The organism is Thalassovita mangrovi, assembly GCF_009857745.1.
GTDB lineage: Bacteria > Pseudomonadota > Alphaproteobacteria > Rhodobacterales > Rhodobacteraceae > Thalassobius > Thalassobius mangrovi.
The window spans coordinates 453,322-509,953 of the sequence record NZ_WWEN01000002.1; the positions used below are offsets into that span (position 1 = coordinate 453,322).

At 63.2% G+C, this 56,632-nt stretch carries 55 protein-coding genes (1 of these 55 cut by a window edge); 30 read left to right on the forward strand and 25 right to left on the reverse strand.

Annotated features, from left to right (window positions below; genetic code table 11):
- From GR167_RS03930 to GR167_RS03940, 3 genes are all read left to right on the forward strand, one after another.
- Positions 1–300 carry the final stretch of an ATP-binding protein gene (locus GR167_RS03930; protein ID WP_160972133.1) on the forward strand. It extends 1,866 nt beyond the left edge of the window, so 300 of the gene's 2,166 nt are visible here — the last part of the coding sequence; its start codon lies off the left edge, out of view; it ends in the stop codon at positions 298–300.
- A 2-nt stretch (positions 301–302) separates the two neighbouring features.
- Entirely contained in the window at positions 303–1,331 is a 1,029-nt protein-coding gene (locus GR167_RS03935) for a response regulator (protein WP_160972134.1), read from the forward strand.
- Positions 1,332–1,411: 80 nt separating this feature from the next.
- Positions 1,412–1,846 (forward strand): very short patch repair endonuclease, encoded by a 435-nt coding sequence (locus GR167_RS03940; RefSeq protein ID WP_370741242.1) that lies wholly within the window; start codon positions 1,412–1,414, stop codon positions 1,844–1,846.
- Between the two features lie 16 nt (positions 1,847–1,862).
- Here the strand turns inward: GR167_RS03940 and GR167_RS03945 are convergent, their stop codons facing one another.
- Entirely contained in the window at positions 1,863–2,090 is a 228-nt protein-coding gene (locus tag GR167_RS03945; protein ID WP_160972135.1) for a hypothetical protein, read from the reverse strand.
- Positions 2,091–2,450: 360 nt separating this feature from the next.
- Here GR167_RS03945 and GR167_RS03950 point away from each other — a divergent pair, with 360 nt between their 5' ends.
- On the forward strand, positions 2,451–2,783 hold the full coding sequence (locus tag GR167_RS03950; RefSeq protein WP_160972136.1) for a hypothetical protein: 333 nt from the start codon (positions 2,451–2,453) through the stop codon (positions 2,781–2,783).
- A gap of 282 nt (positions 2,784–3,065) precedes the next feature.
- Positions 3,066–3,296, forward strand: a complete 231-nt coding sequence (locus GR167_RS03955; protein ID WP_160972137.1) for a hypothetical protein — start codon at positions 3,066–3,068, stop codon at positions 3,294–3,296.
- 380 nt (positions 3,297–3,676) lie between these two features.
- Here GR167_RS03955 and GR167_RS03960 read toward each other — a convergent pair whose 3' ends face one another.
- The 5 genes from GR167_RS03960 to GR167_RS03980 all read right to left on the reverse strand — a co-directional run bounded on the left by GR167_RS03960 (position 3,677) and on the right by GR167_RS03980 (position 7,985).
- Positions 3,677–3,895, reverse strand: coding sequence for a hypothetical protein (locus GR167_RS03960; RefSeq protein ID WP_160972138.1), 219 nt, complete (start codon positions 3,893–3,895; stop codon positions 3,677–3,679).
- A gap of 118 nt (positions 3,896–4,013) precedes the next feature.
- Positions 4,014–5,786 carry a bifunctional DNA primase/polymerase gene (locus GR167_RS03965; RefSeq protein WP_160972139.1) on the reverse strand — a complete coding sequence of 591 codons (1,773 nt, stop codon included), beginning with the start codon at positions 5,784–5,786 and terminating at the stop codon, positions 4,014–4,016.
- Between the two features lie 23 nt (positions 5,787–5,809).
- Entirely contained in the window at positions 5,810–6,034 is a 225-nt protein-coding gene (locus GR167_RS03970) for a helix-turn-helix transcriptional regulator (protein ID WP_160972140.1), read from the reverse strand.
- Positions 6,035–6,151: 117 nt separating this feature from the next.
- On the reverse strand, positions 6,152–6,805 hold the full coding sequence (locus GR167_RS03975) for a hypothetical protein (RefSeq protein WP_160972141.1): 654 nt from the start codon (positions 6,803–6,805) through the stop codon (positions 6,152–6,154).
- Complete coding sequence (locus GR167_RS03980) at positions 6,768–7,985, reverse strand: tyrosine-type recombinase/integrase (protein ID WP_235915834.1); 1,218 nt, start codon at positions 7,983–7,985, stop codon at positions 6,768–6,770. Before GR167_RS03980 ends, GR167_RS03975 begins: the two co-directional genes overlap by 38 nt.
- A 275-nt stretch (positions 7,986–8,260) precedes the next feature.
- Here GR167_RS03980 and GR167_RS03985 point away from each other — a divergent pair, with 275 nt between their 5' ends.
- The 7 genes from GR167_RS03985 to GR167_RS04015 all read left to right on the forward strand — a co-directional run bounded on the left by GR167_RS03985 (position 8,261) and on the right by GR167_RS04015 (position 14,837).
- Positions 8,261–9,265, forward strand: a complete 1,005-nt coding sequence (locus GR167_RS03985) for an HNH endonuclease signature motif containing protein (protein WP_160972142.1) — start codon at positions 8,261–8,263, stop codon at positions 9,263–9,265.
- A 21-nt stretch (positions 9,266–9,286) separates the two neighbouring features.
- Complete coding sequence (locus GR167_RS03990; RefSeq protein WP_160972143.1) at positions 9,287–9,928, forward strand: DNA-binding transcriptional response regulator; 642 nt, start codon at positions 9,287–9,289, stop codon at positions 9,926–9,928.
- Complete coding sequence (locus GR167_RS03995; protein WP_160972144.1) at positions 9,928–10,542, forward strand: hypothetical protein; 615 nt, start codon at positions 9,928–9,930, stop codon at positions 10,540–10,542. The genes GR167_RS03990 and GR167_RS03995 overlap by 1 nt, the downstream gene beginning before the upstream one ends.
- Positions 10,542–11,414, forward strand: a complete 873-nt coding sequence (locus tag GR167_RS04000; protein WP_160972145.1) for a hypothetical protein — start codon at positions 10,542–10,544, stop codon at positions 11,412–11,414. Before GR167_RS03995 ends, GR167_RS04000 begins: the two co-directional genes overlap by 1 nt.
- 859 nt (positions 11,415–12,273) lie before the next feature.
- Complete coding sequence (locus GR167_RS04005; RefSeq protein WP_160972146.1) at positions 12,274–13,389, forward strand: DUF3734 domain-containing protein; 1,116 nt, start codon at positions 12,274–12,276, stop codon at positions 13,387–13,389.
- An 88-nt stretch (positions 13,390–13,477) separates the two neighbouring features.
- Positions 13,478–14,260: a 3-hydroxybutyrate dehydrogenase gene (locus tag GR167_RS04010; RefSeq protein WP_160972147.1), complete on the forward strand. Its 783-nt coding sequence runs from the start codon at positions 13,478–13,480 to the stop codon at positions 14,258–14,260.
- 64 nt (positions 14,261–14,324) lie between these two features.
- Positions 14,325–14,837 (forward strand): DUF1269 domain-containing protein, encoded by a 513-nt coding sequence (locus GR167_RS04015; protein WP_160972148.1) that lies wholly within the window; start codon positions 14,325–14,327, stop codon positions 14,835–14,837.
- A gap of 108 nt (positions 14,838–14,945) precedes the next feature.
- Here GR167_RS04015 and GR167_RS04020 read toward each other — a convergent pair whose 3' ends face one another.
- From GR167_RS04020 to GR167_RS04030, 3 genes are all read right to left on the reverse strand, one after another.
- Positions 14,946–15,605: a YfdX family protein gene (locus GR167_RS04020; RefSeq protein WP_160972149.1), complete on the reverse strand. Its 660-nt coding sequence runs from the start codon at positions 15,603–15,605 to the stop codon at positions 14,946–14,948.
- Positions 15,606–15,713: 108 nt separating this feature from the next.
- Positions 15,714–17,078 (reverse strand): sensor histidine kinase, encoded by a 1,365-nt coding sequence (locus GR167_RS04025; RefSeq protein WP_160972150.1) that lies wholly within the window; start codon positions 17,076–17,078, stop codon positions 15,714–15,716.
- Entirely contained in the window at positions 17,065–17,742 is a 678-nt protein-coding gene (locus GR167_RS04030; protein WP_160972151.1) for a response regulator, read from the reverse strand. The genes GR167_RS04025 and GR167_RS04030 overlap by 14 nt, the downstream gene beginning before the upstream one ends.
- Before the next feature lie 297 nt (positions 17,743–18,039).
- On the opposite strand from GR167_RS04030, the gene GR167_RS04035 reads away from it, so the two are divergent.
- A complete protein-coding gene (locus GR167_RS04035; RefSeq protein ID WP_160972152.1) occupies positions 18,040–18,516 on the forward strand; it encodes an HdeD family acid-resistance protein in 477 nt (158 codons plus the stop codon).
- A gap of 91 nt (positions 18,517–18,607) precedes the next feature.
- On the forward strand, positions 18,608–18,928 hold the full coding sequence (locus GR167_RS04040) for a YidH family protein (RefSeq protein ID WP_160972153.1): 321 nt from the start codon (positions 18,608–18,610) through the stop codon (positions 18,926–18,928).
- Between the two features lie 25 nt (positions 18,929–18,953).
- On the opposite strand, the gene GR167_RS04045 is transcribed toward GR167_RS04040, so the two are convergent.
- A complete protein-coding gene (locus GR167_RS04045) occupies positions 18,954–19,673 on the reverse strand; it encodes a winged helix-turn-helix transcriptional regulator (protein ID WP_160972154.1) in 720 nt (239 codons plus the stop codon).
- 151 nt (positions 19,674–19,824) lie between these two features.
- On the opposite strand from GR167_RS04045, the gene GR167_RS04050 reads away from it, so the two are divergent.
- A complete protein-coding gene (locus tag GR167_RS04050) occupies positions 19,825–20,040 on the forward strand; it encodes a tautomerase family protein (protein ID WP_160972155.1) in 216 nt (71 codons plus the stop codon).
- A gap of 131 nt (positions 20,041–20,171) precedes the next feature.
- On the opposite strand, the gene GR167_RS04055 is transcribed toward GR167_RS04050, so the two are convergent.
- The 5 genes from GR167_RS04055 to GR167_RS04075 are packed head-to-tail and all read right to left on the reverse strand — an operon-like array spanning position 20,172 to position 24,824.
- Entirely contained in the window at positions 20,172–21,185 is a 1,014-nt protein-coding gene (locus tag GR167_RS04055) for a 5-oxoprolinase subunit C family protein (RefSeq protein WP_160972156.1), read from the reverse strand.
- A complete protein-coding gene (locus GR167_RS04060) occupies positions 21,182–21,940 on the reverse strand; it encodes a 5-oxoprolinase subunit B family protein (RefSeq protein WP_160972157.1) in 759 nt (252 codons plus the stop codon). The genes GR167_RS04055 and GR167_RS04060 overlap by 4 nt, the downstream gene beginning before the upstream one ends.
- A gap of 3 nt (positions 21,941–21,943) precedes the next feature.
- Positions 21,944–23,239 carry a TRAP transporter large permease gene (locus GR167_RS04065; protein WP_160972158.1) on the reverse strand — a complete coding sequence of 432 codons (1,296 nt, stop codon included), beginning with the start codon at positions 23,237–23,239 and terminating at the stop codon, positions 21,944–21,946.
- Between the two features lie 6 nt (positions 23,240–23,245).
- The gene (locus GR167_RS04070) at positions 23,246–23,794 is read right to left on the reverse strand and encodes a TRAP transporter small permease (RefSeq protein ID WP_160972159.1); all 549 of its coding nucleotides are present in this window, start codon (positions 23,792–23,794) and stop codon (positions 23,246–23,248) included.
- A 58-nt stretch (positions 23,795–23,852) separates the two neighbouring features.
- Positions 23,853–24,824, reverse strand: a complete 972-nt coding sequence (locus tag GR167_RS04075; RefSeq protein WP_160972160.1) for a TRAP transporter substrate-binding protein — start codon at positions 24,822–24,824, stop codon at positions 23,853–23,855.
- A gap of 273 nt (positions 24,825–25,097) precedes the next feature.
- Here GR167_RS04075 and GR167_RS04080 point away from each other — a divergent pair, with 273 nt between their 5' ends.
- Positions 25,098–25,616: a winged helix DNA-binding protein gene (locus GR167_RS04080; protein ID WP_160972161.1), complete on the forward strand. Its 519-nt coding sequence runs from the start codon at positions 25,098–25,100 to the stop codon at positions 25,614–25,616.
- Between the two features lie 21 nt (positions 25,617–25,637).
- Here GR167_RS04080 and GR167_RS04085 read toward each other — a convergent pair whose 3' ends face one another.
- Positions 25,638–26,204, reverse strand: a complete 567-nt coding sequence (locus GR167_RS04085) for a CDP-alcohol phosphatidyltransferase family protein (RefSeq protein ID WP_160972162.1) — start codon at positions 26,202–26,204, stop codon at positions 25,638–25,640.
- A 109-nt stretch (positions 26,205–26,313) separates the two neighbouring features.
- The gene (locus GR167_RS04090; protein WP_212769824.1) at positions 26,314–27,273 is read right to left on the reverse strand and encodes a LysR family transcriptional regulator; all 960 of its coding nucleotides are present in this window, start codon (positions 27,271–27,273) and stop codon (positions 26,314–26,316) included.
- 101 nt (positions 27,274–27,374) lie between these two features.
- Between GR167_RS04090 and GR167_RS04095 the strand changes: the two genes are divergently transcribed.
- The 5 genes from GR167_RS04095 to GR167_RS04115 all read left to right on the forward strand — a co-directional run bounded on the left by GR167_RS04095 (position 27,375) and on the right by GR167_RS04115 (position 32,911).
- Complete coding sequence (locus GR167_RS04095) at positions 27,375–28,805, forward strand: form I ribulose bisphosphate carboxylase large subunit (protein WP_235915835.1); 1,431 nt, start codon at positions 27,375–27,377, stop codon at positions 28,803–28,805.
- A gap of 65 nt (positions 28,806–28,870) precedes the next feature.
- The gene (locus GR167_RS04100; RefSeq protein WP_160972163.1) at positions 28,871–29,227 is read left to right on the forward strand and encodes a ribulose bisphosphate carboxylase small subunit; all 357 of its coding nucleotides are present in this window, start codon (positions 28,871–28,873) and stop codon (positions 29,225–29,227) included.
- Between the two features lie 94 nt (positions 29,228–29,321).
- Positions 29,322–30,131, forward strand: coding sequence for a CbbQ/NirQ/NorQ/GpvN family protein (locus tag GR167_RS04105; RefSeq protein ID WP_160972164.1), 810 nt, complete (start codon positions 29,322–29,324; stop codon positions 30,129–30,131).
- A gap of 22 nt (positions 30,132–30,153) precedes the next feature.
- Positions 30,154–32,496, forward strand: a complete 2,343-nt coding sequence (locus tag GR167_RS04110; RefSeq protein WP_160972165.1) for a nitric oxide reductase activation protein NorD — start codon at positions 30,154–30,156, stop codon at positions 32,494–32,496.
- Between the two features lies 1 nt (position 32,497).
- Positions 32,498–32,911 (forward strand): hypothetical protein, encoded by a 414-nt coding sequence (locus GR167_RS04115; protein WP_160972166.1) that lies wholly within the window; start codon positions 32,498–32,500, stop codon positions 32,909–32,911.
- Positions 32,912–32,944: 33 nt separating this feature from the next.
- Here the strand turns inward: GR167_RS04115 and GR167_RS04120 are convergent, their stop codons facing one another.
- From GR167_RS04120 to GR167_RS04130, 3 genes are all read right to left on the reverse strand, one after another.
- Complete coding sequence (locus GR167_RS04120; protein ID WP_235915836.1) at positions 32,945–34,321, reverse strand: hypothetical protein; 1,377 nt, start codon at positions 34,319–34,321, stop codon at positions 32,945–32,947.
- A 99-nt stretch (positions 34,322–34,420) separates the two neighbouring features.
- A complete protein-coding gene (locus GR167_RS04125; RefSeq protein WP_160972168.1) occupies positions 34,421–35,836 on the reverse strand; it encodes an amidohydrolase in 1,416 nt (471 codons plus the stop codon).
- Between the two features lie 114 nt (positions 35,837–35,950).
- Entirely contained in the window at positions 35,951–36,865 is a 915-nt protein-coding gene (locus GR167_RS04130; protein WP_160972169.1) for a LysR family transcriptional regulator, read from the reverse strand.
- 149 nt (positions 36,866–37,014) lie between these two features.
- Between GR167_RS04130 and GR167_RS04135 the strand changes: the two genes are divergently transcribed.
- The 6 genes from GR167_RS04135 to GR167_RS04160 all read left to right on the forward strand — a co-directional run bounded on the left by GR167_RS04135 (position 37,015) and on the right by GR167_RS04160 (position 44,020).
- The gene (locus GR167_RS04135) at positions 37,015–37,776 is read left to right on the forward strand and encodes an HAD-IIA family hydrolase (RefSeq protein WP_160972170.1); all 762 of its coding nucleotides are present in this window, start codon (positions 37,015–37,017) and stop codon (positions 37,774–37,776) included.
- Between the two features lie 2 nt (positions 37,777–37,778).
- Complete coding sequence (locus GR167_RS04140) at positions 37,779–38,708, forward strand: ABC transporter permease (protein WP_160972171.1); 930 nt, start codon at positions 37,779–37,781, stop codon at positions 38,706–38,708.
- Positions 38,709–38,712: 4 nt separating this feature from the next.
- On the forward strand, positions 38,713–39,600 hold the full coding sequence (locus GR167_RS04145) for an ABC transporter permease (RefSeq protein ID WP_160972172.1): 888 nt from the start codon (positions 38,713–38,715) through the stop codon (positions 39,598–39,600).
- 76 nt (positions 39,601–39,676) lie between these two features.
- On the forward strand, positions 39,677–41,230 hold the full coding sequence (locus tag GR167_RS04150; RefSeq protein WP_160972173.1) for an ABC transporter substrate-binding protein: 1,554 nt from the start codon (positions 39,677–39,679) through the stop codon (positions 41,228–41,230).
- A gap of 66 nt (positions 41,231–41,296) precedes the next feature.
- The gene (locus GR167_RS04155) at positions 41,297–42,169 is read left to right on the forward strand and encodes a metallophosphoesterase family protein (protein ID WP_160972174.1); all 873 of its coding nucleotides are present in this window, start codon (positions 41,297–41,299) and stop codon (positions 42,167–42,169) included.
- A gap of 3 nt (positions 42,170–42,172) precedes the next feature.
- Positions 42,173–44,020 carry an ABC transporter ATP-binding protein gene (locus GR167_RS04160; protein WP_160972175.1) on the forward strand — a complete coding sequence of 616 codons (1,848 nt, stop codon included), beginning with the start codon at positions 42,173–42,175 and terminating at the stop codon, positions 44,018–44,020.
- A 19-nt stretch (positions 44,021–44,039) separates the two neighbouring features.
- On the opposite strand, the gene GR167_RS04165 is transcribed toward GR167_RS04160, so the two are convergent.
- Entirely contained in the window at positions 44,040–45,347 is a 1,308-nt protein-coding gene (locus tag GR167_RS04165) for a Glu/Leu/Phe/Val family dehydrogenase (protein WP_212769825.1), read from the reverse strand.
- A 323-nt stretch (positions 45,348–45,670) separates the two neighbouring features.
- Here GR167_RS04165 and GR167_RS04170 point away from each other — a divergent pair, with 323 nt between their 5' ends.
- Genes GR167_RS04170 through GR167_RS04180 form a run of 3 tightly spaced genes read left to right on the forward strand, consistent with a single transcriptional unit; the run spans position 45,671 to position 49,409 of the window.
- Positions 45,671–46,642: an ABC transporter substrate-binding protein gene (locus GR167_RS04170; RefSeq protein WP_160972176.1), complete on the forward strand. Its 972-nt coding sequence runs from the start codon at positions 45,671–45,673 to the stop codon at positions 46,640–46,642.
- A complete protein-coding gene (locus GR167_RS04175) occupies positions 46,639–48,345 on the forward strand; it encodes an ABC transporter permease (protein ID WP_160972177.1) in 1,707 nt (568 codons plus the stop codon). Before GR167_RS04170 ends, GR167_RS04175 begins: the two co-directional genes overlap by 4 nt.
- Entirely contained in the window at positions 48,333–49,409 is a 1,077-nt protein-coding gene (locus GR167_RS04180) for an ABC transporter ATP-binding protein (protein WP_160972178.1), read from the forward strand. The genes GR167_RS04175 and GR167_RS04180 overlap by 13 nt, the downstream gene beginning before the upstream one ends.
- Positions 49,410–49,425: 16 nt before the next feature.
- On the opposite strand, the gene pepT is transcribed toward GR167_RS04180, so the two are convergent.
- The 4 genes from pepT to GR167_RS04200 all read right to left on the reverse strand — a co-directional run bounded on the left by pepT (position 49,426) and on the right by GR167_RS04200 (position 56,596).
- On the reverse strand, positions 49,426–50,670 hold the full coding sequence (gene pepT / locus GR167_RS04185; RefSeq protein WP_160972179.1) for a peptidase T: 1,245 nt from the start codon (positions 50,668–50,670) through the stop codon (positions 49,426–49,428).
- 102 nt (positions 50,671–50,772) lie between these two features.
- Positions 50,773–52,050, reverse strand: coding sequence for a HEAT repeat domain-containing protein (locus tag GR167_RS04190; protein WP_160972180.1), 1,278 nt, complete (start codon positions 52,048–52,050; stop codon positions 50,773–50,775).
- A 131-nt stretch (positions 52,051–52,181) separates the two neighbouring features.
- Positions 52,182–55,304, reverse strand: coding sequence for an efflux RND transporter permease subunit (locus tag GR167_RS04195; RefSeq protein WP_160972181.1), 3,123 nt, complete (start codon positions 55,302–55,304; stop codon positions 52,182–52,184).
- Positions 55,301–56,596: an efflux RND transporter periplasmic adaptor subunit gene (locus GR167_RS04200; protein WP_160972182.1), complete on the reverse strand. Its 1,296-nt coding sequence runs from the start codon at positions 56,594–56,596 to the stop codon at positions 55,301–55,303. Before GR167_RS04200 ends, GR167_RS04195 begins: the two co-directional genes overlap by 4 nt.
- Between the last annotated feature and the right edge of the window lie 36 nt (positions 56,597–56,632).

Consider the following 56,632-nt stretch of genomic DNA (forward strand, 5'->3'; position numbering starts at 1 on the left):
GACAACAGTGTTTATTGGTTCGCAGAGAAAGCCACGAAGAACCCATCGATCACGATACGGTTCGAAGTTTCTGAAAGTGGTCTTGCATACATTGACTATAGAGATAGTGGCCCCGGAATTGACAAATCTCTCATCGAATCAGAGGTGATTTTCGACCCTGAGTTTTCTACCAAACGAGATGGTACCGGTTTGGGTCTTGCAATTGCGGGTGAGGCGGCATCGAGAAATGGTCTTGAACTGAACGTTTTGGAGTCCGATCAAGGTGCATATTTCAGACTTCAACCTGAAAACGGAGAGTAGATTTGACTATAAAACTGTTGCTGGTGGAAGACGATGAAGGTGACCGTCAAGGCTTCGTACAAAGCGTGGCTCGTTTCAACCATGAGAACGGAGTCGAATTTGAGGTCATTCCTTTTGGCACATTGGGCGAAACTCTGAATGCTTTGGATGGCAGCTTTGACTGCGCTGTCATTGATATGAAGCTAGGCGATGCAGGCGGCGAAGGTAATGAGGTTCTTAAGGCTTTGAGCGAGGCGAATGTTCGCATGCCAGTTGTAATCCTTACCGGGACACCCGGCGAAGCCAATGATGCATTTGTTCACATTGATGTGCAGAAGAAGGGCGAGGCAGATCATCTTGTGATCCTTGAGGACTTTCGACAGGTGCATGCCTCGGGGCTGACTAAGGTAATGGGCGGGCGTGGGCTTCTTGAGCAGTCACTGAGCCATGTGTTCAAGTCCAATCTCCTTAACCAAAAAGAGGCTTGGAAGAAGTACGGGCAACAAGATCCCGAAAAATCCGAAAAGGCGCTGATGCGCCATGTCATGAATCATCTGATACAGTTAGTTGACCTTGACGAAGAAAGCTGCGTTCCGGAAGAGTTCTATATTTTTCCTCCGATAGGAGACTTAAAGAGAACCGGGACAGTGCTTAAATCCAAGGAAAGCGGAGCGTATTTTACCGTTATGAATCCGCTTTGCGATTTGACGGTCCGACCAAATGGAGAGTTTAAGGCAAGGCACATCACGCTTTGCAAGATTTCATCACTTGATGAATGCGCTGCACACGAGGCCAAGAGCAAGGAAAATGTTAGGAAGGAGTTGGAGAAGAACAAGCGGAACTGCTATCATTTTCTTCCAGGTACAGCCTTCTTTCAAGGAGGTTACATGGATTTTGAACACTTGATGTCTGTGGGAAAAGAGGAAGTTCAAGACCGGTTCGAAGAGCCGCTTCTTCAAATATCGCCTGCATTTTTGAAGGATATCGTATCGCGGTTTTCTTCTTTCTATGGAAGGCAGGGGCAGCCCACACTCACCTATGCCGAAGAGTGATCTGTTGAGAGCCACCGAGAGGTTAGTGCCCAAATCAGGTTTGTGAAGAAACACAGGGAAAGGATCGAAGGCGATAGCCAGTGATCAAGCCAAGCGAAATTAACGATGATTTCGGCTCCGTATCAGCGGCCCGTTCGTATAATATGTCTCGAATTGGGGCAAAGGATACAAAGCCGGAATTGATAGTCAGGCGAATACTGCACTCGATGGGCTACCGCTATAGACTGCACGCGCCAGAGTTGCCTGGCAAGCCAGACATTGTGTTCCGCCCTCGTAAGAAGGCTATTTTCGTTCATGGCTGCTTCTGGCATCGCCACCCAGGTTGCTCGAAAGCGACTACGCCTAAAACCAGGCAACAATTCTGGCAGGAAAAGTTCAGGAAGAATGTCCAGCGTGATCTTGCAGTGCTGCAACAGCTTTCGGACTTGGGGTGGTCGTGTTTGGTCGTATGGGAATGCGAAACGAGTGATGCCGACCAGCTTTCCAGTAGGTTGTCGGTTTTTTTGACTGATTGAGTCCCTAAGCTGCGGCCTAACCTTGCTCAGTGGAGCTTGGCGCTGACTTTCCCAAAACTTGCTTTGCTTCGCCGAGTGCCTTCGATCCCTTCACCCATTGCCACGGGGTGCGCGGCTTCCTTGCCTTCGCCAGTTCGGGGTTTGCCTTGGCGTCGCTGGCGGCGGCGCGCAGGCGCTCGCGGGCCTCGCGGGGATCAAGCTTGAGTTCGTCGCAGATGGCTTTGAGTGTCACGATGTCGGCCATGATGGTCTCCTAGGTTTCTGATGGAGATCGATAAGACGACCGGCGCTGACGTGTCAGGGATAACCCCAGCGCATCTTTAGCTTTTCTCGATCTGCTGCTATGACTGATCTCGACATGGCAGACGCAGCCATGTTGGGGCGTGGAAACCCCTCTCTGACTAGGCCGGGAAACTGGCTGAACACCTTTGACCTATGGTCGGGGCGTCTGTGTTATACAACAGGCTCCGGCTAAAGGCACAGGGTCCGTGGCAGAGCGGATTTCCAACACCCCGATCACCAGTCAACCGCGAGAGCGCTCGCAGATCGGGGCGCGGCGGAGTTCAAATTCTCGCAGTCGTATTGTTGGGAGGAGCGTGGCAGCTTGCCCGACGCCGCTGGTGTGTATGTGATTTCTCAACAAGCCAATCCCGTGCCGATCTACATTGGGTTGACCGCTGAAAAGAGGGGCCTTCGCGGACGCATATCGAAATTCCATCGTTCTGCCATCAACGGGGTCGGCAACCATGCGGGTGGTCGCACTTACCATCGGCTGTTCGGTGCTGAGGTGTCTGGTTTGTCGCTACGCTACCATCAGGTAGAAGACTTCAAGTTCGAAGCTAGCCTTTTCCACGCCTACGTGGCCGATGTCGAAAGACGGCTGATCTGGGAGGATGTCGAGGCGCAAGGGGCGTTGCCGGTGTGCAACTCGGAGTGATCTGCAACTAACCCCGAGCAGGGAGAGCGAAACGCACGCGCGGCGGCGTTGTGTTGAGCCAGGAACGCCGGGGCGTGCCTCGGGCATGGGTGATCCCGTCGCAATCCCGGCCGGCGCACTGCGCGCCGCGCTCATGGCGATCATCCCGGCATCTGCACAGACGCGGTGCATCGGCATGGCTACCCGTGTGGTCTCCCTCGACGGAACGGGAATTACCCTGACGGTCGATGGTCCCCGATCTTATTGCGCTGGCATTGAAACCAGCCAGCAAGGAAATCGGCAATGACGATACGTGCGACGTGGGCCTTCAACGGCCAGACGAAAATCATTTTGGGCAACTGGCACCGCCTGTGGTGCCTGCTGTTCGGCCCCCTGTACTACCTGTTCAAAGGCATGTTCCTGTGGACGATCTTGTCGCTGCTGACGGCCAACGGCCTGTGGATCGGCTTCCCCCTGTTCAACCGCGCCATCGTCCTGCGCCATTACCATCGCAAGGGGTGGGTTCAAGAATGACCGCCCAAGCAGTTTGCCACCCGAGCGGAACCCGGCGCGCCACGCCAAAACCCACCGTGAATGTGGACCGCATGAAAAGGCACGACAAATTGGCTCCGGTTCACGCCCGACAGACTGATAGATAGTCAACGGGTCGGTCTGACGTGTTCCGCGCACTGCCGGAAGCGGCACCGGCGAAAGGCAACCACAGGGGCATGGGGGGAGGCGTTTTTTTAACGGCGCGCGCCCTGTGGACGGGCAAGGGGTCATATCGACTGCCGAGGTTATCGGCCCTCAGCCGCTCGTTTCGTCATAGGTCATCCGCCAGTAGAGAATTGGGCGCAGGCCACCTCGGATGACAGCCCCCGCCATGATTTTAGTTTCTGAAGCTGATCTATGAGTCAGTTCAATTTCTGCCCATCGACACATCCATATTCGGAAAGCTCTTCGTCGCTCAGCATATCAAATGACATGTGGGCGTGTGCAATCTCAATCAAGATTTTCGCGATTTCCATACAGGTCAAATCGATCTGCAATTTTTCCTGCCGCTCCAACTCGATCTCAATAGCGTCAAAAATTGCATTTCCTAGTTGGGTTAGGTGTTCTGCACGTTCGGGCATTTTGTCCTCTTTCTCTTCCAATTTGCACTCGTCGGAGCGCGGTTTTTTGGGGGATGAACACTTGCTCAAAAATCCCACACGTGTGCGACTTCTGAGCAAGTGATGCTGGTGGCATGGTTCAGGGCAGCGCCCAAACAGAAGCTTTCCCGTCCTTCGACTTCACCACGCCGAGTGCTTCGCCCGCGCGCCGGAGGGTCGGGAGTGAAACCCCTTCCTCCTTGGCCCAGCCGTCTAGCACCTTCTTCTTGACCGGGCCTTTGCGCAGCACGCTTTCTAGCCACGCGGTCGCTGTGTCACGTTCCCGTGGTGGTCGTCCCCGTTCGGCCTCGGGAGGCGCGAGTAGTTCGCCCACCGTCAACTCAGGCTCACAGGCATGCCAATTCACGCGGGGATGCGAGCGCGGGCCAGTGCTCTGCATCTCGAACACGATTGTCGGCCCGGGTTCGGCATAGTTCGACTTGGCATGGGCTACCGCGCGCAAGCGCGGGTCGTCGGGATGCGGCGCGAGGATCAGGCCCGACCGCACTCGAGCCGATATCGAAATCGACCCGATACCTTGGTGCATGGCATGGTCAGCCCGCGCCTTCCGAAGGTGCCGCACGATCAGAATGGCCGTGTCGAAGTCGCGCGCCAACTGGTCGATCTGCACCATGAAGTGCATGGTCTCGGTGGCCTTGTTCCCGTCCGCACCTTCCTTCATGAAAGCGATGATCGGATCGATCACGACAAGGGCGGGCGTGTTTGCCGAAAGTTCTTGCCGGAGCAATGCCAAGCCGCGCTCGTCCAAGGAAAACGGCTCCTGTTGGAAACGCACCTTCGAGACATCGGCCCCGGCCTGCATGAGGCGGGGTTTGAGCACCCGCGACGGGTCGTCCTCAGCAGACATGAACAGGACCGAGCCTTTTTCGATGTCATCCACAAAAGGCGGGGGTTTCCCTGTCGTCACAGCGGCAGCAATAGCACAGGTGAAGGTGGATTTCCCTTGCCCCATATTCCCGTCGAGAACGGTCAGTGCGCCCTTCACGATATAGGGATACGCAAGGAACTGCGGGGTGGACTCTTCAATATCGCCCAAACAGCCGAAAGCTGCCTCGTGCCCGGCCTCGTATTTGCCGATGCTGGAGGCGATACGCTCGACTTCATCAACGTCGAGGGGCGGACTGCACGCCGCCGCGTTGATCGCCTGCAAAGCACCAGCGATGGCCGTTTCCGCCAACCCGCGAAACCTAAGTGATCCGGCAATCTTGGTCAGTTCATTGTTGCGGTTTCCCGCTTTGAAGGCCCCAACTGTGTCGAAACTCGCTGTGCGGGCTTTGTCGCGCCTCAACGTGTGCACGAAATCGGCAGGCAGCGCCGCCAAGCGGCCCACTCCGCGCTGAACGCGATACCGGTGACCGCATTTGTGCATACTGGGCGCGCCGACGAGATATCCGCTGGCATTGTCCTTGATATCTATGCCCTTAAGCGGAGCTTTCCTCTTGGGCAACGCTTCTGAGGCGCGGAAGTAGTAGTGCGTCCCGCGACCAGTGCGGACCGACAGAGTCGGTGACAGGTTCAGTTTCTTGAAGGTCTCGGCCCCCTCCGGTCCGTCAACATCGAGCACAACCAGCCCCGGCGGAAGGATCACGCCGAAGTTGGCCCGAGGGTACTTCTTGAACGCGCGGCGGATTTTTACCGCGTTGCTCGTGGCGCTGTGTTGTCCCTTCGGAAACAACTCCGCGATAGGGTGCTTGCCCGGGCTTTTGCAACCGGCCCTGCCACATGTGCATTGGCCGTCATCATCAATGCCATGTAGGGCGATGATTTTGCCGCCATGCCGCGCCCAAGCGAGCGCGGCTTTGACAACCGAGGACGACAACATGTCACCCTCGAAGCGAAATGCTTTTCGCATCTCAGTTCTCCTTGTCTGGGTGATCAGTAGTCGGCGTAGTGCGTGCGAGCGCGTTCTTCGGCGCGTTCCGCGAGCCAATCGCTCAATTCGGACATGAGCCAAGCGACTGTTGTGCCGCCGATCCGCACGCGACGCGGAAAACGCCCTCGTGCCTCGAGCCTCAACAATGTTGTGTTGCTCAGAGTTATGCCCATGCGTTTCAGATCGTCGCGTGTGACAAGCAGAGGTCTGTCTGTTTCGTCGTTCATGGATTTCCCTTTCGTCGGTTAGACAAAGGAGCCGGCTCCATGTTTGGACAACATATGACAGATTGAAACGCAGTGATATCAAAGGCGTAGCTAAAGCTGCGCTTTGGTTGCGCAGGTTTATCGGTTGCCTCGCAGTTTCGCGACTTCGTCCAACACGTTCCCCGAAAACTTGAAATTGGTGCCGAACACTTCCTGCGCACAGGCTTTCAGAAAGGCATGATACTCGCTGCTAGGGTTCGGTGTTCGGTCATAACCGCCGCGTGTGGGCTGGGCGTTCGGGAAGTTTCGTTCAAATACGTCTGCGAGCGCGTTTGCGAAATCAATCTTGAACTCTTGCGAAATCGCCGAACCTTTTCGTTTTCGATCATCCAAGATCTCGAAAAGATCGCGGGCTCGGTTGCTGAGTTTGGTCAATTCTTCAATGAGTGCGTGCCGGTTCGGCGAAGGCGAAGGCAGTTCATCAGGCCATTCCGACAGAAGGGTCAGGCTTTCATCGGAAAGTGCCTCGATCAACTTCTCGGCAGGACGCACAACCGAACTCGTGATCTTTCGCTTTCTGGCGTCAGGCGTCTGTGACTCTGGCCCACCTTGAACGCCGAGAGGACTGGACATAGCCGCGACCCAAAAGACTTTTGCGATGGTTCGAAGTTCATCAGCTAGGCGCCTTCGGTCGGTTTTGTCATCCGCCCCACCAATGCGGCACAGCCGATCAATTGCTTTTTGCGGGAAGAACTCAGGCGCTTGTGGCAGTGGTCGATCCAGCCACCCCAACTCGAGGTACTTCAGATAATAAGGCTGATCTGGTGACTTTTTTGACATGGCTATTCCAAAGCTCAAGCGCCTCGCGCTTTTCGTCGGCATATGAATAGACATTGTAGATAGCGGCCACGCCCGAGACCACACCCGTCTTGTGGTTGAGCAGCGCCTCGGTCACGGGCTGCGGGACGCCCAGCATTGCCATGTTGGTGGACATCGTGCGGCGCAGGTCGTGGATGATCCAAGGCTCCGTGCCTTCGGGCAGCGCCTTGTCGAGCCGGTCTTTCAGGCGACCGAAGCCCGACACGGGCGACTTTCCGGTGGTCGTGAACACGTAGTCCGACCCGAGGAACCTCGGCACCCTGCGCAGCACGTCCAACATCGCGCCGGTGATCGGGACGGTATGCTGCCTGCCGTTCTTGGCGCGCTGCGAAGGCAGGGTCCACAGGCGTTTTTCGAGGTCGAGTTCCGACCATCGCATCTCGGCGACCTCGGCGCGCCTCTGGCCGCTCAGGATCAACAGCTTCATGCAATCCCCGAAAGGATAGCCTTCGGCGTCACAGGCTGCCCATAGCGCGCCCAGCTCATCGTCTGTCAGCACGCGCTCGCGCGACCGTTCCTTGGACAGCGGTTTCATCCCGGCGATGGGGGAGGCATCGATCATGCCGCGCTCGACACACCAGCCCATCAGGTGCTTGAGGTGGGCGAGCGCGCGGTTCGCGCTGACCGGCGCGGATTTGTGGATCACGTCGCAGGCTTTCACGACATCGGCCCGTTTGATCTCGTCGATCCGTTTGCCGTGCAGGGTCGTGAACTTCGCCAGCAGGGCTTCCTTGCGCTTCCAGTCGCGGTTGTGAACCTTGGCGTGCTTCTCGATGTAGTCGGGGATCACGTCGCCTAGCGTCGGCTTGGTATCGATCTCAATGCCGGTGCGATCCTCGAAGCGGCCCGTCTCGATTTCGTATAGGATCTGGTGCACCCGTTCCCGAGCATCGGCAAGCGAAACGATTGGGTAGCGACCAATAGGTAGACGCCGCATTCTCCCGTTGATGCGCTTATGCAGGCTGAACGTCTTGGTGCCGGATTTGCTGATGCGCAGGACGAGACCCGGCATCAACTCGTCCCGAAAATCGAGACGCTTGGACGGGTTCGGCTTCTGGCCTTCGATGAACTTGGAGGTGAGCTTGCGTTTCATAAGCCCATGATAAGATGGGCGGACGAGCCACGTCAGGGACAATCCTAGATGCGTTGAGGCGAGATGTCTCGCTCTGCACTGGCGGTCTGGTGAGCTTGGTGCTCTTGGACGACTTCAATCGTTGGTTGACTCAGTGTCTGTTTGCACGACATTCTTCGGTTGCGTTTCAGAGCATAAGGCAGCGCCTGACGCCGTGTTTCATGTCTGCCAACAACAACCGGCACCAGATCGAGTAGTCTGGGGAAGGCCGAGGCAATTTTGCACTGGAGAGTGTGATGCCATCTTTGGACCAATCGAATTTTCCAGTGGGCGATCAAGATAACCTGCTTGAAATTTACGAAAACGAAATCGAAGTTGAATATCGAGGTGAGCGGTATCTCGTTCGCGATAACGGCGCGGTTTATCGCTTCAATGAGTATCGAAAGCGCGCCCGCCCACTGGACAAAACGTGGACCTTCGGGCGCCAAAATCCGACAACCGGTTATCAATATCTTGCAGGTGCCCCCGTTCACCGCATTGTTTGTTCTGCATTCCACGGAGAACCACCCACAGATCAGCACGTTGTGGATCACATCGATACCAATCGAGCGAACAACCGACCGGAAAACCTTCGATGGCTGACGAGATTAGAAAACGCCTTGTTGAATGAGATCACCGCGCGACGCATCGAACTGGTTTACGGTTCAATCGAGGCTTTCTTAGCTGATCCGTCAAAGATCCAAAGTGAGGCTTCCTATCCAGACGTATCGTGGATGCGAACTGTATCAAAGGACGAGGCCGCCAAGACAAAGGCACGCTTCGAAACGTGGGCACAAAGCGGTTCGGTTCCTAGCGGAGGCGCAATTGGTGAATGGCTGTACGGTACTTCTGAACGTGCGGATTTTGAGCCGGACCCAGAAGAGTACGAGTCTCTCTCCCCTTCGGTCATCCAAGTTCGCTGGCGGGTACCAACGGAGTTTCCTGAATGCCCATCGGAGGTGACCGACGATGCACTAGAGCACTATGCCGAGAACCTTGTGTTTGGCAAAGTCTTCGCACGAAACGACATTTACCAAAGCTTGGTTGTTCAGCGTTCTCTTGTCGAAGATGCTTTGATCGTCATCACCCACAATCCCGGCCCCAACGTAATCAAGGATTGGGCAGTCGCACAGATTTTCGTTCGTGGCGAGTTCTTCTACCATCGCAGTGAACATCAGTATTTTTCTTTGCAAGGTGCGCTAAAGACATTTTGCGAGCTGACCGGGGACAGCTATGAGGACTGTATGGATGACTACTGTTGATTGGACGCGGGAGTGAGATTTTTGGACATTCGGATTTCCTTTTCAAGCCCAGAGAGTGGCTTTCAATGGTCTGACTTGCTGCCGTACACACCCCATCTTTTATGGGCACTTTTCTTTGCCTCTGTATTTTTCATCGTCGGGCCAAGAACCATTAGAGCCGCCTTTTCCCGGGCGACAAAGCTAGGGTTCGCCGGGGTTGAGTTGGAGTTGTCAGGGGAGGTGCAGGAGGCTGCAGAAGCAAGGGATATCACACTACCGGCAGGCTTGCGGGATCAATTGGCCCGAAGAATGAGAACGATTGGGCCGCTGCTAAGGTCGTCGCGGATTTTGTGGATCGATGATAATCCTACTAACAATATCCCCGAAATAAAAATTTTGCAGAAACTCGGCATGCTCATTGATCTTGCGAAAACGGACGAAGAAGCGCGCAGGAAAATGGAAGGCGCGATCTATGATATCGTGATCTCTGATATCGGACGCGAAAACGATGGGGAGGCTGGTCTCAAGCTGTTGCCAGAAATTCTATCCTCTGTTTCTAGTCCCTTCGTTATATTCTATGTCGGGGTGCAGCGCGACATGCCTCAGGGGGCATTCGGACTGACTATTCGTCCTGATGAACTGTTTAATCTGATACTTGATGCGACAGAGAGGCGTAAGGGCTGATGTATATCCAGAAATGCGTAAAAGGGATTGCCGGTGACACTTCTGGTAAGAATGGCCTCACGCAATCTGAAGCACAGGAAGTGATAAGTCAGGACCATGGCATCATGTCGAATTGGTGGAGAAGGGAGCGTAGTATTACTCCCCAAATGGTTGCGGACGTACTGACATCGCACAATTTGGATCGCCATTTGCACGATTATCAGAACTTCGGTGATGAAACGCCGTTTATCTCTTTGGCTAGTGGTGCAGTTGAAAGAAATACCATTCTTCAACAGAATTTTGCTTACTCTGCCATCGATACGGCCTTGCAGTTTGCCACAGATGACTGGACGAGGCCGGGGGCATTGTTCTTTTGCTGGGTGGCTACGAGCCACTACCCCGCGGTTGAGGTCAGCAATGTTGCGGAGGCGGTACGAGACATAAATATCTACCAAAGATGGTCGCCCTACCAGCTAGAAGGCGAATTAACAGCCAAGGTTCACATACCGTCTAATCAAATCGAGCGAGTTGAATGGTGGGACCCTGGTCATGGCCATTGGCGGCCGCAGCACACATGGTCGAATCCAAAGTATGTTGAGCCTGATGTCCTGAGCAACATTCGGGAGCTTTTCTGATGCATGACGAAGGTTTTGGGATCGAACCCGAAAGGCTTAAAAACCGGCTAAAATTTCTAATAGGTCGCGCTGAGGTCCATACAGAGTTCAGGCGGCAGGGTTATGAACATCAAGCGATTGCAGCGACTGCATACCGTGATGCCGCATCGATTGCGCTGCTTCTCGAAGACACCAACAAAGCCCGTGATCTTCTCCAAAAAGCTGGTACCGGTTTCCTGGAACTTGGGCTTATTCATGGCGCTGTACTCCTCGAATTGTCGGGAGGACCAAAAGTCTTTTCTTCGCTAGAAGATTACAGTGACCTCATTGATGGCGTCAGAGGCCAAAAACGTTTGGATGACGAAGGAGAACGCTTTATACGCCCCCTGGAAAACTCGGCGCGAACGACGACTAGTCAATTGTTCGCACTGTATCAGGTTGAGTGTTTGCGTGATGGGTTGTCCTCAAAAGAAAGCAGCGAGGATCCGTTTCGGCGAGCACTGGAGCGTCGCGCAGGCTTCCAAGTTGGTGTGACAGGTCTCTCCATTGATAGCTACATGCGAATGGGACAGGAACTTATTGACCCGTTGGAAAGTAAGCTTGGACTTGACCGCCCCTTCCTTTTGCGAAGCGTTGAAACGATTGCAAGTACTCGTTTTGAGGCAATCCAATCCGCAATGAAAGACAGCTATCATTGGCAGCGAATATTGCGGCCCTCCGCTTTGCTGGATTTCGACACGTTGGTATTGGGCTCCTTAGCGCTGTCTAGCGACTTTGGTCTTGGCCCATTCGACCGGTTACTTAGCGACGAGGTCCCGTATCTCAGTGCTCCAATTCGGGCAGCAAAGCTGCTACGACAAGGACCTGAGCAACAACCTCTTAGCACGTACTAAGCATTGCGCTTGGGTATCACTGGGGTAGCAGGAGCAGCGTGCTTGACCGCTCCGGCGTGAGACGGGTAGAGATGATCTGCCAAGCGCAAAGATCAAGGTTTTCAATCCGCTACGTTGCAGGTTGAGCGATCCTGAAACAGCGTGCGCAGATCAACAGACCAATTGAAAATCCTCGTGTCGGTGGTTCGATTCCGCCCCCGGGCACCATTTTATCAGATGTAAGTTGCTGATTTATCTGCAATAAATTTTGCAGAAGCGGCAAGCTACGTCACACATTCCGTACACAATCAGCCGCAATGGGACCTTCTGCTGCGATCGAGAACGCCCAAACACCGGGAAGCGCTTTGCGGCCATCCATTCGCCTGAAGCTCGGGGTTGACGCGTCTCAAATCGAAACGATGGCCCAGCAATTGGCCAACCTGCGTGACGAAAGTTTTCGTTGCGGGTGCAAATCTGCGGCCTGTTTGTTGGCCGGTCGTAAGGGCGCCGGTGCATAACGGGCGGGAACCGGACATTCGCGATGCTTGGCGTGAGGGTCAGCTGAGCGGACAGAACCGACGTGGAGATACCAATTCATTAGATCGAAACCAGCTTGCTCAATAGCGGGGGGCTGCGCAAGTGCGGCAGACGCAAAACCGTTAAGGTCAGCGAAGGATAGTCCAGTCATTTGCTTTTACTAGCGCTGTAAAAAACCAATCAGTCGCGCTGGCGCCTGACGTCTCGGGAGGCGGAACTTTTCCCTCTCCCCGAGGTTACGGATTTGTAAATTTCGGACAAGCTCGGCGCCTGTTTCACGCCCCATATCCACTTCGAAAAGTCGTCAACGCGCCCTGTCGGGCACTGCGGTCGGAGCGGAGAGATGGGCAAATCGGAACATACGATCCTGGTACTTCAGGGCGGCGGCGCCTTGGGGGCCTACCAGGCCGGCGCTTACGAGAAACTCAGCGAACGAGGCAAGGAACCGGCCTGGGTCGCAGGCATCTCGATCGGCGCGACAAACGCCGCGATCATCTGCGGCAACCCGCCCGAGCGGCGGGCCGAAAGGTTGCGGAAGTTCTGGCACCGGGTGACGCTGGGACCGTCCTGCCTGCCGTGGCTTCAGGGGGCAAAGGCGCGGGCGGCCTATGGCGAAATGGTCGCCGACACAGTCGTGTTTTCGGGCACACCCGGTTTTTTCCGCCCGCGCCTTCCGGCGGCCTATCTGCCGTTCGGCGCCGAACCGCCGCTCAGCTATTACGATACCACGCCGCTCAGGCGAACGCTCGAGGACCTGGTCGATTTCGACTATCTGAATGCCTCCGGGCCGCGGCTGAGCATCGGCGCGGTCGATCTGGAAACCGCCAATTTCACCTATTTCGACAGCGCCCGGATGCGGATCGGCCCCGAACACATCATGGCCAGCGGCGCGCTGCCGCCGGGTTTCGCGCCGGTCGAAATCGAGGGGCGGCAATACTGGGATGGCGGGCTGGTGTCGAACACTCCGCTGCAATTCGTCATGGACAATCTCGGCGCCGATCCGGTCTGCATCTTCCAGGTGGACGTGTTCAGCGCCCGCGGCGAGGCGCCGAAAAACCTTGTCGAGGTCGCCCTGCGGGAAAAGGACATCCGCTATTCCAGCCGCACCCGCCTGACCACCGACCGCTATCGCCAGCTGCACGACATACATGCCGCCGCCGAACGGCTGGCGGAAAAGCTGCCCGAGGGGATGCAAGGTGATCCCGATCTCGCCTATCTGCGCGGCCTGCGCCCGGCGGCCCCGATCACGCTGGTGCACCTGATCCACCGCAAGGAACAGTTCGAAAGCCAGGCCAAGGATTACGAGTTTTCCCGCCTGTCGATGCAGGCGCATTGGAACGCGGGCGCCGCCGATACCCTGCGCAGCCTGGACCACGCCGCCTGGAAGACGCGCGGCAAGGGCGGTGGTTTGCAGGTCTTCGATTTCTGCACCTTCCCCGAAAAAGGAGCTGCGGCATGAAACCCACAGACGGGCCTCTCTGCTCATCCCCGCAGCGGCACCGACGCAAAGCCAGTCATTTTCAACATAAGAAGCAATGGAGAACACCATGAAACTGAAAGACAAAATTTGCATCATCACCGGCGGCGCCAGCGGCATCGGCTATGGCATCGCCGAACGGTTCATCGCCGACGGCGCGCGCGTTGCCATCGCCGACCTGAATGGGACCAGCGCGCAAGAGGCCGCCAGGAAACTGACCGCCAAAGGCCCCGGCAGCGCGATCGGGATCGAAATGAACGTGGCCGACGAAGACATGGTGAATGCCGGCGTCGACAGGGTGGTCGCGCAATGGGGCCGGGTCGACGTTCTGGTGTCGAACGCCGGCATCCAGATCGTGCACAAGATCGAGGACTTCCCCTTTGCCGAATGGAAAAAGCTGCTGTCGATCCATCTCGATGGCGGCTTCCTGACCTCGAAAGCCTGCATCCCGCATATGAAGAAGGCCGGCGGCGGGTCGATCATCTTCATGGGATCGGTGCATTCCAAGGAAGCCTCGCCGCTGAAATCGGCCTATGTGACGGCCAAGCACGGGCTGCTGGGGCTGGCGCGCGAAATCGCCCGGGAAGGCGCGGATTACGGCGTGCGCACCAACGTGATCTGTCCCGGTTTCGTGAAAACGCCGCTGGTCGAAAAACAGATCCCCGAACAGGCGCATGACCTGGGGATTTCCGAACAGGACGTGGTCGAAAAGATCATGCTGGGCGAAACCGTCGACAAGGAATTCACCACCATCGCGGACGTGGCCGAAGTGGCGCATTTCTTTGCCGCGTTCGAAAGCAACGCGCTGACCGGTCAGTCGCTAGTGGCCAGCCACGGCTGGTACATGAACTGACCCCTGGCTGCTCGTATCGCACATACCGGCGGCATTCCCGCCTCAACACGAAGGAGACCTGAAAATGGCTGAACTCATCGTCATCGAATACAAGGATCATGACAGCGCCGAGACCGCCCGCAATGAGCTGTTCGACATGGCGCGCGAATACCTGGTGAACGTGGCCGATGCGGTCGTGGCGACCGCCGACCAGAACGACAAGATCAAGCTGAGCCAGATGGTGAACGCCTGGTCCGCCGGGGCGGCCGGCGGGGCATTCTGGGGCCTGCTGATCGGCTTTTTGTTCTTCAACCCGCTGCTGGGCATCACCGTCGGGGCCGGCGCCGGGGCGCTGGCCGGGGCGCTGTCCGATTACGGGATCAACGACCAGTTCATGAAGGACGTGGCCGATATCCTGAAACCCGGCCAGGCAGCCTTGTTCATCATGATGCGGACCGAAGCTTCGGACCGGGTGATCGAACAGCTGGGCGCCAAGGGCGGCAAGATCCTGCGGACCAACCTGGATCGCGACGCCGAAAACCATCTGCGCAAGGCGTTCGATCGGGCGCACGAGGACCTGAACAAGCAGGCCGCCTGAGGCACGGGCGGGCGCATCGCGCCTGCCCCCTTCCCCCCGGGACAAAAGAAAGCGACCGCGCGATGTTCGCGCGGTCGCTATTTTGTCGGGGAAATTCGTGGCGCTGGATCAGCCCGCGGCGCCCTGCTGCGGAATCGCGTCGATTGTGAAACCGCGCACGATCACCGAGTCGTTGATCGCCTTGAGATCCAGGTTGGCGGCGTAATAATTGCCGTCCTCGATATCGCCAAGCGCCCCGTCGAGCGAGGCGATCGTCGCCTCGTAAGGCAGCATGGCGGTTTCGACCTGGACCTCGATATCGGCCGCGTTCAGCGCGGTGACCGCCGCATCCGGGTTCTCGTCCGTGAACAGGTCGATGGCCTTTTTCACCACGTCCTTGTTGGCATCGGTATCGGTGAAATCCTCGGTGAGGCTCATCGACATGTCGAACGGCAGGAAATTGGTATCCGAGTCGACATCGGTGAAATCGCGCATCATCAGGCCCGCGAAATCGGATTCGGCGCTGAGCAGGGATTCCCGCGCCGCTTCGACCGAAGCCTTGGCGTAGGGGACGTCGCCATCGAACAGGGCGACACGTGCCGCGCGCACCTGGGCGACGGCATTGCCGGCCTCGTCTGCGGTTTTCAGCATCCGGTGCTGGGTTTGATACGGGGCCTCGGATATGGCTGTCGTGGCCTGGGCGAATGCCCCGCCGGACGTGAGGCCAAGTGCGGAAACGCCCATGCCGACGGCAAGAGTAACGCTCCGCGACAGTTTCGGGATTGTCATGGCTCTTCTCCTTTTGATCGATTGTCGTACGTGACGATGACGATATGGGCCCGGGTTTTGACGGGCCGTTTTCGGCGTCCTTACAAAGATGACAGGTTTGCCCGGCCCTTACTCGGGCGCGGGAAAGCAGGCCGTGACCCTGAGCCCGGGGCCGTTATCGGCCAGGCGCAATTCGACCCCGTGCCGGTCCGCGATGGTCTTGACCAGCGCCAGGCCCAGCCCGGTTCCGTCCGACGACCGGCTGGCATCGGCGCGGAAGAAATGCAGTAGCGCGTTTTCCCTCTCTGTGTCGGGAATGCCGGGGCCGTTGTCGGCGACCTCGAGGCAGACGCGGCGGTTCACCCGCCCGACGCCCAGCGTGATCTGCGTGCCCTTCGGGCAGTGGGACACCGCGTTTTGCAGCAGGTTGACGATCATCTGGCTCAGCATCCCGGCATCGCCGCGCACGCTCAGGTCTTGCCCCCGGTCGATCCACAGCGACAGCGACTGGCCGCTTTCCTCGGCCACAACTTCGAAGGTTTCGCCCAGGTCCGCGGCCATCTCGGCCAGATCGACCCTTTGCATCACCCCTTCGGCCTGTCCGGCCTCGATCCGGGCGATGCGCAGGATGGTTTCGAAGATGTCGGACAGGCGCGACAGTTCATGCCGGGTCTCTTCCAGGTCGTCCAGCGGATCGGCCCCCGCCTCGGCCTTGGCGATGGCCCGCTCAAGCTGCAGATAGGACCGCGCCAAAGGGCGCTTGAGATCATGCGCAATCGCCGCGGCGCTGGATTTCGTCGATACCATCAGGTCGGACAGGCGCGACAGGTGCAGGTTCATCGTCCGCGACACCCGGTCGATCTGATCGTTTTCCGCCGACACCGGCAGCCGTGCATCGGTATCGCCCGCGGCGACGGTTTCCAGCGTGTCGGCCATCTTTTCAAGCTTGACCTGCATCGCCCGCCCCATCCGGTAGCCGATGGTGATGAAGACCAGCGTCATCACCGCGCCCACCGCCAGCAACACCCGCAGCGTCGTCGCCTCCATGCTGTCGATGATGCCGATATTCTGCCCGACGATAAGCTCGAAGTCCCCGACCGGCACCGAGGTCAGATAGTAAAGCCCGGCAAAGTCGCTTTGCCCCGGCAGCGCCAGCTGGCGCGTGGTCCAGCCCTCGAAGCCCGGGCCTGCATCGACCAGGCCGCTGAGCGTGTTTCCTGCCGCATCCCGCAAAGCGACAACAAGATGCGCGCGCGCATAGAGCGGCGAAATATTGGCGACGGCCGCCATCAGCGCGTCGGGTCCGTCGATGTCGTGGATGCTTTGCAGATCGGCGATCGTCGCCTCCACCTGCATCCGGATTTCCGCGCGCAGCTGGGTTTTGATGTAGTGGTTGGCCAGCACCCCGACGACGGCCAGCGTCAGGATGAAAACAAGGGTGCCGTACAGCGTCGCCCGGAACGACCCGCCGGAAAAGACGCTACCGCGGTCCATGCATCGTGTATCCCATGTTCCGGATCGTGTGGATCAGCGGCACCTCGAACGGCTTGTCGATCTTGCTGCGCAACCGGCTGATATGGGTTTCGACCACGGTGGTGTTCGGTTCGAAATTGAAGTTCCACACCCGCTCCAGCAGCATGGTGCGGGTGACCACCCGCCCGGCATTGCGCATCAGGATTTCGAGCAGGGCGAATTCCTTCGATTGCAGCTCGATCACCTGCCCCTGTCTCCGCGCGGTGCGGGACAGAAGGTCAAGCGTCAGGTCATGCACCTTGAGTTCGGGCACATCCGCCGTTTCGGTCTTGCGCCGGGTCAGCGACACGATGCGGGCCAGCAGTTCGGAGAAGTGAAACGGCTTGGTGAGGTAGTCGTCGGCCCCGCCTTCCAGCCCCTCGACCCGGCTGTCGACATCGCCAAGCGCGGTCAGCATCAGCACCGGTACCGACTTTCCCGCCGCCCGCAGCGCCTTGACCACCGACAGCCCTTCCATGCCCGGCATCATCCGGTCCAGCACGGCAACGTCGCAATCGTTGTACATGCAATAGCTCAGCGCGTCGCGGCCATCGCTGACATGATCGACGCTGTGACCGTTTTCCTCGAGCCCGGAGGTGACGAATTCCGCGACCTTCGGGTCATCTTCGGCAAGCAGGATCTTCATGGGCAATCTCGATCCAATCTGTTCGGACCATCGCGGCGTTGCCGGCGATCGCCCAGTCGGAATTTGCTGGCGAACCACCGCACATCCTTGAAGGCGGCGATTGTCGCGGAGCCGTCTCAAAACTTAATCTTTTGTAAGATTCAAACAAGACTGGCGTAGAGATCGGCGGGTCAAACAGGGATGCAACACGCTCAATCCCCGTTGAAACTGGTCAGGAGCCAAGATCCTATGACATGCCGAGACCAGTACCATCCACACGCAGCCGCACACAGCGCGGAGTATCGCAACACGGGTCTCGTGTTCATCCTGTTCGGGGTGATGGCGATCCTCGCGCCCGGCGTTGCGACTATCGTGATCGAACAATTCATCGCCTGGATCCTGATCCTCTGGGGCATCGGCGGGCTTTTCTTTGCGCGCGGCTTTCGCGTCATGGCGGAATGGCGCGTCCTTGCCGCCAGCTACGCGGTGGTTCTGCTCGCTGGCACGGGCTTCCTGATCTTTCCCGGCGCGGGGATCACCGTGCTGACCGTCATCATGCTGCTGGCGTTCTTTGTCGAGGGCGCGCTGTCGATCCTGTTCGGCCTCAGGCTGAGCGGCCAGCTGCCGCATTGGCGCTGGATCGTGCTGAGCGGGATCAGTTCCTCCGCCCTGGGGCTGATCGTGCTGGTGGCATGGACCGACATGTCACGCTGGTTCCTGGCGCTGATCGTCGGGGTGAACTTCCTGTCGACGGGCCTATCTCTGCTGGTGCTGTCGCGGCCTCGCAAGGCGTAGCGGTCGGTGCAGGACCGACGGCTTCCTCCAAACCACGGCAAACATCTTGATTTCCGGCGGGAACGCTGGATTGATGGATGAGGAGGTCGCCATGATCCGAAACTACACGGAACACGCATCCAACGAACGCACCTTCCTGGCCTGGGTCAGGACGGCGATCGCCATCGTCGCCTTTGGCCTGGCGATTTCCCGCTTCGGCAACCCGCAGGGCGAGATATGGTCGGAAATCGGCATGCTTGGCTCGGGTGCGGCGGTCATCGTGCTGGCCTTCATTCGCATGCGCCACGTGCGCAAGCGCATCGACGCCCCTGAAACCCTGGATGACGACAGCGAACCGTCCGACGCCCTGCTGGTGCTGATGATCATCGCGCTTTTCGTGCTGATCGGGGCCTTCCTGATTCACGTTCGATAAGAGGCGCAGCGGCAAGGCCGCGCTGTTACAGGCTGGCCCTGCGGTCCTCGACATGGCTACGCTTGGCGACATCCGCGAAGCTGCTGCGCATAAGCCACTTGGTCAAAGTCCGTTCCATCAGGTCATGCCCGGTGAGCGAAATGTGCCCGCCCTGCATTTCCTCTTCGAATGTCGAATGCCCCATCCAGGCCGATGTCAGCGCGCGCAGCTCGCAAACGACGAACAGATCGACGTCGAATTTGGGGTCGGTATAGCAAAGGTCGGTTTCTTCGCCCGGCTTCGCCACCAGCCAGTAATTTGCCGTCGCGTTCGGCGGGTCGTTGAGGATGAACTGGATGACGCTCTTGCGCTTGGGCAGCTGCAGAAGGTCGATTTTCCGGCGGATATTCCACATCAGCATGCGGGCATCGAGCGCCTGAAGCGACGTTTCGCAGTCGATGTTGCGATGCGCCCATTCGCCCAAGCCCCGGATCAGCGGCTCAAGCTCGTCGGCAAGCGGGGTCGTGAGATACTCGGTATGCGACCCCGGACCGGCATCGCGGCGGGTGACAAGGCCATTCGCCTCCATCTCTTTCAGGCGCTTGGACAGCAGCCCGGGCGACATGCCCGGCACCCCCCGCTGGATTTCATTGAAGCGGGTCGAACCGGACCACATTTCGCACAGCAACAGCATGGTCCAGCGGGGTTCCAACAGGCTGGCAGCCATCGCGACGGGGCAGAATTTGGGGTAATTCGAATCTGGCATTGCGACACCTCCACCTCAAGGAAAGCATGTCCCGCCCGCAACCGTCCACTTCAGAAACTGTAGCGGGTTTGCTGCAGTTTCAGAACTGGTTTGCAGCAGGCGACCGATGCGACCCTCGTTCCACCACATTTGCAAGCAAAGGAGGCCAACCATGCCGCTGGTGGATATCGAAGTGATCGAAGGCGTCTTCGACGACGCCCAGAAGGCGAAAATGATCGAAAAAGTGACCGACGCGATGGTCGAGGTCGAAGGCGAAAACATGCGCCCGGTGACTTGGGTGCGGGTCAAGGAAGTCCGCAGCGGCCAGTGGGGCATTGGCGGCAACACGCCAAGCGCCGCCGACATCAAGGCGATGGCCGCGGAATAAGCGCCGGATTTGGCCGGATCGTCCATATGTGGCGATCCGGCAGACGTTCGGAACGGCCCGGCGGCAGCGATGCGAAGGACGGGCACCGTCCCGAAGGTCAGCGGGCCGACCTGGCCCCCTGCCCCCATCTCTCACATGTCTTCATTCCCGGCGATCATGCCGCTGATCAGCTGGTAGGACAGCAGGTCGGGAATGTCGCGCGGATCGCGGATCAGAGGCTTCACCTGCTTTCGCAGCGCCGCCTCCTCCGCCCGGGCGCGGGTTTCCACGCGCATCGCTTCTTCCAGGGTGATGAAACGGAACCGCAGCACCGCGCCGGGAAGCGCCTGAGCCACCCGCGGCAGGTCGCAGGGCAGGACAGTGCCGATGCGGGGATAACCGCCCGTCGTCTGGCATTCCGCCATCAGAACGAAGGGCACCCCGTCGCCGGTGATCTGGATATCGCCGGGCACGATCACTTCCGACAAAACGCTCAAGGCCCCTTCGACCAGGAACCCCGGCCCGTCGGAATTCATCCGCATCCCCATCCGGTTGCCCCGGTGGTCGCGGTGGAAATCCGTCTGCTGGAACCGCTCCAGCACCTCTTGCGGGAACAGATCGGTCTGCAGGCTGGGCAAGACACGCACCTGGCCGCCGCCAAAGCGCGGCAAGGGCGTCAGGCCGCGCCCCACCTCCGCCGCCGGATCGTTCCCTGCGCGGATGCGATCCCCCGCTGCCAGGGGCGCGCCCAGCCCCGCCGACAGATGCGCCGCGCGCGATCCCATCCGTTTCGGCGTAGCCACGCCGCCGCCGATATGCAGATAGCCGTAAGTGCCCGACCGCGCCGCCCCGATCGACAGGACTGACCCTGCCGCGACCAGATGCGAGGCGTTCCAGACCAGCGTCGCGCCGTCCAGCGTCGCACGCATCTCGGCCCCGGTCAGGGCGATCCGGATGTCTTCCTCGGCCAGGAAATCGCCCCCTGCCCCGGCCATTTCGATGGCCGCCAAATCCGGCGACTGACGCAGCAGCGCCGCGCCTTCGGACAGGGCCAGTGGATCGGCGGCCCCGCCCCGCGACAGCCCTTCGACCAGGTAACCGGGACGGCCGCGATCCTGCACCGTCATCCCCGGGCCCGCCCTGCGAATGAGCAACGCGCGCCTCATCGGATCGCCTCGCATGTGGCGCCGCCATCGGGGCCCGAGGCGGCAAGGTTTTCGTATGCGTCGCGGCCCACCACCGGGAACAGCACCTCGTCACCCGGGCGCAACACGAAGGGCGCGTCGCTTTCGGGGCGGAACAGCCGGATCGCCGTCTGCCCGACATGGCGCCATCCGGTCGGGGTCGACACCGAAAACAGCACCATCTGCCGGATCGCCACGGTCAGCGCGCCTTCGGGGATGCGCGCGGTCAGCGCCTGTTGCCGTGGGATATCCCAGCAGTCGGGCAATTCGCCCAGATAGGGCTGACCGGGGGCGAACCCGATGGTCTGCACCCGCACCTTGGTGGTGGACAGCGATCGGACCGCGTCTGCCTCGCTCAGCCCCGCCGCCTGCGCCGCCTCGCCCAGTTGCGGAGCAAGGTCGCTGCCGTAGACCGTCGGGATGCGCCACAGCCGCCGCCCTTCGGGCATGTCGGCGCCGTACCAGTCGCGCGCGGACAGCAGGGTGGCGAGTTTCGATTGCATCTCGGCATGGGGCAGCCCCAGCGGATCGAAGCGGACGAAGCAGGACACCAGTGAGGTCGAACTTTCCGCCACCCCGCTCCAACTCTCACGCTCGACCGCCGCGCGAAAGGCCAGCGCCGCACGGTTGGCCGGTTCGCTCAGCCTGTCGGCGAAGCTGATCAGGATGCCATCGAAACCGACGGTGCGGATACAGGGCCAGTCCCCGCCCTGCGCTGTCGCGGTGGTAAGGGTCATGCGTCAGCCCGCCCCGGGCAGGAAGGTCACGATCCCGGGCACCGCCACGATGATCGCCAGCGCCAGCACCATGAGAAGGAAGAACGGCAAGGCCGCGCGCGCCACGGTCAGGATGTTGCGCCCGGTCAGCGATTGCAGCACGAACAGGTTGAACCCGACCGGCGGTGTGATCTGCGACATCTCGACCACGATCACCACGAAGATGCCGAACCACAGCGGGTCGATCCCCATCTTCTGCACCATCGGCATGATCACCGAGGTGGTCAGCACGACGACGGAAATCCCGTCGAGGAAACAGCCCATGACGACGAAGAACACGGTCAGCGCCGCCAGGAAGGTGTAGGTCGACAGCTCAAGCGACCCGATCCATTCGGCCAGCAGCCGCGGAATGCCGGTGAAGCCCATCGCCACGGTCAGGAAGGACGCCCCGGCGAGGATGAAGGCGATCATGCACGACGTCACCATCGCGCCCATCAGCCCCTCGACAAAGGTCTGCCGGGTCAGCGAGCCGGAAAACCACGCCAGCACCAGCGCCAGCACCACACCGACGGCAGCGGCATCGGTGGGCGAGGCGATACCGGCATAGATCGACCCGATCACCCCCGCGATCAGCCCCATCACCGGCAGCAGCCGGCGCAGGCGGCTGATCTTTTCGCGCAAGGGAACGCTTTCGCCCTCGTCGGGCAGCTTGTCGCGGTTCATCAGCCCCCAGATCGCGACATAGCCCACGAACAGCGACACCAGCAGGATACCCGGCAGGATGCCCGCGACGAACAGCCGGGCGATGGATTGTTCGGTCGCCACGCCGTACACGATCAGGATGATCGAGGGCGGGATCAACAGCCCCAGCGTCGCCGATCCGGCCAGGGTGCCGATCACCATCTTTTCGGGATAGCCGCGCTTGGCCAGTTCGGGGATCGACAATTTGCCGATCGTCGCGGCCGTCGCCGCCGACGATCCCGATACGGCGGCGAAGATCCCGCAGCCGAAGATATTGACGTGCAGCAGACGCCCCGGCAGCCGGTTCATCCAGGGCGACAGGCCGGTGAACATGTCCTCGGACAGTTTCGAGCGGAACAGGATTTCCCCCATCCACACGAACAGCGGCAGCGCCGCCAGCGCCCAGGAATTGCTGTGACCCCACATCGTGGTTGCCATCACCAGCCCCAAGGGCGCATCGGAAAACAGCGCCATCGCCGCCATACCGATCCCCAGCAGCGACAAGGCCACCCACAGCCCCGAGCCGAGGAACAGGAACAACAGCACGAACAGGATGACGGAAAGGGTAAGGATGCTCATCGCCGGTTACTCGCTCAGAAGGTTTTCGCCCTTGCCGTCGAAGGACGGCTGCCGCCCGCGCAGCACAAGGATCAGATCGTCGAGCAGCGCGACGGTGAGAACACCAAGCCCCACCGCCACCGGCAGCTGCACCAGCCACAGCGGCAGCGACACCATACCCGATGTCTTGTCGCCGAATTCGTGGCTCTCGAGGATGAGAAGCGCCATGTAATAACTCGCGTAACCCACCATCGCCAGCGCCACGGCCAGAACGACCACTTCGACCCACCGTTTCGGCGCCGGGCCCAGCAGCCCAGTGACCAGCGTCACCCGGATATGCCCGCCCGCGCGCAGCGCATAGGCCAGCCCGAGGAAGGTCGAGGCCGCCAGCAGGAAGCCGGTGAAATCGGAATAGGACGGGATCGTCAGCCCGATGGCCTGTCCGGTCGTCAAGGACGCCAGCTTATCCACCAGGTTCAGGCAGACCTGCGCAAAGATCAGCGCGGTGATCGACAGGATACAAAACGCGGCCAAGACCCCGCTCAGCTTGTATAATCCGTTCAGGAACGGTCGCATCCGCCTGCTCCTCCCGTGTTGTTGGGGGCGGGTGGCCGCTTGGCCACCCGCCTGTTGCTTAGTTCTGATAGGCTTTCAGCAGGGCTTCGCCCTCGGCGCCAGCGTTTTCGGTCCAGCCTTCGAGCATCTGCGCGCCGATGGCTTTCAGACCGTCCATCAGCTCGGCCGACGGCTCAACCACGGTGATGCCGTTTTCCTTCAGCACCGCGACCTTGGCGGCGGTTTCGGCGCGGCTCATTTCCCAGCCGCGTGCTTCGGCAGCGGCAGCGGCTTCCAGAACCGCGGCTTGGGTCGCGTCATCCAGACGGCGGAAGGACCGCTTGTTCACCACGATAATGTTCTTGGGCAGCCAGGCCTGAATATCGGTGTAGTGGCTCAGGAAATCCCACGCCTTGGAATTCGCGCCGGTCGAGGGCGAGGTGATCATCGCCTCGACGCGCCCGGTGGTGAAGGCCTGCGGAATATCGGGAACCTCGACCTGGGTCGGGGCGGCACCGGCCAGCGCCGCGAACTGTTCCAGCGTCGAATTATAGGTGCGGAACTTCAGCCCCTTGAGGTCGTCCACCGACTTGATTTCCTTGGTCGTGTACAGCCCCTGCGGCGGCCACGGCACGGCGTAGAGCGCCATCAACCCCTGCTGGTCCAGCAGACCGTCGATCACCGGCTTCTGCGCCGCCCAAAGCTTTGCCGCATCGTCATAGCTGGTCGCCAGGAACGGCAGCGAATCGACGCCGAAGGCCGGGTTGTCGTTGTTCAGCAGCGACAGGAAGAATTCGCCCGCCGGCACCTGGCCGCTGCGCACGGCCTTGCTGATTTCGGGGTGCTTGAACAGCGACCCGGCGGAATGGACCTTGATTTCAAGCGCGCCGCCGGTCTTGTCCGCCACGTCCTTGGCGAATTCGTGGATATTGACCGTGTGGAAGGTCGCATCCGGGTACGGCGTCGGCATGTCCCAGGTTTCGGCCTGCACCGGAAGCGCCAGTGCAGCGACGGCGAAAGCCGCGCCACTGATCGTCTTGAAGAAGCTCATTTCTCTCTCCGTTGGATGGATTTTTGGTTCTGCGCGGCAAGGCTCCTCCAAACGATGACAATTTGTCAATGTTTTGTTACTATAGCGCAAATATGTTTTTCCGCCTCACAACTGTGAAACGGGATCGTTCCGCGCCGTTTCACACTGATATTACGTCATTTTTATCGCAAATCCCCGCGTATCGCCGAAAATCCGCGACGACGAAACGCTTGTTGAAACCACTTTTCCCGCATATTTTATCATCAAATTGATAACGTCTTCGAGGATCAGCCCATGGAAACCCCGCCCGACAGCCGCAGAATCGTGTCCTCGCGTCACCTGGCCGAAGGCGAAGGCTGGGAAGTCTCCGAATTCGAATTCGGGCTGATCATCGCCTATAACGCCTTTTCCCGCTGGATGACCCGCTGCATGACGGCGGCGGGGCAGCCGGATCTGAACCCGCTGGACATCCTGATCCTGCATAACGTGAACCACCGCGACCGGGAAAAACGGCTGTCCGACATCTGCTTCCTGCTCAATATCGAGGACAGCCACACGGTCAATTACGCGCTGCGCAAATTGCTGAAATCCGGGCTGGTCACCTCGGAAAAGCGCGGCAAGGAAGTGTTCTATTCCACCTCCGCCACCGGGGCGGAACTGTGCAGCGCCTATCGCGACATCCGCCGACAATGCCTGCTGGACGCGGTGGGCAGCACCGATCTGAGCGGCCAGGAGTTGCGCGGCATCGCCCGGTCCCTGCGCGCGCTGTCGGGGCAATACGATCAGGCCAGCCGCGCCGCCGCCTCGCTCTGACCCCCGGCGGCTCGCGTGCGCTCAGCCGTCCCCGTCGCGCGGGCGGGGATTTGCGGCGAAGATACTGCTGATATCGGTATGGAACCGTTTCAGCCGCAGGGTCAGCAGCAGCGACTCGATATTCGCCAGGATTCCAAGCGCCACGACGGCCAGGAAGAACGGGCGCGCATAGCCGGCCAGATACAGCCAGACGAAAAACACCCCCGAACCGAAGGCCGCCGCCTTCGACAGATACAGGTGATAGGCGGGCAACACGCGGAACTTCAGCAGCGACGCACCCGCCGCAGCGGCGTAGCTGACGAGGAACAGGTAAAGCCAGGGCAGTTCGGGCCGTATGTTGTGGCCCTCGAAGACACAAATCCCGTAAATCCCGGCCAGCAAGGTGCAGGCATCGGCAATGGTGTCGAGCTTCGCCCCGAACCGCGATTCCTGCCCCAACCAGCGGGCAATCGGCCCATCGACGAGATCGCTTACCAGGCTGATGATGACGAGGATGAAGAAGACATCGCGATGCCCTGCAAAGGCCGCCCAGGCCGCCAGCGGGGCGGCGGCGAGCCTGAAGTAGGACAACTGGTCGGGGATATTCATAACAGACAGCCTTGCCAGTGGTGCGCCAGGCCGATCATTGCCCGAAACGCAGGCAGGCCGCAACGTGCGCAAGGATTTGCGCGCCGGAGGAGCGCATCGCCCCCTGCCCTCACCCCGTCCCTGTCTCTCCCACGGCAAAAGTCATGTTCGCATCGGTCCCGGAGCGGTACAGCCCGCTTTCCTGCTGCAGGAAGTCTAGAAAGCTTTGCGCCGCATTGGTCAGCCGCTTGCCCTCTCGATGCACCGCGTACCAGCCGCGCCGCAGCGGGAAGCCTTCGACATCCAGCACCACGACCTCCCCCGCCGCCAGTTCCAGCCGCAGCGCATGTAGCGACAGGTAGGCGACGCCGAGGCCGGAAATGACGCCCTGCTTGATCGCGTCGCTGTCGTCGAATTCCATATGGGTTGCCAGCTCCACATTGGCCGCCTGGCACAGCTTTTCCACCGCCTGCCGGGTCCCCGACCCGGGTTCGCGCCGGATGACGTTTTCCTGCGCCATCCGCGCCAGCGGGATGTTTTTCGCCCCCACCAGCGGGTGGTCGGGCCGGGCGACGAAGACGATCACGTTTTCCAGGAACGGATCGGCGATCACCGGTTCGCCCTGCGGCGGCTGCCCCATGATGTACAGATCGTCGGCATTGTCGCCCAGCCGCCCCAGAACGGTTGCGCGGTTGGTGATCTGCAGCCGCGGTTCGACCTTCGGGTGGCGGCGTTTGAATTCACCCAGCAGCTGCGGCAAGAAATATTTCGCCGTCGACACCACCGCCACCGACAGCGGCCCGGCGACTTCGCGTTTCATATCCTCGAGCGCCACCTGCATGTCGCCCAGCCGTGCCAGCACATCGCGCGAGGCCGCCGCGACCTGTTCTCCGGCGCGGGTCAGATGCAGTGTCTTGCCGATCTGTTCGGTCAGCGGCAGGCCGATCTTGTCCTCCAGCGTCTTCACCTGCATCGACACCGAGGGCTGGGTCAGGTGCACCTCTTCGGCCGCGCGGGTGATCGACCCATGCCGCGCCACCGCCTCGAACAGGCGCATCTGCTGGAAGGTGGGCGGGATGATCTTCTGCATCAACAATCCTCTATGGATATCATAAAAACAATCTAGTTTTGTATATCTCTTCGGTCAACTAGCGTCAGCCCCGAGACGTGACTCAATGGAGGATGGCCCAGATGCCGAAGGATCAGATGAAGTCCTACACCGCGGGGGTGAAGGAATACCGGGAAACCTACTGGATGCCGGAATACGTGCCCACAGCCACGGATTTCCTGGCCTGTTTCAAGATCATCCCGCAAGAAGGCGTGCCGCGCGAGGAAGCCGCCGCGGCGGTGGCCGCGGAAAGCTCCACCGGCACCTGGACCACGGTGTGGACCGACCTGCTGACCGATCTGGATTACTACAAGGGCCGCGCCTACGCGATCGAGGACGTGCCGGGCAACGATGAAGCCTTCTATGCCTTCATCGCCTACCCGATCGATCTGTTCGAGGAAGGATCGGTGGTGAACGTGCTGACCTCGCTGGTGGGCAACGTGTTCGGCTTCAAGGCGGTGCGGGCGCTGCGATTGGAAGACGTGCGCATTCCGCTGGCCTACGTGATGACCTGCGGCGGCCCGCCCAACGGCATCCAGGTCGAACGCGACGTGATGAACAAATACGGCCGCCCGATGCTGGGCTGCACGATCAAGCCGAAACTGGGCCTGAGCGCCAAGAACTACGGCCGCGCCGTCTATGAATGCCTGCGCGGGGGCCTGGATTTCACCAAGGACGACGAAAACGTCAATTCGCAGCCCTTCATGCGCTGGCGCCAGCGCTTCGATTTCGTGATGGAGGCGATCCACAAGGCGGAACAGGAAACCGGCGAACGCAAGGGCCATTACCTGAACGTCACCGCCCCCACCCCGGAAGAGATGTACAAGCGCGCCGAATACGCCAAGGAACTTGGCGCGCCGATCATCATGCACGACTACCTGACCGGGGGCTTCACCGCCAACACGGGCCTCGCCAACTGGTGCCGCGACAACGGGATGCTGCTGCATATCCACCGCGCCATGCACGCGGTGCTGGACCGCAACCCCAATCACGGCATCCATTTCCGGGTGCTGACCAAGATGCTGCGCCTGTCGGGCGGCGATCACCTGCATACCGGCACCGTGGTAGGCAAGCTTGAAGGCGACCGTGAATCGACGCTGGGCTGGATCGACATGCTGCGCGAACGCTACATCAAGGAAGACCGCTCGCGCGGCATCTTCTTCGACCAGGACTGGGGTTCGATGCCCGGCGCCTTCGCGGTGGCCTCTGGCGGGATCCACGTCTGGCACATGCCGGCGCTGGTGACGATCTTCGGCGACGACGCGGTGCTGCAATTCGGCGGCGGCACCCTGGGCCATCCCTGGGGCAACGCGGCGGGCGCCGCGGCCAACCGGGTCGCTTTGGAGGCCTGCGTCGAGGCGCGCAACCAGGGCCGACAGCTGGAAAAGGAAGGCAAGGACATCCTGACCCAGGCCGCCAAGTCGAGCCCGGAACTGGCCACCGCGATGGAGACCTGGAAGGAAATCAAGTTCGAATTCGACACCGTCGACAAGCTCGACGTGCAGCACCGCTGAGCGCCATTCCCGGCCCCGAAGCGCACTGCCGAGGGGCCGGAGCACAGATATGAAAGGACCGATCCATGAGTGAAATGCAGGATTACAAATCGTCGCTTTCCGACGTCGAAAGCCGCAAGTTCGAAACCTTTTCCTACCTGCCCGAGATGGATGGCGACCGCATCCGCAAACAGGTGGAATATATCGTCTCGAAAGGCTGGAACCCGGCGGTCGAACATACCGAGCCGGAAAACGCGATGGACCATTATTGGTACATGTGGAAGCTGCCGATGTTCGGCGAAACCGATGTCGACCGCATCCTGGCCGAGGCCGATGCCTGCCACAAGGCGCATCCCGGAAACCATGTGCGGCTGGTCGGATATGACAATTACGCCCAGTCGAAGGGCGCCGAGATGGTGGTGTACCGGGGCAACCCGGTCTGAGGCATCGGACCGCGAGCCGCGGTCCGACCAAGGCGGGGGGCCAGCCCCCCGCACCCCCCGGGATATTTTCGAACAGAAGAAGGGCGGATCCGAGATGACCAAGCATGACGCAGACCAGTTCGCCGTCACCCGCGAACCCTTCTACCGGGAAGTGGCCGGCGAGATCGCGCTTTACGAGGCCGCCTATGCGAGCCGGATGCCGGTGATGCTGAAGGGCCCGACCGGCGCGGGGAAATCGCGTTTCGTCGAATACATGGCGTGGAAACTGGGCCGCCCCCTGATCACCGTGGCCTCGAACGAGGACATGACCGCCTCGGATCTGGTGGGGCGCTTCCTGCTGGATAAGGACGGCACCAAGTGGCAGGACGGCCCGCTGACCACCGCGGCGCGGATCGGGGCGATCTGTTACCTCGATGAAATCGTCGAGGCGCGGCAGGACACCACCGTGGTGATCCACCCGCTGACCGATCACCGCCGCCAGCTGCCGCTGGACAAGAAGGGCGAGCTGATCGAGGCGCATCCCGATTTCCAGTTGGTGATTTCCTACAACCCCGGCTACCAGTCGCTGATGAAGGACCTCAAGCAGTCGACCAAGCAGCGTTTTGCCGCGCTCGATTTCGACTATCCGGAGGCCGCGCTGGAGGCCGAGATCGTCGGCGCCGAGACCGGGATCGACGGCGAGAGTGCCGAGAAGCTGGTGCAGATCGCCCATCGCTCGCGCAACCTGAAGGGCCACGGGCTGGATGAAGGAATTTCGACCCGGCTGCTGGTCTATGCCGGGCAGATGATCGCGCAGGGCGTCGATCCCAAATCCGCCTGCCAGATGACACTTGTCACGCCGCTGACCGACGATCCCGACATGCGTGAGACGCTGCAGGCGGCGGTGGAGACCTTCTTCGTCTGACGCGGCGGGAGGGATTGCAGCCATGACAATCGATCTGGAAGACTACCGCGCCTGTTTCGCCAAGGCCCCGCCCGAGACCTTCGAGACGGTCGAGGCGCAGTTCCACGACGCCGCCCGGGTGATGAGCGCCGCCGGATTGTCCGATTACATGGAAGGCGCGCGGGCACTGTGCGCCCTGGGGCGCGGTCACGACCTGGTGCTGGCTTTCCTGGAAAACATGCCCGCCGTGGCCCGCGAATGCGGCGAGGACGTGATCCGCGATTGCGTCGGGGCGGCGATGAAGCTGAGTTCGATGACCTCGGGCGATGTGATCGCGCTGTTGTTCGCCTCGCTGCCCACCGCGGCGCGGCGGCTGGGCGATCCGGAATTGCTGCGCGGCTATCTGCAGCTCATTCACCAGCTGTCGGCCAAGGCGTCGCGGGGTCTGCGGCCGATGCTGGGGGTGATCGATGAATTGTTGTCCAAGCTCACCCTGTCGGGGCTGAAACGCTGGGCCAATTTCGGCGCCGATGCTTACCGGCGCGATCTGGCCAACCTGACCAAGTATTTCGCGCTGGAAAGCGCCGATGCCAGGAAGATGCTGCAGCAGGAACGCCGCGGCACCCTGTTCATCGACACGCAGCGCAAGCTGAATTTCTATCTGCGGGCGCTGTGGGGGCGCGATTTCTTCCTGCGCCCGGCGGCGGCCGATTACGAGGGCTTCCGCCCCTATATCGCCGATCACGTGCTGCACCTGCCCGACGCGGTGGACGATATCGCGGGGGTGTCGGGTCACGACCTCTACCGCGCGATGACGGCGCATCTGGCCGCCCATATCCAGTATTCCACCGCCGCGATTTCCGCCGAGCAGCTGTCGCCGGCGCAGATGTTCTTCATCGGGCTGATCGAGGATGCCCGGGTGGAATACTGCGCCGCAAAGGAATTCCCCGGCCTGTCGAAGCTTTGGGGCAATCTGCTGGCGCTGCGCAACGAGGCCAAGCCCGAACATCCGACGGTGGCGGCGCTGGAATCCTTCGCGCATCTGCTGAGCGATCCGGCGGCCCTGACCGGAAACACGGCACTCGACGCATTGGGCGCGAAGTTCCATGCCGGGATCGGCGACAATGCCGGCAACAACCAATTCTCGTGGGATCTGGGGTTGGAGCTGTTTCACATCTTCGCCGCGACCCGCGACGTGCCTTCCTTGCGCATCCTCAATTCCCTCCGCATCCCCTATCGCGACGACAACCGCTTTGCCTGGGAATTCGAGGAATTCAACTGGGACGCCCACGGCGCCGAATACATCCCCGCCAGCCAAAGGCAGGTGCGCAAATACGTGTCGGTGATGGAAATGGCGCATGAGGTCGATGCCGAACTGGCCGGGGACGACGCGCAGGAAATCTGGGTCTGCGCCGACAATTTCATGCCCTACGAGGATGCGGGCGAGGCGACGACCAGCTTCAACGACATGTGGGGCAAGGACCCGGTGTCGCCGCCGTTCCACTACCCCGAATGGGATTACCAGGTGCAGCTTTATCGCCCCGACTGGGCCACCGTGTATGAACACCGGGCGAAAAAGGGCGATCCCGGCGCGGTTGACGACATCCTGGTCGAACACAAGCCCATCGCCCACCGCATCCGCCGGATCATCGACATGCTATCGCCCGCCGGGGTCCAGCGCATCCGCAACATGGAAGACGGCGACGAGATCGACATCAACGCCGCGGTCGACGCGATGATCGCCATCCGCACGGGGCAGCAGCCCAATCCGCGGATCACCATGCGCAACGTGATCACCTCGCGCGACCTGGCGGTGACGGTGCTGCTGGACCTCAGCGAAAGCACCAACGACACGATGGACGGGTCGGACAAGACCGTGCTGGAGCTGACGCGCGAGGCCGCCGCGCTGGTCGCCACCGCGATCGAAGGCATCGGCGATCCCTTCGCGCTGCATGGCTTTGCCTCGGACGGGCGGCACGACGTGCAATATTACCGGTTCAAGGACTGGGGACAGTCCTTCAACGACGAGGCCAAGGCGCGGCTGGATGGCATGACCGGCGGGCTGTCCACCCGCATGGGCGCGGCGCTGCGTCATGCCGGTGCGGGGCTTTTGAAACAGGCCGAACGGCGCAAGCTGATCCTGCTGGTGACCGACGGGGAACCGGCCGACATCGACGAACGCGATCCCCAACACCTGCGCCACGATACAAGGAAAGCGGTCGATGAGCTGGCCGCCAAGGGCGTGATGACCTATTGCCTGACGCTCGACCCCGAGGCCGACCGATACGTGAAACGCATCTTCGGCGCCAACAACTACACCGTCGTCGATCACGTGGACCGGCTGCCGGAACAGTTGCCCACCCTCTTTGCCTCGCTCACCGGCTGAGATGCCCGGGCGCTACACACGACATGACGATCACCCGCCGCTGGACGAACGCCCGGCGGAAATCCCCGCCGAGTGCTACAACTGCGCCCGGCTGGCGCTGATCCGCAGCGGCGGCGCGGGGCCGGTTTGGCTCAACCTGCCGGGGCTGAGCGATCTGAAACTGGCGCTGATGCCCGACGCCTGGGTGGTGGCCGATTGGCAGAAGGGGCAGATGCCGATCATCGCCTGGTCCGATTTCTGCCCCGCCGCCGACCGCGCGTTGCACCATGCGGTGCCCTGCGGGCTGCGGACCTATACCGGATCGGCGGACCGGATGCTCGATACCGTCGCTTTAATCATTCACCGCCAGTTGCGCGCCCATCTTAAGGACGGGGACGGACAGGCCGAGGTCGTGCCGCTGCCCGACCGATCGTGACAGGCGAATAACGCCCCCCCTGCCTGTCGCCGCTCAGAACTGCGCGAACAGCACGACCCAGACCGACAGGATAATGATCGTGGCCAGCGCATAGCCCCGGTTCCAGATCAGCCCGACATGGCGCGCGCTGACCCCGCCGAAGGACCCGATCAACAGCGTGGTCGCGGTGAAGGGCGAGGTCACACCGCCCAGGGCCCAGCCCGCGGTGATGGCGATGACAATCGCCGTCGGCGACACGCCAAGCGCCTCGGCCGAAGGCACCAAGGGCGCGATCAGCGTCACCGCCAGGATGGGGTTCATACCGATCTGCCCCGCCAGCGGGATCAGCCAGACCAGCGCCACCAGCACGACCGAGGCCGGCAGCGCCGACAGGTCCAGCCCCAGCCCGTCCAGCAGCGGCGCCAGCAACGGCGCCCCCACGGTGCCGATATACCCGGCCATCATCAGCAGAACGATCTCGCCCCGGTAGCCCGGCAATTCGACGAAGGCGTATTCGGCGGCGCGGTGGCGGAACCCCTGCCCCTTCTCAGCCCCGCGCGCCTGTATCAGGCCCCAGGTCACAGCGATCACCGGCACGATCAGCATCACCAGACCGACCACGCGGATACCCGTCGCGTAATGCAAAATCACGATGCTGCTGACCAGGATCGCCAGCAGCAGCACCAGCGGCAACATCAGCGCCCAAGTCCCGTCCGGGGATTGCCGCTCCGGGCGCGGGCGGGACAGCTGCGGCTTGAACAGGGTGTCGAGCGCCCAACCGGTGCCCGCCATCAGCACGGAGGTGACGATCCCCGGCACCACCGCATCGGCCCATCGCGCCCCCGGGATAAGCGCGGTGGAAATCGCGACGGCAAAGGACAGCGGCGACCACGGCAGGGTCGAGGTGAAGGCGCGCTGGATCGCCAGCAACATCCGCCTTGTGCGGTGGCGGCGGATTTCCTCGTCCGGTTCCTCATTGGCGCTGGCGGTGGCGAGGCTGCCGAGCAAGGCGATGGCGCCGTAATTCAGCAGCAGCGCGAACATCTGCCCACCCAGGGTCAGCGCGATATAGCGCCGTCCGGGCGGCTGTTGCGCCAGGAACCTCCCGCTGCGCCGGATCGAGGGCGAGGTCGCCGCGGCGCTTCTGAGGGTCGCCAGAGCGGTGAAAAAGGCGGCGATGAAGGCGGAGGTCTGCAGGGCCTTCAGCGCGACCGGCTGCCAGTCCTGCCCAATCAGGGCAAGGGCCAGGGTCAAGCCCATCGCGACCAGCACGAACACGTAGCGGCCGGGCCGGACCTGCAGCGCCAGCAGCGCGGTCACCAGGATGACGGCCCAGGGCACGACCAATCCCGCCTGCGCGCTGATACCCCATTCGGTCAGCACCACCAACGCGGTGACGACGACGAGCAATCCACCCGTCAACCTGTCCATGAAATCCGACCGTAACATGCCCGTCCTATCCCTGCCCTCAAGGCGCCGTAGTTGCAAGCGGGGCGGGCTTCATTTCCGAAAACCGCCCCGCGCCCTGCCCTAGGCCATCTCGGCAATCGGCGGCTCGGCCCCTTCGGGCAACGGGCAGACATATCCGTTCGGCCCGACCCGGCGCGCCAGGTCCTCTTTCGCGCGGGCGCGCAGGTCGGGGTCGCGCATCGCATCCGCCCCGGTCGCGGCCATCACCGCCGCCGCGTGCACCATGCCCGTGATCGCGGGCTGGCTCTTGCCCTGCGCCACCACCTGCCAGCTGTGCAGCTGCGTGCCGATGGCGTGGTTGGCGCCCCACATCTGGATCGTCGGCACCACCCAGCTGACATCGGCCACGTCGGTGGACCCGCCCATTTCCACCGTCGGCGCGTCCGCCGGAACGATGAAATCTGCCAGCGGCTTGCGGCTCTCTTCGGCGATCCCCACCCCGCGATAGGCGGCGCGGATATCGTCTTCGCTCAGGGTCGCCTGGAACCGCGCGGCATAGGCCTTGTCGACATCGGTGAACGGCGGCGGCCCGAGCCGTTCGAGGTTGCGCTGCATCGCCTCGCCCAGCGGGGCGTTGTAGATCAGGTTCGACACGGCGGCGAGAACCTTGTCCGACACCTTGGTTTCGGTCATCAAGGCGGCCCCGGCGGCCACCTTGCGCACCCGTTCCAGCAGCGTCAGCATTTCCGGCGCGGTCGCCGCGCGCACCACGTAGCGCACCTTGGCATGGGCCTGCACCACGTTGGGGGAAATGCCGCCGCCGTCGATGATCGCGTGGTGGATGCGCGCCTCGTCCGGCATGTGTTCGCGCATGTAGTTGATACCGACGCTCATCAGCTCCACCGCGTCGAGCGCGCTGCGCCCCAGATGCGGCGCGGCGGCCGCGTGGGACGCGCGGCCTTCGAAGGCGAAATCGACCCGCGCATTGGACAGCGAACTGCCCTTCAGAACGCCCGGGATGCTGCCCGGGTGCCAGGTGATCGCGATATCGACATCCTCAAACGCGCCCGCACGGACCATGAAGACCTTGGCCGCCCCGCCCTCTTCCGCCGGGCAGCCGTAATAGCGCACCCGGCCCGGCGTGCCGGTCGCCTCCAGCCAGTTCTTCACCGCCGTCGCGGCCAGCATCGCGGCCGAGCCGAGCAGGTTATGACCGCAGCCATGACCGTTGGCACCGGATTCCAGCGGGTCCTGTTCGAACACATCCGCCTTCTGGCTCAGACCGGCCAGCGCGTCGAATTCGCCCAGAAAGGCGATGACCGGCCCGCCCGACCCGGCCTCGCCCATCACCGCGGTGGGGATACCGGCGAGGTTTTCCTCAACCCGGAAGCCCTGGGCCTTCAGTTCCTCGACATGCGCCGCGACGGATTGCGTTTCGCCATAGCAGGTTTCCGGCGTCGCCCAGACCCGGTCGCTCAGCGCCTTGAAGCGGTCCTTCGCGTCTTCGACATAGGTCCATAACGGGTGCTCGTTCATCGCGCCGTTCCTTTTGCTGGAAAAACTGCGCCACGGGGCCCCGCGGCGCCTGGGATCGCCGCAACGGTAGAAGCCCGGCCGGGGGTTTGCAATCACCCCCGGTTGCCAAACCCCTCAGAGCGGGGTCATCGCGTCCGGCCGGAACTGCTCTGCTATATTAAAGAACAGATCGATCAGCGCGTTGCGCTCGTCGGCAAGCGCGAACACCACCTCGTCCACGCTGGAGCGGAATTCAGGCACCTTTATCCGCCGCACCGTATCGGACCGGTACGTGCCGTAACGCCACATGAAACCCACCCCGATGCCCAGGGCCACCGCCTCGTAGACCGCATCGCGGGTATCTGCCGTCAGCCGCGGTTCGGGGGCCAGCCCGGCCTGGCGGAAGCCGCGATCGACCACTTTCTGGGTCGACGATCCGGGCGAACGGAACACCAGCGGCGCTTGGGCCAGATGCGCCAGCGTCACCTCGCTTTGCTCCGCCATCGGGTTGCCGGGCGACACGATCGCCACCACCTCCTGCGACAGCACCGGGAAGCGGCGGAAGCGCGGATCGGCAGGCAGATCGGGCAGCACCGCGACATCGACCTCGCGCCGCGACACGGCGGCCATGATATCCTGATGCGATCCGCTTTCGACCGTTACGGTCAGCGTCGGGTGCAGTTCCAGCACCCGCCCGACGATGGCGATGCCCGGCATCGAATTGCCCAACCCCACCCGCAGCCGGTGCTTGCCCGTGGGCCCGCGCCGCGCCAGCACCCGTTCGGCGTCGCTCTGCGCGCGCTGCATCCGGTGGGCGATGTCGCACAGTTCCAGACAGGCGGGCGTCGGGGTCATCACCCCGCGCACCCGGTCGAACAGGTGGATGTCATAGGCGCGTTCCAGATCGCGGACCTGCTGCGCCACGGCGCTGTGCGAAATGCCGATTCGGCGCGCCGCGGCGGAATAGGACCCTTCTTCGGCCACCGCCGTGAGGGCGCGCAAACGCGAAAGCGACAGGCCCGAGGCCGTATCTGAAACCGATACCTTCATGATCTGCAACATAGGCTTCCACACGTAACGCGGCGGTTACAGTCCCGCGAAATATAACCAACAACAGCCGCCAAAAGCGGCCCAGCGAAAACCGAAACACCGCGCCCGCAGGCGCAGACGGGGATTTCCCCGAACAGAGAGATATTGGCATGCCCGAACCGATCCGATTGCAGCAGTTCCTCGACGGCCCCTGGCCCGAACGGGCGGCCATCCTGGCCGACCTGGACGGCTGTCTGGTGTCCGGCGACACGGTGTTGCCGGGGGTGCCGGAACTCTTCGCCCGCTGCGGCGCCCGGTTGTGGGTCGTGTCCAACAATTCCACCGATACCGCGCGGACCCTGTCGGCGCGGCTGGCGGGGCTGGGGCTGGCACTGCCGCCCGAACGGGTGCTGCTGGCCGGGGAAATGACCCTGCGCGCGTTGCAGCAGACCCGCCCCGGCGCCCGCATCGCGCTCTACGCCACCGACCCGCTGCAGGAGCTGGCGCAGGAACTTGGGCTGGTGCCCGACCGCGCCGCGCCCGAACGGGTTGTGCTGGCGCGCGACACGGCGCTGAGCTTCGCCGATATCGCCCGCATCGCCGAACACGCCCATGCCGGCATCCCGGTCACCCTGGCCAATCCCGACACCAGCCACCCGGCCGCCGACGGCACCCCGGTGCCCGAAACCGGCGCGCTCTGGGCGGCGGTGTCGGCCATGGTGCCGCAGGCGCGAGTGAACTCCCTCGGCAAACCGGCCCCCGACATGCCGCGCGAGGCGCTGCGCCGCGCGGGCGTCACCGCCGGGGCCGCCGTCTTCATCGGAGACACCGCCGAAACCGACGGCCTGGCCGCCGCCGCCGCCGGTGTCGAATTCGTCCATCTGGCGCGCCCGGGCCATGCCCCCGCCCGCCCCGCCATGACCGGAGCCTGAACATGCTGAGCTATGCCCTGCGCACCCTGATCCGGATGGTGCTGACCTTCTTCGTGATCGTCACCATCGTGTTCTTCGCCACCCGCCTGTCGGGCAATGCGATCGACTTCGTCGTCAGCGACGGCATCACCAGCGAGGACCGCGAGCTGCTGATCAAGTATTACGAACTGGACCGGCCGATCCTGACGCAATACTTCGCCTTCCTGCGCTCCTTCACCGACGGCCAGTTCGGCCTGTCCTTCATCGAACGCCGACCGGTTTCCGAAATCGTGCTGGAACGCATCTGGCCCTCGACGCAGCTTCTGCTGTCGGCGGTGGGGCTGACCCTGCTGGTGTCGATCCCGCTGGGCATCGCCGCCGCGATCTGGCGCAAGAGCTGGATCGGCAGCGCGGTGATGATGGTGGCCTTCCTGGGCTACGCGGTGCCCAATTTCGTCCTCGCCACCGTGATGGTGCTGCTGTTTTCCTACTGGCTGAACTGGCTGCCGGTGGTGGGCAACGGCACCGCATGGCATTTCATCATGCCCACCGTCGCGCTGTCGGGCGTTCTGATCGCGGCGCTGACCCGGTTCACCCGCAACGCCATGCTGGACGTGCTGGGGCAGGATTTCATGCGCACCGCCCGCGCCAAGGGGCTGCCGGAAAACGCGGTGATCGTCAAACACGGGCTGCGCAACGCGGGCATCACCATCCTGTCGGTGATCGGGCTGCAGGTGGCCGGGCTGGCGGCGTCGGGGTCGGTGGTGATCGAGGCGATCTTCGCCTGGCCCGGGATCGGCGACCTGCTGGTCTCCTCGGCGCTGCGCCGCGATTACCCGGTGCTGCAATTCGGCGTGCTGACCGTCGCCCTGGCGGTGATCGTGATCAACGCCGCCATCGACCTTGCCTATGCCTGGGCCGATCCGCGCCTGCGCCACACCGTGAAAGGCTGATCCCATGACCTATCCCGCCCTCCCCTCGACCTCCGCCCCGGCCGCCGCGTTGCAGCTTTGGCGCGGCGCCGACGTGATCCAGAAGGCCGCGATCGTGATCGGTCTGAGCCTGGTGATCCTCGCCATCTTCGCGCCGCTGATCGCGCCGTTCGATCCCAATGCGCAAAGCCTGATCTCGCGGCTGCGCCCGCCGCTGGGGTTCGAGCGCGCCAAGGCGGGCTACCTGTTGGGCACCGATGAGCTGGGCCGCGACGTGTTTTCGCGCAGCCTGTACGGGCTGCGGCTGACACTGATGCTGGCGGTGCTGGGCGCGACGCTGGGCCTGCTGATCGGCGGCTCGATGGGGCTGCTGGCGGGGATCGTCGGCGGCCGCACCGAGGCCAGCATCATGGCCGCCGTCGACACCCAGATCGCCGTGCCCTTCACCCTGATCGCGCTGTTCCTGCTGGCGATCCTGGGGTCGTCCATCGAGGTGATCGTGCTGGTGCTGGGCCTGGCCGGCTGGGAACAATACGCCCGCATCGTGCGCGGCGAGGTGAAGCGGCTGATGAGCATGCCCTTCATCGAGGCCGCCCGCGCCGCCGGGGCCGGTCCGCTGCGCATCGCCCGCCATCACCTGCTGCCCAATATCGTGTCGCCCATCGTGGTGCAGTTCACCCTGTCGCTGTCCAATATCGTACTGCTGGAAAGCACCCTGTCCTTCCTCGGCCTCGGCGTCCAGCCGCCCACCGCGACGCTGGGATCGATGGTCGGGATCGGCCGCGACTACATGCCGACCGCACCGTGGATCGTGGTGGCCCCGGCGATGATGATCCTGCTGATCACCTTCGCGGTGCAGATCCTCGGCGACTGGCTGCGCGACAGCGCCGATGTGCGGCTGCGCGAAAGGTAACCCCGAAATACCAACAACAGAGGCGCAAACGCCCGCCCCCTTCAACCGTCTATTCAATCCTCACGGAGACAAGACAATGCTGAGACTGCTGCTTTCCACCGCCCTCGTCGCAGGGATCGCCTCGGGCGCGTCTGCCCAGGAAATCACCGTCGGCGCCGCCAACGTGTCGAACTATCTCGACCCCGGCCGCGACCATTCCAATGTCGGTTCGCAATTCTACTACAACACGTTCGACACCCTGATCGACCGCAACCACGACACGCTGGAAGCGGAATGGGTTCCGGCGCTGGCCACCGAATGGAAACTGGTCGAACCCAATGTGATGGAACTGAAGCTGCGCGAAGGCGTCACCTTCCATAACGGCGAACCGATGACCGCCGATGACGTCGTGTTTTCGCTGAACCGGATGTACCAGGCCACCTTCGCCCCCTACGTGGTGCGCGCCCGCGACCGTCTGGAAAACTTCGAAAAGGCCGAAAAGGTCGACGATCTGACCGTGCGGATCACCTCGCGCCGGGAAGAACCGCTGTGGAACACCCTGCTGAACCTGCAGCAGGTCATGATCATCCCCGAAGACTACACCAAGGCGCTGACCGGCGATCCCAACGTGGCCGAGGATGACGATTTCGAAGCCTTCTCGATGGCCCCCGTCGGCACCGGCCCCTACCGCGTGGCCGAATTCGTCCCCGGCGAACGCCTGGTCTGGGAACGTTTCGACGATTTCTGGGGTGAAAAGGCACCGCTGGCCAAAGCCACCATCCAGCAGATCCCCGAAACCGCCTCGCGCGTGACCGCGCTGAAGACCGGTGAAGCGGACATCATCACCAACATCGCCCCCGACCAGCTGTCGCTGATCGAAAGCGACCAGAACCTGCGCGCGGTGGGCAGCGCCACGCCGCTGTTCCACGTCATGATCATGAACGTGAACCACCCCAAGCTGCGCGACCCGCGCATCCGTCAGGCGATGAGCCTGGCCATCGACCGCGACACGCTGAACGAAGCGCTGTGGCTGGGCAAGGCGGTGGTGCCGGATTCGCACACCTACAAGGAATTCGGCGAACTCTACATGCCCGAGCTCAAGACCTTCGAATATAACCCCGAGAAGGCCAAGGAGCTTCTGAAGGAAGCCGGTTACGACGGGTCCGAGATCACCTTCGACACCCACCCGACCTATTACACCAACGGCATGCTGGCCGCTCAGGCCATCACCGAGATGTGGAAAGAGGTCGGCATCAACGGCAAGGTGCAGATCGCCGAGAAATGGAATGGCGGCTCGCCCGAACTGATGGCCCGCAACTGGTCCAACCCGATGTATTTCGCCGACCCGTTCGGCTCCTTCGGGGTGATGTGGGCGCCCAATGGCCCCTCCGAAGGACAGGGCCGGTTCAACACCGACGAAGCCTATGCCAAGGCCTGGGAACGGTTCCGCTATTCCAAGGACGTCGAGACCCGCAAGGCGGCCTATGCCGAACTGATGGACCGCATCAAGCAGGACCCGCCGGTGCTGCCGCTTTATCGTCCGTATGAAAGCTGGGCGATGCGCAAGGACGTGAACTGGGCGCCGAAGCCGGGTCACATCCCCTACGTGCTCGACTTCCGCGCCGGTTCGATCTCCTTCGCGTCGAACTGATCACAAAACGGCCCGCCGCCCACGCGGCGGCGGGTCCCCTCCCCCCAATTCAGGAAAGTCCCCGCCATGTCCGTTCGCCTTGCCATCGTTGCCGATATCCACCACGGAACCCCTTCCGCCACCAAGCGCGGCGATACCGCCATGGGGCTGATGGAGGAATTCGCCCATTACGTCCGCGACGCCGATGTCGATCATGTCCTCGACCTGGGCGACCGGATTTCGGATGTCGACCACGACACCGACCTGCGGCTTGAGGCCGAGGTGGCCGAGGCCTTCCGCGCCGTCGAGAAACCGATCTGGCACCTGAACGGCAACCACGACCGCGATTACCTGAGCGTCGAGGAAAACGAACAGATCCTGGGTCAGTCGCTGGGCCACGAAACCCACGATATCGGCGGCTGGCGCATCGCGCTGTGGCGCGCCGATACCCGCATCCAGCGCACGCCCGACCATAACGGTTTCGTGCTGCGCGAAGCCGACCTGCTGTGGCTGTCGCGCACCGTGCAGGCCGCCGACCGGCCGCTGCTGGTGGTCAGCCACGTGCCGCTGTCGGGCCATTCGCAGATCGGCAACTACTACTTCCAGAACAACCCCGGCCTGTCGACCTATCCGATGGCCGACCGCGCCCGCGCCGCGCTGGCCCAGGCCACGGTGCCGGTGGCCTGCCTGTCGGGTCACGTGCACTGGAACACCGTCACCACCGTCGACGGCATCCCGCACCTGACCCAGCAGTCGCTGACCGAAAGCTTCACCACCGAAGGCGCGCCCGCCGGCGCGATGGGGGTGATCGAACTGGGCGACACCCTGCGGTGGGACGTGGTCGGCGACGATCCCTACCGCGCCGAAGTCACCCCCTCCGCCCGCCGCTGGACCCCGGTGATGCCCGATTTCCGCGACCATCCCGAACGGCGCGCCCGCAACATCCAAACCGAGAGCTGAGCCATGACCCGTATCCCCCTTCTGAGCGTCGAGAACCTGCGCCTGAACTTCGGATCGTTCGAGGCCGTCAAGGGCATCACCTTCGATATCGCGAAGGGGGAAACGGTGGCCCTGGTGGGTGAATCCGGATCGGGCAAATCCGCCACCGCGCTGGCCTTGCTGCGGCTGATCGAACGCGAAGGCGGCCATATCGCGGGCGGCAGCGTCACCCTGCACGGCACGCCTGACCTGCAGCTGTCGGCGCTCAGCGACCGGCAGATGCAGCAGGTGCGCGGCAACCGGGTGTCGATGATCTTCCAGGAACCGATGACGGCGCTCAATCCGGTGATGACCCTGGGCGATCAGGTGGCCGAGGTGCTGCGCCTGCATCAGGGGCTCGACGCAACGCAGGCCCGCGCCGCCACGCGCGAGGCGTTCGAGCGGGTGAAAATCCCCGAAGCGGAACGCAGGCTGGACCAGTTCCCGCACGAATTGTCGGGCGGGTTGCGGCAGCGGGTGATGATCGCCATGGCGCTGGCCTGCCGTCCCGACCTGCTGATCGCGGACGAACCGACGACGGCGCTCGACGTGACCACCCAGGCTGAAATCCTGGCCCTGATCCGGCAGTTGCAGGACGAAATCGGCACCGCCGTTCTATTCATCACTCATGACATGGGCGTGGTCGCCAATATCGCCGACCGCGTGGTGGTGCTGAAACGGGGCGACAAGGTCGAGGAAGGCCCGGTCGCCGACATCTTCATCCGGCCGCAGGCCGCCTATACCCAGCAATTGATGGCCGCCACGCCGAAACTGGGCAGCGGCGCGCCGAAGCCCCTGCTGCGCCCGGCTGCCCCGGTGCTTGAAGTCGAAAACCTCGCCGTGCGCTTTCCGGTGCGGCGCGGGCTGCTGCCCGGCGGGCATCTGGATTACCACGCGGTGGGCGGTGTGTCGCTGTCGATCGCGCCGGGCGAAACGCTGGGACTGGTGGGGGAATCCGGCTGTGGCAAGTCCACGCTGGCGCGCGCCGTGCTGCGGCTGATCGATCCCAGCCAGGGCCGCGTCCGGCTGGAAGGGCGCGAAATCACCGGGCTTGACGCTGCCGAGATGCGCCCCCTGCGCCAGCGCGCCCAGATGGTGTTCCAGGACCCGTTCGCCAGCCTCAACCCGCGCATGTCGGTGCGCGACCTGATCACCGAACCGGCCCATATCCACCACCGCCTGTCGCGCCGCGACCGCCGCGCGCTGGCTGCGGAACTGCTGGAAAAGGTCGGGCTGGAACCCGCCGCTGCCGATCGTTTCCCGCATCAGTTCTCGGGCGGCCAGCGCCAGCGGCTGTGCATCGCCCGCGCGCTGTCGGTGCGCCCCGCCCTGATCGTCGCCGACGAATCGGTGTCGGCGCTGGACGTGTCGGTGGCGCGCCAGGTCACCGACCTGATGGCGCGGCTGCAGGCCGAGGACGGGGTGTCCTTCCTGTTCATCAGCCACGACATCGCGGTGGTCGAACGGGTCAGCCACCGGGTCGCGGTGATGTGGGGCGGGCAGATCGTCGAAACCGGCCCGACCGAGGCGGTGCTGCACAACCCGCAACACCCCTATACGCAGCGGCTGCTGGCCGCGGTGCCGGTGGCCGATCCGTCGCGCCGCGACGCCCCGCGCCCCGCCCTGCCCGCGCTACAAGCGCCCAAGCTGCTGCTGCCCGCCGGACAGGCCCCGGTGCGGGCGCAGATGACCGAGGTCAGCGCGGGCCACTTCGTTGCGGTTCAGGACCCGGCCAGCGCCCTTCTGGCGGGGGCTTCCGGTCACATGGCGGGCGCAGCAGCGCAGGGCGACAGCCCCCAAGCCGCGGCGAAAGACCGGTTCGAACAGGTCTGAAAGGCGCTTCGGCGGGTCGTCACGACCCGTCGAAATAGGCCTGGGTGCCCCGCGCCTCGACGGATTCGGCGATCCGCCGCAAGCCGTGGACATAGGCGGCCTCGCGCATCGAAATTTCCATTTCGTTATGCAGCGTCCAAACCGCCTGGGTTTCGGTTTCCATCGTGGTTTTCAGATGGTCGCGCACCCGCGATTCATCCCAGTAGAATCCCGACCGGTTCTGCACCCATTCCAAATGCGACACCGTCACGCCGCCGGCATTGGCCAGGATGTCGGGCACGATGATGTGCCCGGCCTGGGTCAGGGCGCGGTCGGCCTCGGGCGATAGCGGGCCGTTGGCCATTTCCAGGATCACCCGGGCCTTGATCCGGCCGCAGTTTTCCGCCGTGACCTGCCGTTCCAGCGCCGCGGGCACCAGCACGTCGCACTCCAGCTCCAGCAGTTCTGCATTGGAAATGTCGCGGGTTTCGCCATGGCCCTTGGCGCCCTGGACGCTGCCGGTTTCGTGCTTGTGCTGCATCACCGCCAGCGGGTCGAGCCCGCTGGGATCGTAAACCCCGCCCGAGGAATCGCTGATACCGACGATCTTGTAGCCGTCGGCATGCAGCAGCTTGGCGCAGTGATAGCCTACATTGCCGAACCCCTGGATCGCCACGGTGGCATTGTCGGGATCGAGGTCGAGCGATTTTTCCAGCTGGCGCAGGGTGTAATAGCCGCCGCGCGCGGTGGCGTCGACGCGCCCCACCGTGCCGCCGAAGGCCAGCGGCTTGCCGGTGATCGCCGTCGGCGACGCCTGGCCGGTGATCGAACTGTATTCGTCCGACATCCAGGCGATGACGATGCCGTTGGTATACATGTCCGGCGCCATGATATCGCGGTCGGGGCCGATGAAGGGGGCGAAGGCTTCGATATAGGCGCGGCTCAACCGTTCCAGCTCGACCGGGGACAATTGCTTGGTATCGACGCAGACGCCGCCCTTGCCGCCGCCGAACGGCAGGTTCGCCACCGCGCATTTGAAGGTCATCCAGAACGACAGGGTTTCGATTTCATCCAGCGACACGTTGGGGTGAAACCGCACCCCGCCCTTGGTCGGGCCGCGCCGGTCGTTGTAGCGGCAACGCCAGGCCTTGAAGGCGCGGCGGCTGCCGTCATCCATCCGGATCAGCAGGGTGGAGGCCAGCGTTTCACGCGGCCATTTCAGTTCTTCATAGACATCGGGGTGGATGTTGAGCTGATCACAGGCGGCGCGCAGGTTGTCGCGGGCATTCGCCAGCATCACCCGTTTAGGCTTTTCATTCGCGTCTGGAAGGGTCGTCTCGGTGTCCATTGCCTCATCTTTCCGTGCCGATGCCGCCCGGTCATCCCGACCTTCCCTTGACGGCAATCGGCCCCTGGCCTGTTCTGTCATCGCTCCTGCGCCGCGGCGCTTTCGCTACTGTCGACCTTCGCCACGACAGCCGCAAGATGTCGAGACGTTTTTCTGCCACCCGCCGCCAATTCCCATCCCCGCGCGGCAATAAGCGCCGATGACAAAACAACATTCACAGCCCTGTCACCAAAGCGTCACGCGAAACCGGCAGGAAATCCGCGAGAGGCCCGAATCCCTCACACCCTCTTTCAAACGAAACCTGTTCCTGCATGGAGAAACCGATGTCCCGTTCCCTTCTGGCCGCCGCCGTCGCCCTGACGCTGCCCTGCATGGCCGCCGCCGAAACGCTGACGCTTTACACCTCGCAACCGAACGCGGATGCGCAGCGCACCGTCGACGCCTTCATGGCCGCCAATCCCGGTATCGACGTCGAATGGGTGCGCGACGGCACCACCAAGCTGATGGCCCGCGTCGCGGCCGAAATCGAAGCGGGCGCGGCGCAGGCCGACCTGCTGCTGATCGCCGACATGGTGACGCTGGAAGGCATGGCGCAGGCCGGTCAGCTGGCCGCCTACAAATCGGCTGAGGACGCCGCCTATGACGCCTCGCTCTACAGCTCCGAGGGCTATTACCATTCGACCAAGCTGATCACCACCGGCATCGTCTACAACACCGGCGCCGACAGCGTTCCGGCTTCCTGGGCCGATCTGGCGAAACCGGAAATGGCGAACCTGGTGGCGATGCCCTCGCCGCTTTATTCCGGCGCCGCGCTGATCCACCTGGCGACCGTGACCGGCACCGACAGTCTGGGCTGGAAATATTACGAAGACCTGGCCGCCAACAACACCCGCGCCGAGGGCGGCAACGGCGGCACCTTCAAGGCGGTCGCGGCAGGCGAAAAACCCTATGGCGTGCTGGTCGATTACCTGGCGATCCGCGCCAAGGCCAAGGGATCGCCGGTCGAATTCGTCTTCCCCGAGGAAGGCGTGTCCTACGTCACCGAACCGGTCGCCATCATGGCGGGCACCAAGCACATGCAGGCGGCCGAGAAATTCGTCGACTTCCTGCTTGGCGAAGAAGGCCAGCAACTGGTCGTCGACATGGGCTACATCCCGGCGCGCAACGGCGTGGCGAGCCCCGAAGGCTTCCCGTCGCGTGACGAAATCAAGCTGATGGCCTTCGACCCGGCCAAGGCGCTGGCCGATGCCGATGCCAACAAGGCGCGCTTCGCCGAGGTGTTCGGCGTCCAATGACCGCCGCAATTCGCGAAAATGGTGGCAGCCGGTCCATGGACCGGCTGTTGCCCCTTATACTGCTGCCCGTCGGGCTGATCGCGCTTGGCCCCGTCCTGCGGCTTCTTCTGGAAGGCATCGGGTTCGGCGACGGCTTCACCACCGATCACCTGAGCACGGTTCTGAGCCGCGACAGCACCCGCACGGCGCTGGTCCATTCGCTGCTGACCGCGGGCGGCGGCACCGTCTTGTCGGTGCTGATCGGCGCGGGGTTTGCCTTCCTGATGGCGCTGACCGATATCAGGGGCAAGGCGGCTTTGGTGTTCTGCCTGATGATCCCGATGATGATCCCGCCGCAGATCACCGCGCTGGCTTGGATGCAGATGATGGGCCCGTCTTCGGTATTGCTGAAAACGCTCGGCATCGCGCCGCCGCTGGGCAGCCCGCAACCGCTGCATTCCGCCGGGGGCATCATCCTGCTGCTGGGTATCCAGCACGCCTCGCTGGTGTTCCTGACCCTGCGCGCGGGGTTGCGCATGATCCCTGCCGATCTGGTCGAGGCCGCGCGCATGTCCGGCGCAGGCCCCATCCGGGTCTGGGCGCAGATCGTGCTGCCGCTGTCGATGCCCGCGCTGATCGCGGGCGGCGCGATGGCCTTTGTCACCGCATTGGGCAATTTCGGCATCCCGGCGATGCTGGGCATTCCGGCGCGTTATTCCACCCTGCCCACCCTGATCTATCAACACCTTGTCGGCATGGGGCCCAGCGTGTTGCCCGAAGTCGCCGTTCTGGCGCTGCTGATCGGCGCGGTGGCCGTCGCGGGCGTTTTGCTGTCACGCTTCATGCTGTCGCGTCAGGGCTTCGGGCTTGTCGGCCTGTCCGGCGTGCCGCTGGCGCTGTCGCTGGGCCGGGCGCGGCTGCCGGTGGAAATCGCCCTTTGGGGGATCATCTTCGCGATCCTCGCCCTGCCCCTTTTCGCGCTGCTGGCGACCTCACTGATCCCGGCCTATGGCGTACCGCTGACCGCCGCCACCGCCACGCTCGACGCCTGGAAGGAAGCGCTTTTCGTCCAGCCCGTCACCCGCCGCGCCTATGGCAATTCGCTGTTCCTGGCCGTCTCCGCCGCGCTGATCCTGATGGCGGTCAGCCTGCCGCTGGCCTGGCTGATGCAACGCCGCCCCACCCGCGCCAGCCGCCTGCTCGACGCGCTCATAGACCTGCCCTACGCGCTGCCCGGCGTGGTGCTGTCGATCGCCTGCATACTGACCTTCCTCAACCTACCCTTCACCGATCTGACGCTCTACGGCACGATCTGGATCATCCTGCTGGCCTATCTCGCCCGCTTCTTCGTGGTGATGCTGCGCCCGATCCAGGCCTCCATCGCCCAGCTCGACCCGGCGATGGAGGAAGCCGCCGCCAGCGCAGGCGCCCGGCTGGGCCGCCGGTTGCGCGATATCGTGCTGCCGCTCGCCGCGCCCTCGGCCGCCGCCGGTGCGATCCTCGTCTTCCTGACGGCGGTGAACGAATTGACCGTCTCGGCGCTCTTGTGGTCCTCGGGGACCGAAACGCTGGGCGTGGCGATCTACAACCTCGAAGACAGCGGCGAAACGGTGATGGCCTCGGCCCTGGCGATGTCCATCGTGATCCTCATCATCGCGCTCATGGCGCTGGTGCAGGCCGGGGCGAAGCGTTTCCCGAAAGGAGTCATCCCGTGGCAGAGCTGAAATTTTCCAACCTCACCAAGCGGTTCGACGGCATTCCTGCGCTGGACGGGATCGATGCCACCATCGGGTCGGGGGAATTCGTGGCGCTGCTGGGCCCGTCGGGCTGCGGCAAGACCACGCTGTTGCGCCTGACCGCCGGATTCGAACAGCCCGATGAGGGTGAAATCCATCTGGGCGGCGACACCGTCGCGGGCGCGAGCCGCTTCGTCCCGCCCGAGGCGCGCGAGATCGGCATCGTGTTCCAGTCCTACGCGCTCTGGCCGCACAAGAGCGTTTCCGGCAACGTGTCCTACCCGCTGGAAGTCCGCCGCATCCCCCGCAAGGAACGCGAGGCACGTGTGGCCGAGGCGCTGGAGCTGACCGGCCTGCGCGATTTCGCTGACCGGATGCCGTCGCAATTGTCGGGCGGTCAGCGTCAGCGCGTCGCCCTGGCCCGCTGCCTGGTGTTCGAGCCGCGCGCGGTGCTGCTGGACGAACCGCTGGCCAATCTCGACCTGGCTTTGCGCTCCTCGATGCAGGATGTGTTTTCGATGTTCCACCGGCGCACCGGGGCGACCATGCTTTACGTGACCCATGACCAGAGCGAGGCGCTGGCGCTGGCCGACCGGGTCGCGGTGATGGAGGCGGGCCGCATCCGGCAATTCGCCGCCCCCGAGGTGCTGTACCGCGAACCCGCCGATTGCTTCGTCGCGGGTTTCGTCGGCGACGGTGCGGTGGTCCCTGCCCGGCTGACCGGCCGGTCAGCCCCGGGGCGGGTTCTGCTGTCTGTTCTGGGACAGGAAGTGTGGTGCCGCAGCGCCACCGCCACCCCCAGCCATGTCAGTATCCGGCCCGAAGCGATCACCCTATCGGACGATGCAAAGCTCCGCTCGCGGATCACCGGCTGCACCTATCTGGGTGGGCGTTTCCGCCTGGTGCTGGATGCCGGGGGCGAAGCGCTGGTGGCCTTCGCCCATCGGCGCGCCGCAATCGGCGAAACCGTGGGGGTCAGCATCGCCGACCCCTGGGCCTTTTGCGACCCGGATGCGGACACCCTGATGGTGCAGGCGCTGACCCGCGCGTGATCCCGCGCGAAAGGGCCTATTCTGCCCCTTCCGCAGCCAGCCCCAGCAGGGTCAGGCAGAAATCCGTAGCCACCGCCATGTCCTGCACCGAAATCCATTCCAGCGGCCCGTGGATATTCTGCATCCCGGTGAACAGGTTCGGCGTCGGCACCCCCATTTCGGTCAGCCGCGACCCGTCGGTGCCGCCGCGGATCGGCACCGAAACCGGCTCCATCCCCAGCTTGCGGCAGGCGTCCCAGGCCAGGTTGACCGGGGTCATGTCCTCTTCCAGCCAATAGCGCATGTTGCGGTATTGCGGGCGGATGTCGCAGGTGATCGTGGCGCGCGGTTCGGTGGTCTGCACCGCCGCGCAGACCTGGCGCAGCATCTCGCCTTTTTCGGCCAGCCCTTCGCGTTCGAAATCGCGCAGGATGATCTTGATCTTCATTTCCGACGACCCGCCGGTCATTTCGGTCGCGTGCCAGAACCCGTCCACCCCGTCGGTGACCTCGGGCGTCATGGTCGCCTGCGGCAGCGTTTCGATGATCTTTGAGGCCAGGTGGATGGCGTTCACCATCTTGCCCTTGGCGAACCCGGGATGGATCGACACGCCGGTGACGGTGATTTCGGCGGCGTCGGCGGAAAAGGTTTCATACTCGATCTCGCCCACCTTGCCGCCGTCGAAGGTGTAGGCGAAATCGGCGCCCAGGTCCTTGGGCAGCCGTTCATCGACGCCCCGCCCGATTTCTTCGTCCGGTGTGAAGGCGATGCGGATCGGCCCGTGCGGGATGCCGGGGTTTTCCAGCAGGTGCCGCGCGGCGGTCATGATGATCGCGACCCCGGCCTTGTCATCGGCGCCCAGCAGCGTGGTGCCCGAGGCGGTGACGATGTCGTGCCCCTGCTTTTGCGCCAGATAAGGGTAGGCTTCGGGCGACAGCACCAGCGCGGGATCGTCGGGGAAGGTGATATCGCCACCGTTGTAGCCCTTGACCACCCGCGGCTTGACGCCGGTGGCGTTGAACTGCGGCGCGGTATCGACATGGGCCAGCAGGCCGACGGTCGGACCCTCGACGGTGCCGGGGATGGTGGCCAGGACAGCGCCATATTCGGTCAGTTGCACGTCCTGCGCGCCGATCCCGGCCAGTTCGGTTTCCAGCAGGCGCAGGATGTCGAACTGGATTTCGGTGCTGGGCGATGAGGGCGAATCCTCATTGCTCTGACTGTCGATCGCGGCATAGCGGACGAGACGGTCTTCGAGTTCCTGGTCGAATTTGTTGTGCATTGTTTTCCCTGCCTTTTCACCGGACGGGCGCGCCGTCTGACGGGGTTATAGAACCCGCCGGAACAAGTTGCGATAGGCTTTCCGCCCCACGGAGCGCCCGGATCACCTGAGTGCCTTCAAAAGCATCTCAACCCGCTGGCGGAACTGATCGTCGGCGGGCATGTGCAGCGCCTCTTCCAGTGCCGGACGGGCCGCCGCACCGATCCGACGCAACCCGTCCTGCGCCGCGGCGACGACCTCGGGGTCTTCACCGGTATAAAGCCCCGTCACCAGAACCTCGGCCGAGGCCGGATCGGCAACTCGGGCCAGCGCGGCGAAGATCGCGGGACGCACCGGCCAGATATGCACCTTGCTTTCCAGGTACCGGACATCGCGCGCATCGGCGAACACCGCCAGGGCCTCGATCGCCATGTGATCCATCCCGGCCAGATCGTCCTGGTTCAGATCGGCGATCCGCATCAGCAAGGGCACCGCGCGGCGGTCGCCGATATTGCCCAGAACCGGAATGGCGCAGGCCCAGAAGCCGCGCCGCTTGGTCAGGTCCTCTTCGAGGATCGACAGAAGCAAGGGAACGCTGTCGCGGTTTACCGATCCCGACAGCGCGCAAATCGCCTGCATCCGCGTGGCGTCGGGTTGCGCGTCGTTTCCGGCGATCCCTTCCAACGCGACCCGCACCGTGTCCGAGCGCCTGTCGGCCAGCTGCGCCAGGATGTCGGCGCGGCGGTCTTCGTCGGGCGCCGTGCCCAGCCATGCCAGCAGCGTCGCGTCGTCGACGCCGCCTTGCCCGGCGCCCTCCCCGGTATCGGCAGGTTCGGACGCCTGGCTTTGCTGCAGCAGAAATTCGTCATATTCGAAATCCGGCCCGACAAAGCCGACACAGGTATCGTCGTATTTCATTCCCGGATAGACGCTGAGAATGCGCAAGCGGACCCATTTGTATTCGGCCGATTGCAGCAGCGGCACCGGCAGCATGCCGGGCTGGTCGATCAGTACGACCTGCGTGGGCGGAGTGCGGTCGGTGGTGATCTCAATCAACCGCGGCCGCCCGTTGGCCTGGAACGCCGCCTGCGACTTGCCATAGCCGTTGGCGATCTGAAGGCGCCGGAAACTGGCGCCCTCATCGATATGCAGGGTGATCGTTTCACCGATGCCGGGACCGCGCACGCCTTCGCACCAGGCGGTATTCGGATTGCCGTCGGACAGGTTGCGCGGGCCATAGCTGTTGCCCGACTGCGACGGCAGGACGGAGCTGACGCAGGTATGGATGGCAAAGGCGAACTGGCCGCTGCCCTGGGTGAAACAGGTTTCTTCCGCCGCGGCAGGCTGCACGGCCATCGCAAGGGCCGCGATTGCGGCGACTATCGGGAATTTAAGGCGCATGGCATATCTCCGGTCACGAAGGGTCGCTGGAAGGCCGCAGCGGGTGCGGGCCCTGTCGCCGGGCGGCATCAGCTTGCCGGTGGGGTGCCCCTGCCCGCCTGACGCGGATAGGAGCGAAGTGCATGGTTTCCTCAGACGGCGCCGGGCTTGCCTTCGGAGGCGTCCTTATCCGAAGCCACCCGGATCAGCCGCAGGTCGTGGAGGATGGCGAAAACCGCCGGTGTCACGAACAGAGCCATCAGCGTCGCCCCGGTCAGCCCGAAGGCGAGGCTTGCCACGATCGGGCGCAGCAGCTGGGCCTGGGTGCTGGTTTCGAAAAGCAGCGGCGCCAGCCCCGCCACCGTGGTCAGCGAGGTCAGGAAGATCGCGCGGAACCGGTCGCCCGCCGCATCTCGTGCGGCGTCCATCATATCCGCGCCGGTTTCCAGTCGTTCCTTGATGAAGACCACCAGCAGGATGGAATCGTTCACCACCACCCCCGCCAGCGTCGCCAGCCCGACAAGGCTGGGCAGCGAGATTTGCAGCCCCAGGGCCATATGGCCCCAGATCACCCCGACCGCGCCAAGCGGGATCACCGCCAGAACGGCGACGGGTTGGATGAAGCTGCGGAACTGGAAGGACAGGATCAGGTAGACGCCGATCAGCCCGATCACCAAGTTGCGCATTAGCGAATTGCCGGTCGTCGCGGTATCCTCGGCCTCGCCCAGGATCGACACCGACACGCCGGGGCGCTTATCCGCCAGCTTGGGCAGGAAATCGGATTTCAGCGCCGCCATCAATTCGCGGGCATTGGCCACCGCCGGGTTGATCGTGCCCTGCACCGACACCGTGCGCCGCCCGTCGATGCGCTGGATGCTGGCATAGCCGCGCGAAGCGGTGATATCGGCCACCGCCGACAGCGGCACCAGCGCATTGTCCTGCCCGCGCAGCCGCAGCGCCGCGATATCGGCGGCGGTGGCGCGGTTATCAGCATCCAGCCGGGCGACGATGTCGATGGTGCCCTGCCCGTCGCGCAGTTCCAGCCCGGTATCGCCACGGAACGCCGCGCGCAGCGTGGTCGCCACGTCGCGCGCGGTGATGCCAAGCGCGCCGGCCGCTTCGGGGTGCAGGGTGACGATATATTCCGGCTTGCCCGGCTTCAGGTCATAGGTGACGTCGCGCACCCCTTCGAAATCCATGAAGAACCGCCGCATTTCGCGCGCGGTGGTTTCCAGATCGGCAAGGTCGTTCCCCTGCAGCCGGATATCGATGGCCTTGCCGCCGACGCCGCGTTCCTTGTCGGTGAAACGCAGCGCCGCCATGTCGGGCAGCGGCCCGGTGGCTTTCTTCCAGGCGTCGAGGATCGCCGTCACCTCGGTCGTGCGCACCCCGGCGGGCAGCAGCCGCGCGCTGATCGTCGCCATATGCGGCCCGGTTTCGGGCGTGTCGGCATTGACCCCGTAGGACACGGTGTAGCTTTGCACCAGCGCCTGTCCGTCGGGCTGTTCAGGGGTCAATTCCGCGTTGATCTTCTCCAGCGCCTTGACGGCCTTCTTCACCCGCTGCTCGGTACGTTCCAGCGGCGCGCCCTGCACCAGCAGGAACCGCGCCTCGACCGTGTCGCTTTCCAGCTGCGGGAAGCTCTGGAACTTGATGAAGCCGCCGGTATAGGGCGTCGCCGAGAACAGCAGCAGGAACGCCGCGACGCCCAGCGTCAGATACCGAAACCGCAGGGTCAGCGACGAAAACGGCAGCACGATCCGGTCGCGCACCCAGTCGAACCCGCGATTGACGGCGGCGCTGATCCGGCCGGGGCCGTCATCCTTCAAACTGTGGCTAAGGTGGTTGGGCAGGATCAGGAAGGCCTCGATCAGGCTGACGATCAGCACGATCATCAGGGTGATCGGGATGTATTTCAGCACCGCGCCGATACTGCCGCTCATGAAGGCCAAGGGCCCCACGATCATGGCCGTGGTCAGGAAGGACGCCAGAACCCCCGGCGCCACCTGCACCGCGCCGTTCACCGCGGCATCCAGCGCGCTTTCCCCGGCGCGCCTGCGGCGTTCGATGTTTTCCGAAATCACGATCGCGTCATCCATCAGCAGACCGATGGCGACCAGCAGCGCCACCATCGTCATCATGTTGATGGTCAGCCCGAAAACCTGCATCGCAAAGACCGCGCCCAGGAAGGACACCGGCAGCCCCATCGACACCCAGAAGGACAGCCGCAGACCGAAGAACAGCCACATGGTGACCAGCACCAGGATAAGCCCCTGGATGCCGTTGGCGGAAATGATCCGCAGCCGCTCGATGATGTTGGAAGTGCCGTCGGACGACAGTTCCAGCGCGATATTGCCCGGCGCCTCGGCCCGGGCCGCGTCCAGCCGCGCCTTCAGCGCATCCATCACCCGCAGCGCGTCCTGGCTTTCGGTCTTGGTCACGTTGATCAGCGCCGCGCGCTGGCCGTTGTAATAGGACGCTTGCCAGGGATCGGCAAAGCGCGTGGTGATCGTCGCCACGTCGCCCAGCGTCACCTCGGCCCCGCCCGGCGAACTGGTCAGCGGCACCGAGGCCAGTTCCCCCGCACTGCGCCGTTCGCCAAGGAAGCGGATCAGGGCGTCGCCCTGGCTGCCTTCCAGCGTGCCGGCAGGCATGTCGAGGCTGCTGCGGGTCAGCGCCGTGGCCAGGTCGGATATGGTCAGGCCGAAGCGCTGCAGCGCATCGGCCGACAGTTCCACCGCGATTTCGCGGTCGGAAAAGCCCGCCACCTCGGCCCGGGTGATGCGCGGATCGTCGGTCAGGCTTTCGGCCAGCTGATCGGCATAGGCTAGCAACACATGCGGGTCTTCGGGCCCGGTCACCGCCACGGTGGCGACGCTGGCGATGCGTTCGACGATGCGGCCGACCGGGCTTTCGGCCTGATCGGGCAGACCGCTGACACCGTCGACCGCCGCGGTCACGTCGTTGTAGAACCGCTGCATATCGGCACCTTCGACGATCTCGGCGGTCAGCACCGCCTGATTGTCGCGCGCCAGGCAGGTCAGCTCAGACAGGTTATCGACCGCGCGCACCGGGTCTTCCACCGCCGCGCAGATGCCGCGTTCGACCTCCGCCGGCGACGCGCCGGGGTAGGAAATGCGCACCTCGACCTCAGAGGACGGCACCACCGGAAAGGTGTCGCGCTGCAAGGTCGGCAAGGCCACCAGCCCCAGCACGGCCAGCGCCATCATCAGGATGTTGGCGGCGGTGGGATGCGTCGCGAAAAGCCGGATCATTTCGCCTGCTCCGCGCCGCGGGCCAGCTGCGCGATTTCAGCCTTGAGCGCCTTGTCCTCCATCGGTTTGACCGCCATGCCGGGCACCGCGACCGCCGGGTCGGTGACCACGAGCTGTTCGCCCGCCTCGATCCCGCTGGCGATCACCGCGATCGATCCGACGCTATAGGCGGTCTTCACCTTGCGCGGTTCCAGCTTGCCCTCGGCACTCACCACCAGGGCCTTGCCATCGCGCACCGCATCGATCGGCGCAGCCAGCACTTCGCGCGGCGGCGCGCTCAGCTCGACCGACACGAAGGTGTTGCGGCGCAGCGGCGGGCGCTGCCCGGCCGCGGCCTGCCCCATCGGATCGTCGATCCGCACCACGATGCCGGTGCTTTGGGTGCGCGCATCAATCGCCTCGGACACCCGCATCACCTGCGCATCCCACGATGCGGTGTGATCCGGCGCCGGCAGGTTCACCCGCGCCTTCAGATCCATCACCATGCCGCCCGGCCCAAGCGCGCGCACCACCGGCCCCATATGGCCCAGCGGGAATTGCGCCGCGACCTCGACGGCTTCGGTGCCTTCGGCGGTCAGCAGGGCCTGACCGCGGGTGATCACCTGGCCCTGCTCGGCCGACACCGTGTTGATGCGAATGTCATAAGGCGCAGTAATCGTTGTGAAATCGAGCGACCTTGCCGCGCTGGCGCGTTGCGCCGACAGCACCTCGCGCTCGGCGTCGTTTAGCGCCAGCTGGTTCTGGATTTCCGCCACCTTGCTGCGCGCGGTGAGTTCCTGGCGACGGGCCTGATCCAGCGCCGCGGCGCTGGCGACGCCGCGTTCGGCCAGGTCTTGCTGCCGGGCGACTTCGGCATGGCTGAGTTCGAGGTCCTTCTGGACCAGGTCGAGGCTCACCGCGAGGGTTTCGTTCTTCACGTCCAGCGCCCGCATCTGCGCGTCGATCTGGGCCAGGGTCAGCTTGATGTCGGCCTCTTCGATTCGCAGCAGCACCGTGCCTTCCGGCACGATCTCACCGCTGGCGAGCAGCTCCGAGGTTTCGATCACCTCACCCTCGACCCGGGCAACGGCGCGCCATTCGCGCGCCGGTTCGACCTGCCCGTATCCCACCGTGCGCGGCGTCAGCATCACCGGCTCAAGCGTGATAACGCGCACCGGCGTCGGCTGACGCTGGCGTTCCTTGCCGGACGGCGGCTGCGCCAGCTGATCCGAATATGCGATGGACAGCGCCCCGAGCGCCACTGGTACAGCCACGGCGAGAGCGCGCGAAAGACCGGTCAGTAACTTCTTCATCCCTGAACCCCCTACTACGGTCGGGGGCAGGCTATA

Coding starts and splice junctions, on each gene's coding strand:
- GR167_RS03945 (WP_160972135.1), bottom strand. CDS start 2,090: ATGGCCGACATCGTGACACTCAAAGCCATCTGCGACGAACTCAAGCTT.
- GR167_RS03955 (WP_160972137.1), top strand. CDS start 3,066: ATGACGATACGTGCGACGTGGGCCTTCAACGGCCAGACGAAAATCATT.
- GR167_RS03960 (WP_160972138.1), bottom strand. CDS start 3,895: ATGCCCGAACGTGCAGAACACCTAACCCAACTAGGAAATGCAATTTTT.
- GR167_RS03965 (WP_160972139.1), bottom strand. CDS start 5,786: ATGCGAAAAGCATTTCGCTTCGAGGGTGACATGTTGTCGTCCTCGGTT.
- GR167_RS03970 (WP_160972140.1), bottom strand. CDS start 6,034: ATGAACGACGAAACAGACAGACCTCTGCTTGTCACACGCGACGATCTG.
- GR167_RS03980 (WP_235915834.1), bottom strand. CDS start 7,985: ATGAAACGCAAGCTCACCTCCAAGTTCATCGAAGGCCAGAAGCCGAAC.
- GR167_RS03985 (WP_160972142.1), top strand. CDS start 8,261: ATGCCATCTTTGGACCAATCGAATTTTCCAGTGGGCGATCAAGATAAC.
- GR167_RS03995 (WP_160972144.1), top strand. CDS start 9,928: ATGTATATCCAGAAATGCGTAAAAGGGATTGCCGGTGACACTTCTGGT.
- GR167_RS04000 (WP_160972145.1), top strand. CDS start 10,542: ATGCATGACGAAGGTTTTGGGATCGAACCCGAAAGGCTTAAAAACCGG.
- GR167_RS04005 (WP_160972146.1), top strand. CDS start 12,274: ATGGGCAAATCGGAACATACGATCCTGGTACTTCAGGGCGGCGGCGCC.
- GR167_RS04010 (WP_160972147.1), top strand. CDS start 13,478: ATGAAACTGAAAGACAAAATTTGCATCATCACCGGCGGCGCCAGCGGC.
- GR167_RS04015 (WP_160972148.1), top strand. CDS start 14,325: ATGGCTGAACTCATCGTCATCGAATACAAGGATCATGACAGCGCCGAG.
- GR167_RS04020 (WP_160972149.1), bottom strand. CDS start 15,605: ATGACAATCCCGAAACTGTCGCGGAGCGTTACTCTTGCCGTCGGCATG.
- GR167_RS04025 (WP_160972150.1), bottom strand. CDS start 17,078: ATGGACCGCGGTAGCGTCTTTTCCGGCGGGTCGTTCCGGGCGACGCTG.
- GR167_RS04030 (WP_160972151.1), bottom strand. CDS start 17,742: ATGAAGATCCTGCTTGCCGAAGATGACCCGAAGGTCGCGGAATTCGTC.
- GR167_RS04040 (WP_160972153.1), top strand. CDS start 18,608: ATGATCCGAAACTACACGGAACACGCATCCAACGAACGCACCTTCCTG.
- GR167_RS04045 (WP_160972154.1), bottom strand. CDS start 19,673: ATGCCAGATTCGAATTACCCCAAATTCTGCCCCGTCGCGATGGCTGCC.
- GR167_RS04050 (WP_160972155.1), top strand. CDS start 19,825: ATGCCGCTGGTGGATATCGAAGTGATCGAAGGCGTCTTCGACGACGCC.
- GR167_RS04055 (WP_160972156.1), bottom strand. CDS start 21,185: ATGAGGCGCGCGTTGCTCATTCGCAGGGCGGGCCCGGGGATGACGGTG.
- GR167_RS04060 (WP_160972157.1), bottom strand. CDS start 21,940: ATGACCCTTACCACCGCGACAGCGCAGGGCGGGGACTGGCCCTGTATC.
- GR167_RS04065 (WP_160972158.1), bottom strand. CDS start 23,239: ATGAGCATCCTTACCCTTTCCGTCATCCTGTTCGTGCTGTTGTTCCTG.
- GR167_RS04070 (WP_160972159.1), bottom strand. CDS start 23,794: ATGCGACCGTTCCTGAACGGATTATACAAGCTGAGCGGGGTCTTGGCC.
- GR167_RS04075 (WP_160972160.1), bottom strand. CDS start 24,824: ATGAGCTTCTTCAAGACGATCAGTGGCGCGGCTTTCGCCGTCGCTGCA.
- GR167_RS04080 (WP_160972161.1), top strand. CDS start 25,098: ATGGAAACCCCGCCCGACAGCCGCAGAATCGTGTCCTCGCGTCACCTG.
- GR167_RS04085 (WP_160972162.1), bottom strand. CDS start 26,204: ATGAATATCCCCGACCAGTTGTCCTACTTCAGGCTCGCCGCCGCCCCG.
- GR167_RS04090 (WP_212769824.1), bottom strand. CDS start 27,273: ATGCAGAAGATCATCCCGCCCACCTTCCAGCAGATGCGCCTGTTCGAG.
- GR167_RS04095 (WP_235915835.1), top strand. CDS start 27,375: ATGCCGAAGGATCAGATGAAGTCCTACACCGCGGGGGTGAAGGAATAC.
- GR167_RS04100 (WP_160972163.1), top strand. CDS start 28,871: ATGAGTGAAATGCAGGATTACAAATCGTCGCTTTCCGACGTCGAAAGC.
- GR167_RS04105 (WP_160972164.1), top strand. CDS start 29,322: ATGACCAAGCATGACGCAGACCAGTTCGCCGTCACCCGCGAACCCTTC.
- GR167_RS04110 (WP_160972165.1), top strand. CDS start 30,154: ATGACAATCGATCTGGAAGACTACCGCGCCTGTTTCGCCAAGGCCCCG.
- GR167_RS04115 (WP_160972166.1), top strand. CDS start 32,498: ATGCCCGGGCGCTACACACGACATGACGATCACCCGCCGCTGGACGAA.
- GR167_RS04120 (WP_235915836.1), bottom strand. CDS start 34,321: ATGGACAGGTTGACGGGTGGATTGCTCGTCGTCGTCACCGCGTTGGTG.
- GR167_RS04125 (WP_160972168.1), bottom strand. CDS start 35,836: ATGAACGAGCACCCGTTATGGACCTATGTCGAAGACGCGAAGGACCGC.
- GR167_RS04130 (WP_160972169.1), bottom strand. CDS start 36,865: ATGAAGGTATCGGTTTCAGATACGGCCTCGGGCCTGTCGCTTTCGCGT.
- GR167_RS04135 (WP_160972170.1), top strand. CDS start 37,015: ATGCCCGAACCGATCCGATTGCAGCAGTTCCTCGACGGCCCCTGGCCC.
- GR167_RS04140 (WP_160972171.1), top strand. CDS start 37,779: ATGCTGAGCTATGCCCTGCGCACCCTGATCCGGATGGTGCTGACCTTC.
- GR167_RS04145 (WP_160972172.1), top strand. CDS start 38,713: ATGACCTATCCCGCCCTCCCCTCGACCTCCGCCCCGGCCGCCGCGTTG.
- GR167_RS04150 (WP_160972173.1), top strand. CDS start 39,677: ATGCTGAGACTGCTGCTTTCCACCGCCCTCGTCGCAGGGATCGCCTCG.
- GR167_RS04155 (WP_160972174.1), top strand. CDS start 41,297: ATGTCCGTTCGCCTTGCCATCGTTGCCGATATCCACCACGGAACCCCT.
- GR167_RS04160 (WP_160972175.1), top strand. CDS start 42,173: ATGACCCGTATCCCCCTTCTGAGCGTCGAGAACCTGCGCCTGAACTTC.
- GR167_RS04165 (WP_212769825.1), bottom strand. CDS start 45,347: ATGGACACCGAGACGACCCTTCCAGACGCGAATGAAAAGCCTAAACGG.
- GR167_RS04170 (WP_160972176.1), top strand. CDS start 45,671: ATGTCCCGTTCCCTTCTGGCCGCCGCCGTCGCCCTGACGCTGCCCTGC.
- GR167_RS04175 (WP_160972177.1), top strand. CDS start 46,639: ATGACCGCCGCAATTCGCGAAAATGGTGGCAGCCGGTCCATGGACCGG.
- pepT (WP_160972179.1), bottom strand. CDS start 50,670: ATGCACAACAAATTCGACCAGGAACTCGAAGACCGTCTCGTCCGCTAT.
- GR167_RS04190 (WP_160972180.1), bottom strand. CDS start 52,050: ATGCGCCTTAAATTCCCGATAGTCGCCGCAATCGCGGCCCTTGCGATG.
- GR167_RS04195 (WP_160972181.1), bottom strand. CDS start 55,304: ATGATCCGGCTTTTCGCGACGCATCCCACCGCCGCCAACATCCTGATG.
- GR167_RS04200 (WP_160972182.1), bottom strand. CDS start 56,596: ATGAAGAAGTTACTGACCGGTCTTTCGCGCGCTCTCGCCGTGGCTGTA.